The organism is Paenibacillus sp. DMB5 (genome assembly GCF_001517085.1).
Classification (GTDB): domain Bacteria; phylum Bacillota; class Bacilli; order Paenibacillales; family Paenibacillaceae; genus Paenibacillus_AQ.
This window is the reverse complement of sequence record NZ_LRAC01000151.1, coordinates 1-49403: the sequence shown is the minus strand read 5'-3', so window position 1 is coordinate 49403 and position 49403 is coordinate 1. Positions and strand designations below refer to the sequence as shown.

Annotated in this window: 43 protein-coding genes and 1 pseudogene; 11 read left to right on the top strand and 33 right to left on the bottom strand. The window is 53.5% G+C overall.

Going from position 1 to position 49403, the window contains the following annotated elements:
* Nucleotides 1-14 precede the first annotated feature (14 nt).
* The 14 genes and pseudogenes from AWJ19_RS27240 to nifB all read right to left on the bottom strand — a co-directional run bounded on the left by AWJ19_RS27240 (nucleotide 15) and on the right by nifB (nucleotide 17177).
* Nucleotides 15-833, bottom strand: a complete 819-nt coding sequence (locus AWJ19_RS27240) for an MBL fold metallo-hydrolase (protein WP_068728348.1) — start codon at nucleotides 831-833, stop codon at nucleotides 15-17.
* A gap of 131 nt (nucleotides 834-964) precedes the next feature.
* Complete coding sequence (locus AWJ19_RS27235) at nucleotides 965-1699, bottom strand: class I SAM-dependent methyltransferase (protein WP_068728347.1); 735 nt, start codon at nucleotides 1697-1699, stop codon at nucleotides 965-967.
* Between the two features lie 133 nt (nucleotides 1700-1832).
* Nucleotides 1833-3529, bottom strand: a pseudogene (locus tag AWJ19_RS27230) (alpha-glucosidase).
* Between the two features lie 121 nt (nucleotides 3530-3650).
* A complete protein-coding gene (locus tag AWJ19_RS27225; protein ID WP_068728346.1) occupies nucleotides 3651-4202 on the bottom strand; it encodes a hypothetical protein in 552 nt (183 codons plus the stop codon).
* Nucleotides 4203-4972: 770 nt separating this feature from the next.
* Complete coding sequence (locus AWJ19_RS27220) at nucleotides 4973-5746, bottom strand: Cof-type HAD-IIB family hydrolase (RefSeq protein WP_068728345.1); 774 nt, start codon at nucleotides 5744-5746, stop codon at nucleotides 4973-4975.
* 295 nt (nucleotides 5747-6041) lie between these two features.
* Nucleotides 6042-7184 carry a homocysteine methyltransferase gene (locus AWJ19_RS27215; RefSeq protein WP_068728344.1) on the bottom strand — a complete coding sequence of 381 codons (1143 nt, stop codon included), beginning with the start codon at nucleotides 7182-7184 and terminating at the stop codon, nucleotides 6042-6044.
* Nucleotides 7181-7933: a HesA/MoeB/ThiF family protein gene (locus AWJ19_RS27210; protein WP_068728343.1), complete on the bottom strand. Its 753-nt coding sequence runs from the start codon at nucleotides 7931-7933 to the stop codon at nucleotides 7181-7183. The genes AWJ19_RS27215 and AWJ19_RS27210 overlap by 4 nt, the downstream gene beginning before the upstream one ends.
* Nucleotides 7934-7969: 36 nt before the next feature.
* Nucleotides 7970-8536, bottom strand: a complete 567-nt coding sequence (locus tag AWJ19_RS27205) for a DUF269 domain-containing protein (protein WP_068728342.1) — start codon at nucleotides 8534-8536, stop codon at nucleotides 7970-7972.
* Nucleotides 8520-10232, bottom strand: a complete 1713-nt coding sequence (gene nifN, locus AWJ19_RS27200; RefSeq protein WP_068728341.1) for a nitrogenase iron-molybdenum cofactor biosynthesis protein NifN — start codon at nucleotides 10230-10232, stop codon at nucleotides 8520-8522. The genes AWJ19_RS27205 and nifN overlap by 17 nt, the downstream gene beginning before the upstream one ends.
* Nucleotides 10222-11583: a nitrogenase iron-molybdenum cofactor biosynthesis protein NifE gene (nifE, locus tag AWJ19_RS27195; RefSeq protein WP_068728340.1), complete on the bottom strand. Its 1362-nt coding sequence runs from the start codon at nucleotides 11581-11583 to the stop codon at nucleotides 10222-10224. Before nifE ends, nifN begins: the two co-directional genes overlap by 11 nt.
* Nucleotides 11584-11868: 285 nt before the next feature.
* Complete coding sequence (nifK, locus tag AWJ19_RS27190; RefSeq protein WP_068728339.1) at nucleotides 11869-13428, bottom strand: nitrogenase molybdenum-iron protein subunit beta; 1560 nt, start codon at nucleotides 13426-13428, stop codon at nucleotides 11869-11871.
* Complete coding sequence (gene nifD, locus AWJ19_RS27185; RefSeq protein ID WP_068728338.1) at nucleotides 13425-14882, bottom strand: nitrogenase molybdenum-iron protein alpha chain; 1458 nt, start codon at nucleotides 14880-14882, stop codon at nucleotides 13425-13427. The genes nifK and nifD overlap by 4 nt, the downstream gene beginning before the upstream one ends.
* 48 nt (nucleotides 14883-14930) lie before the next feature.
* Nucleotides 14931-15797 (bottom strand): nitrogenase iron protein, encoded by an 867-nt coding sequence (gene nifH, locus AWJ19_RS27180; protein WP_068728337.1) that lies wholly within the window; start codon nucleotides 15795-15797, stop codon nucleotides 14931-14933.
* Nucleotides 15798-15803: 6 nt separating this feature from the next.
* Nucleotides 15804-17177 (bottom strand): nitrogenase cofactor biosynthesis protein NifB, encoded by a 1374-nt coding sequence (nifB, locus tag AWJ19_RS27175; RefSeq protein WP_068728336.1) that lies wholly within the window; start codon nucleotides 17175-17177, stop codon nucleotides 15804-15806.
* A gap of 850 nt (nucleotides 17178-18027) precedes the next feature.
* Here nifB and AWJ19_RS27170 point away from each other — a divergent pair.
* Nucleotides 18028-18855, top strand: coding sequence for a TerC family protein (locus AWJ19_RS27170; RefSeq protein WP_068728335.1), 828 nt, complete (start codon nucleotides 18028-18030; stop codon nucleotides 18853-18855).
* Nucleotides 18856-18923: 68 nt separating this feature from the next.
* Here AWJ19_RS27170 and AWJ19_RS27165 read toward each other — a convergent pair whose 3' ends face one another.
* Nucleotides 18924-19892: a family 43 glycosylhydrolase gene (locus AWJ19_RS27165; RefSeq protein WP_128083713.1), complete on the bottom strand. Its 969-nt coding sequence runs from the start codon at nucleotides 19890-19892 to the stop codon at nucleotides 18924-18926.
* A gap of 246 nt (nucleotides 19893-20138) precedes the next feature.
* On the opposite strand from AWJ19_RS27165, the gene AWJ19_RS27160 reads away from it, so the two are divergent.
* The gene (locus AWJ19_RS27160; protein WP_068728333.1) at nucleotides 20139-22739 is read left to right on the top strand and encodes a beta-L-arabinofuranosidase domain-containing protein; all 2601 of its coding nucleotides are present in this window, start codon (nucleotides 20139-20141) and stop codon (nucleotides 22737-22739) included.
* Between the two features lie 173 nt (nucleotides 22740-22912).
* On the opposite strand, the gene AWJ19_RS27155 is transcribed toward AWJ19_RS27160, so the two are convergent.
* The 5 genes from AWJ19_RS27155 to AWJ19_RS27140 all read right to left on the bottom strand — a co-directional run bounded on the left by AWJ19_RS27155 (nucleotide 22913) and on the right by AWJ19_RS27140 (nucleotide 28495).
* A complete protein-coding gene (locus AWJ19_RS27155; protein ID WP_068728332.1) occupies nucleotides 22913-25288 on the bottom strand; it encodes a YcdB/YcdC domain-containing protein in 2376 nt (791 codons plus the stop codon).
* Between the two features lie 434 nt (nucleotides 25289-25722).
* Entirely contained in the window at nucleotides 25723-25881 is a 159-nt protein-coding gene (locus AWJ19_RS35435; protein ID WP_157890098.1) for a hypothetical protein, read from the bottom strand.
* 100 nt (nucleotides 25882-25981) lie between these two features.
* Nucleotides 25982-26728, bottom strand: a complete 747-nt coding sequence (locus tag AWJ19_RS27150; RefSeq protein ID WP_068728331.1) for an ABC transporter permease — start codon at nucleotides 26726-26728, stop codon at nucleotides 25982-25984.
* Complete coding sequence (locus AWJ19_RS27145) at nucleotides 26728-27510, bottom strand: ATP-binding cassette domain-containing protein (RefSeq protein ID WP_068728330.1); 783 nt, start codon at nucleotides 27508-27510, stop codon at nucleotides 26728-26730. The genes AWJ19_RS27150 and AWJ19_RS27145 overlap by 1 nt, the downstream gene beginning before the upstream one ends.
* Nucleotides 27491-28495: a MetQ/NlpA family ABC transporter substrate-binding protein gene (locus AWJ19_RS27140; RefSeq protein ID WP_068728329.1), complete on the bottom strand. Its 1005-nt coding sequence runs from the start codon at nucleotides 28493-28495 to the stop codon at nucleotides 27491-27493. The genes AWJ19_RS27145 and AWJ19_RS27140 overlap by 20 nt, the downstream gene beginning before the upstream one ends.
* A 286-nt stretch (nucleotides 28496-28781) precedes the next feature.
* On the opposite strand from AWJ19_RS27140, the gene AWJ19_RS27135 reads away from it, so the two are divergent.
* From AWJ19_RS27135 to AWJ19_RS27125, 3 genes are all read left to right on the top strand, one after another.
* A complete protein-coding gene (locus AWJ19_RS27135) occupies nucleotides 28782-30569 on the top strand; it encodes an ABC transporter ATP-binding protein (RefSeq protein ID WP_068728328.1) in 1788 nt (595 codons plus the stop codon).
* Nucleotides 30566-31090, top strand: coding sequence for a hypothetical protein (locus tag AWJ19_RS27130; protein ID WP_068728327.1), 525 nt, complete (start codon nucleotides 30566-30568; stop codon nucleotides 31088-31090). The genes AWJ19_RS27135 and AWJ19_RS27130 overlap by 4 nt, the downstream gene beginning before the upstream one ends.
* 132 nt (nucleotides 31091-31222) lie before the next feature.
* Nucleotides 31223-31759 (top strand): hypothetical protein, encoded by a 537-nt coding sequence (locus AWJ19_RS27125; RefSeq protein WP_068728326.1) that lies wholly within the window; start codon nucleotides 31223-31225, stop codon nucleotides 31757-31759.
* A 298-nt stretch (nucleotides 31760-32057) separates the two neighbouring features.
* On the opposite strand, the gene AWJ19_RS27120 is transcribed toward AWJ19_RS27125, so the two are convergent.
* From AWJ19_RS27120 to AWJ19_RS27110, 3 genes are all read right to left on the bottom strand, one after another.
* Nucleotides 32058-33035 (bottom strand): LacI family DNA-binding transcriptional regulator, encoded by a 978-nt coding sequence (locus tag AWJ19_RS27120; protein WP_068728325.1) that lies wholly within the window; start codon nucleotides 33033-33035, stop codon nucleotides 32058-32060.
* 344 nt (nucleotides 33036-33379) lie between these two features.
* Nucleotides 33380-34141, bottom strand: a complete 762-nt coding sequence (locus tag AWJ19_RS27115; protein ID WP_068728324.1) for a SagB/ThcOx family dehydrogenase — start codon at nucleotides 34139-34141, stop codon at nucleotides 33380-33382.
* A 200-nt stretch (nucleotides 34142-34341) separates the two neighbouring features.
* Entirely contained in the window at nucleotides 34342-34566 is a 225-nt protein-coding gene (locus AWJ19_RS27110; protein WP_039876697.1) for a helix-turn-helix transcriptional regulator, read from the bottom strand.
* 304 nt (nucleotides 34567-34870) lie between these two features.
* On the opposite strand from AWJ19_RS27110, the gene AWJ19_RS27105 reads away from it, so the two are divergent.
* Complete coding sequence (locus tag AWJ19_RS27105) at nucleotides 34871-35353, top strand: DUF2975 domain-containing protein (RefSeq protein ID WP_068728323.1); 483 nt, start codon at nucleotides 34871-34873, stop codon at nucleotides 35351-35353.
* Nucleotides 35354-35363: 10 nt separating this feature from the next.
* Nucleotides 35364-35582 carry a helix-turn-helix transcriptional regulator gene (locus AWJ19_RS27100; protein ID WP_068728322.1) on the top strand — a complete coding sequence of 73 codons (219 nt, stop codon included), beginning with the start codon at nucleotides 35364-35366 and terminating at the stop codon, nucleotides 35580-35582.
* 103 nt (nucleotides 35583-35685) lie between these two features.
* On the opposite strand, the gene AWJ19_RS27095 is transcribed toward AWJ19_RS27100, so the two are convergent.
* Nucleotides 35686-35871, bottom strand: coding sequence for a hypothetical protein (locus tag AWJ19_RS27095; RefSeq protein ID WP_068728321.1), 186 nt, complete (start codon nucleotides 35869-35871; stop codon nucleotides 35686-35688).
* Between the two features lie 444 nt (nucleotides 35872-36315).
* On the opposite strand from AWJ19_RS27095, the gene AWJ19_RS27090 reads away from it, so the two are divergent.
* From AWJ19_RS27090 to nagA, 3 genes are read left to right on the top strand one after another with little or no spacing between them, the layout of a single operon-like run.
* Nucleotides 36316-37194, top strand: coding sequence for a MurR/RpiR family transcriptional regulator (locus AWJ19_RS27090; protein ID WP_068728320.1), 879 nt, complete (start codon nucleotides 36316-36318; stop codon nucleotides 37192-37194).
* Entirely contained in the window at nucleotides 37194-37925 is a 732-nt protein-coding gene (gene nagB, locus AWJ19_RS27085) for a glucosamine-6-phosphate deaminase (RefSeq protein WP_068728319.1), read from the top strand. Before AWJ19_RS27090 ends, nagB begins: the two co-directional genes overlap by 1 nt.
* Nucleotides 37910-39115, top strand: a complete 1206-nt coding sequence (gene nagA, locus AWJ19_RS27080; RefSeq protein WP_128083712.1) for an N-acetylglucosamine-6-phosphate deacetylase — start codon at nucleotides 37910-37912, stop codon at nucleotides 39113-39115. The genes nagB and nagA overlap by 16 nt, the downstream gene beginning before the upstream one ends.
* A gap of 841 nt (nucleotides 39116-39956) precedes the next feature.
* Here nagA and AWJ19_RS27075 read toward each other — a convergent pair.
* The gene (locus AWJ19_RS27075; RefSeq protein ID WP_068728318.1) at nucleotides 39957-40922 is read right to left on the bottom strand and encodes a YhcN/YlaJ family sporulation lipoprotein; all 966 of its coding nucleotides are present in this window, start codon (nucleotides 40920-40922) and stop codon (nucleotides 39957-39959) included.
* A 183-nt stretch (nucleotides 40923-41105) separates the two neighbouring features.
* Between AWJ19_RS27075 and AWJ19_RS27070 the strand changes: the two genes are divergently transcribed.
* Nucleotides 41106-42176, top strand: coding sequence for a glycosyltransferase family 4 protein (locus tag AWJ19_RS27070; RefSeq protein WP_068728317.1), 1071 nt, complete (start codon nucleotides 41106-41108; stop codon nucleotides 42174-42176).
* Nucleotides 42177-42241: 65 nt separating this feature from the next.
* On the opposite strand, the gene AWJ19_RS27065 is transcribed toward AWJ19_RS27070, so the two are convergent.
* The 8 genes from AWJ19_RS27065 to wecB are packed head-to-tail and all read right to left on the bottom strand — an operon-like array spanning nucleotide 42242 to nucleotide 49221.
* Entirely contained in the window at nucleotides 42242-43228 is a 987-nt protein-coding gene (locus AWJ19_RS27065; RefSeq protein ID WP_082708149.1) for a glycosyltransferase family 4 protein, read from the bottom strand.
* 45 nt (nucleotides 43229-43273) lie between these two features.
* On the bottom strand, nucleotides 43274-43996 hold the full coding sequence (locus AWJ19_RS27060) for a glycosyltransferase (RefSeq protein ID WP_068728316.1): 723 nt from the start codon (nucleotides 43994-43996) through the stop codon (nucleotides 43274-43276).
* Between the two features lie 26 nt (nucleotides 43997-44022).
* Nucleotides 44023-44598, bottom strand: a complete 576-nt coding sequence (locus AWJ19_RS27055) for a class I SAM-dependent methyltransferase (protein ID WP_068728315.1) — start codon at nucleotides 44596-44598, stop codon at nucleotides 44023-44025.
* A gap of 41 nt (nucleotides 44599-44639) precedes the next feature.
* Nucleotides 44640-45359 (bottom strand): glycosyltransferase, encoded by a 720-nt coding sequence (locus AWJ19_RS27050; RefSeq protein WP_068728314.1) that lies wholly within the window; start codon nucleotides 45357-45359, stop codon nucleotides 44640-44642.
* Nucleotides 45356-46318, bottom strand: a complete 963-nt coding sequence (locus tag AWJ19_RS27045; RefSeq protein WP_128083711.1) for an NAD(P)-dependent oxidoreductase — start codon at nucleotides 46316-46318, stop codon at nucleotides 45356-45358. Before AWJ19_RS27045 ends, AWJ19_RS27050 begins: the two co-directional genes overlap by 4 nt.
* Nucleotides 46315-47154, bottom strand: a complete 840-nt coding sequence (locus tag AWJ19_RS27040) for an SDR family oxidoreductase (RefSeq protein ID WP_068728312.1) — start codon at nucleotides 47152-47154, stop codon at nucleotides 46315-46317. Before AWJ19_RS27040 ends, AWJ19_RS27045 begins: the two co-directional genes overlap by 4 nt.
* Nucleotides 47151-48137, bottom strand: a complete 987-nt coding sequence (locus tag AWJ19_RS27035) for a polysaccharide biosynthesis protein (RefSeq protein ID WP_068728311.1) — start codon at nucleotides 48135-48137, stop codon at nucleotides 47151-47153. The genes AWJ19_RS27040 and AWJ19_RS27035 overlap by 4 nt, the downstream gene beginning before the upstream one ends.
* Entirely contained in the window at nucleotides 48130-49221 is a 1092-nt protein-coding gene (wecB, locus tag AWJ19_RS27030) for a UDP-N-acetylglucosamine 2-epimerase (non-hydrolyzing) (protein WP_068728310.1), read from the bottom strand. The genes AWJ19_RS27035 and wecB overlap by 8 nt, the downstream gene beginning before the upstream one ends.
* Nucleotides 49222-49403 lie beyond the last annotated feature (182 nt).

Below are 49403 nucleotides of genomic sequence, written 5' to 3'. Positions count from 1 at the left end.
TGTCCAGCCGCTCCTCATGGTGCCGGAGCAGGCTGTCCGCCCCGCTCCGCCCACGCCGTGAACGGTTCCCGGTGCCCCGGGAACGCACGGCGCACAGGCAGGCTGCGCAGCACGCGCAGCCCCTCCAAAAACGTCTGCAGCGGCTGCGGATCGCTGCCGGGCTGCAGGCCGACATTGGGCGAAATCTGCGGCAGGATAGCATCGCCGCAGATCATGAGCCCGCTGCCGGCCTCATACAAAGACACATGGCCCGGCGCATGCCCGCCGGTCAGCACGGGCGTCCACTCCCGGCCGCCCAGCACAAAAGGCACCGCAGCGTCGATATAGCTGACCTCCGCCTGCGGAGTAACCTGGGTCAGGAAGCTCTCCAGATGCTCCCTGACCCCCTGGACCAGCTCCTTCGGCATGCCGTGCCGGAGGAACAGCAGCGGCAGCGACTCGTTCAGCGTCGCCTCCGCGCCCCAGGACATACGGGCCTCGGCGTGGGCCCGCTCCGACATCCAGACCCGGCTGCCGCTGCGGGCCTGCATCCAGCCCGACAGCCCGTAATGGTCGGGATGGTGATGAGTCACAACGATCTGCCTGACATGATCCCAGGAGAGATCCAGCTCATCGAGCACGCCCTGCCAGGCGAGCTCCGCCTCCGCCGTGTGCGGGCCGGGGTCAATGACCGTGATGCCGCCCTCCGGCTCTGTGACAATATAACTGTTGACCCAGCGCAGCGGAGGGTCCATCGGCACGCTCACCTGCAGGATGCTGCCCTCCCATTCCTTGATCTCCGCTTTGCGCATGCTGCCGTCACCGCCTCTTGTTAGTCTTCTGCCTGATACCATCAGCTGTTCACCCAGCGCAGGGGAGGGTCTATCGGTACGCTCACCTGCAGGATACCTTCCTCCCAGGCTTTCATTTCCGCCTTACTCATGATGCCGTCACCGCCTATAGGGAGTCTTCTGCCAGAAACCATCTAAGGACGTACACCAACGAAGATCATCCGTTTGGAATGCTCCTCATCGTATTCCTCTTCATCATAGCTGCCGTGCACGGCTTCAAGCTGCAGACCGGCGGCGGCAATCAGCTGCTTGAACGTCTCCAGCGGGTAGAGCTTCACCCGCTCATGGTATTTACGCGGTGTATCATCCCCCTTGGAGGTGAGGATGATATCTTTTTTGACATAACCGTCTTCAATCCGCCGGGATTCATCAATCAGATTATCCCCGTCCTCGCGGGTGGAATGGGGCACCAGGTGTGCAATGACATAGGCGGGATTCAAAAAGTCGATGATAAATTTGCCGCCTGGCTTCAGCATCCGGTATACCTCGCGCAGCACCTTCACCTGCTCTTCGTCATCCTCAAAATACCCAAAGGAAGTAAACAGGTTCACCACCGCATCAAATCCGCCGTCAAGCGGCAGCTCCCGCATATCGGAACGCAGCCAGGTCACCGCTTCCGCACCATCCTGGGCACGGGCTTCACGCAGCAGGACTTCAGACAGGTCAACACCGGTTACTGCAAAACCCGCTTCCGCCAGCGCCAGGGAATGGCGGCCCATACCGCAGCACAGATCCAGCACCTTCGAACCTTCCGGCAGATCCAGCCAGCCGATCATCTTCTCCACCTCATGCCGGGCCCCGCAAAAATCCCTGTGCCGGTACACTATTAAATAGTCCTCGCCAAAGCTTTTTTCATACCATTCACTCATCCTGCTTCTCCTCCCCGCGCCTCCTGCACACTCTCTATGTATAATATTGTAACGATTGTACCCCCTTTTCCCCGCAAACTCAAAAAAGAGTCGCCATTCCGCCATATTTCACGCGTCCTGGCAACTCTTCAGATTATGCCTGGATCTGCCGCTCCAGATAGACCCTTGCTTCATAAGGCCGCAGCTTCAGTGAAGTCAGATCATCTTCCTTGGAAGGAGGGTAGTTGGAGATCAGCAACTCCTGTTTGCCGGCCGCGAACTCCGCAGGCAGCTCGAACACCGGCTCATGCTCATAGAAATTCAGGATGATCAGCAGACGCTGATCCTCAAGCGTCCGGGTAAAAGCATAAATTTCCTCATGCTCCGCAAGCAGCAGGGCATATTCGCCGTAGACGATGACCGGATGCTTTTTACGGAGCTGGATCAGCTTCTTGTAGTAATGGTAGATCGAATCCGGGTCCTTGACCGCAGCCGCCGCATTGATCTCCCGGAAATTGGAGTTGACCCTGATCCACGGAACGCCTGTCGTAAACCCGCCATCCTCCGAATCATCCCACTGCATCGGGGTGCGGGCATTATCCCGGCTTTTTTTGTGGATGTTGGACATAATCTGGGCTTCCGGCATGCCCTGGTTACGCTTTTCCTCATAATAATTGAGCGTCTCCACATCCCGGTAATCGTCAATCAACTCGAACGCCACATTTGTCATTCCGATTTCTTCTCCCTGATAAATGTAGGGCGTGCCCTCCAGCATATGAATGAATGTGGCCAGCATTTTGGCTGACGGCACCCGGTAGAACAGGTCATTCCCGAAACGCGATACCGAGCGCGGCTGATCATGATTGCACAGATAGTTGGCGTTCCATCCCCGGTTATGCAGAACGTCTGCCAGTTGCTCATGATTTTTTTGAGATCGGTGAGCTTCCAGGGTACGGTATCCCATTTGCCCCCGCCCGGAGCTGCACAGTCCAGATTCATATGCTCAAACATAAACGTCATATTCAGCTCGCGCCGCCCGTCCCCGACGTAATCCAGCGCCTGCTCCGGACCGAGCCCCGATGTCTCTCCGACAGTCATAATATCGTAGAAGTACAATACCTTGTCATGCAGATTCTGCAGCATCGTGTGCACATCTTCGAGGTTGGAGAACATCTCATACGCCCGCACCGTCGCTGTTCCCCCCGGATTAGCCGCGTCCGGATAACCTTCCGCCTTGATGATATGGGCAATGGCATCGAACCTGAAGCCGTCTACGCCTTTCTTGAGCCACCACTCCACCATCTCATGCAGCTTGTCGATCACCACCTGATTTTCCCAGTTCAGATCGGGCTGGTATTTGGAGTACAAATGCAGGTAATACTCATCCGTCTGCGGATCAAGCTCCCACACCGAGCCGCTGAAATAGGATTCCCAGTTGTTCGGGGGACCGCCGTTTTTGCCTTTTCGCCAGATGTAGTAATCGCGTTTCGGATTATCCTTCGAGCTCCGCGATTCGATGAACCAGGGATGCTGGTGGGACGTGTGGTTGAGCACAAGATCCATCATCAGCTTCATTCCCCGGGCGTGCATCTCCCGCAGCATCACATCAAAATCAGCCATCGTCCCGAATTCCTTCATAATATCGCAGTAATCACTGATATCGTAGCCGTTGTCATGGTTCGGCGATTTGTAAATCGGACACACCCAGATGACATCCACACCCAGGTCCTGCAGATAATCGAGCTTGGATATAATGCCGCGCAGATCACCGATCCCATCACCGTTGCTGTCCTTGAAGCTGATCGGATAAATCTGGTAGGCCACGCTTTCTTTCCACCATTTTGGATTCACTTGGACTCTCCTCCGCTTCTCCGGTGTTTGCCTCAGTTAGTGATATTTATAATATCTTAACCATACTGGTGGAAGACAATCACAGATTGTTTGGCAAAAAGCAGGCGGGGATGCATCCGGTTTAGCGCTCTCTCAGCTCAAGCAGCTCTGGAATGACCTGCTCAATCTGCCGGAATAGCACACGTCCGCTCTTCCCCTCATCACCGATATAAAAGATCAGCAGCGACTGCTCCTGAAATACTTTATGCTGAACCAGTTCCGCTGTGGCCGTCCGATTCTCAAAATCAGCCCAGCCCGCTTCGCGCTCCCCGTCCCCGGCAAACTGGTAGATAACCAGTTCCTCCCCGTCCAGCAGAAAAACAAGCGGCTCCCGCCCGTTCAGCTCCCTGTGAAACACACTCTCCGCCCGCACCTCACTACTGCACAGGTCAAGCCCCTGTTCTGCAAAAACAACAGCAATCTCGTCTGCGCCAAGCTCCCTTAGCTCCTTAACCGTCACATTATTGCTCTGGCTGCAGCCGGTAACCAGTATTCCAATGACGAGGAGCATTAGCAGTATAACGATTCTTTTTACACTCGTTATGAGCGCTAATGTGCCGGTGTTCTTGCTGGTACCATTCTTGCTGTGCATTCTTTTTGGTAAAATCACATCTGCGTTTGCTTGCAAACCCATCCCAAGCCGCCCCCTATCGGTTTCTTTTATAAGGAATTGACGGCTGTGTGGCAGATATTGTTGCGGCGGGTTTCGGAAGGAGAGTAGTGGCACCTGTGATACGTGCGATATCTGCGGTTACCTGAGACACCTGCGACACCTGCGACAGTGTGATTGCATTTTGTACATTAGATTACTGTCAATTTCTCTCTGCAAGCAGCTTCTGTTGTATTTTGCGCAACAGAAAAGGCTTAATGGGTACATTTGCCGGGTTTTTGAGTCAATCTGCTGTATGAAATACAATAGAACGCTTTTCTCACGTAAAAAAGGGCTTTTCTATTGCACATTATGCAACAGAAAGCCCTATATTCTCCATATAGCTGTATTTGGTACACTTAAAATCCGCCAAACTCTGCATCTACGCCAGATAGCTGTATTGCATACAACTAAATTTGCAAAAAAGGGCCAAAACTAAAGTTCGCCAGCCTATTAATTGCACAGAGTGCAGTTAAAGGGATGACTTAGCGGTGAATGGACGGATTTAGTTGTACAAACTGCAGTTAAGCCCACACCACGCTAATTTGTTAACAAACTCCATCAGCACGCATCAGCACGCAATAGCCCACATCAGCACACATCAGCACGCATTAGCCAGCGCCAACCAAGGATCAGAGCTGAAGAACCGGACTGCTCCCCGGTCGGTATCCTCTCCTACACCCCGCCAGCATATTACCCTCCTGCCTCTGCCTCTGTTTTCTGCCTTCTAGCTTCTACCTTCTATCTTCAGCCTCCTACAGCAGCCCCACCATCTTCAGCCCTTCGTAAATACCGTCCTCACTGACATGCTTCGTAACATAGGACGCGGCCGCTTTCACTTCTTCCTCCGCATTGCCCATGGCAATGCCGTGCCCCACGTAGCTGAGCATTTCAACATCATTGAGCCCGTCACCGAACGCGTACACATCTTCTTTGTCCACGCCGAGGATTTCGATCATCTTGGCAATGCCATTGGCCTTGGAGCCGTTGCCCGGCAGGACGTCCATACCCAGCGGGTGCCAGCGGACGAATTTAAGCTCCGGATAAGCTTCCTCATACGCCGCCTGATTCTCCTGCGGACAGAAGATGATCGCCTGATAAATCTCGTTCTGCAAAAAATACTCGGCATCATGCGTCGGAAAAGCCAGCTTCAGCGAACCAATGCTGGTCAGGATGTTCTCATGCTCGGCTGTATTGACCTTCATATCTGTGGCGTCGATGTACGCAACGGGGTGATCATTTTTTTCAGCGAACAGGGTAAGCTCCTTCAGCACTTCGGTTTCCAGCCGGTTGGTGTAGATTACCTTGCCTTCATGGACCACATATTGGCCGTTAAGCGAGACAAAGGAATCAATCCCCAGCTCTTCGCGCAGCTCCTTGAACATATAAGCGCCTCTGCCAGTCGCAATTGCGACATTATGGCCCCGCCGCTGCAGCTCGGCAATAGCCTTCCTGGTGGAAGCCGGTACGTTCTTATCCTCATCATAAATCGTTCCGTCAATATCAAAAAAAATAGTTTTCTTAGTCATGGCTCTCCAGTCTCCTCGTGTGGCTCTTTATATTTATCCTGCCCAAATTGTAGAGGTTTACTGAAACGGGCGCAAGCATTCCTTTACCGGCGGGCGGTTCCGCAAGTAAAATGCGCCTGGCCTCCAGAGGCCTCAATCATGTCCCATCCCCTTAATCCTTTTCATTGCAAAATAAAACAGCGGCAGCCCCCTAATAGAGACTGCCGCTGCCAATTGGACGTAACTCCCTCCCGGCTATTCCGTTCATATTCATTAACGGATACAGCCTAGTAGAACAGCCAGCTCACAGACCCGCTCACACCGCATTTTGCGCCCGCTGCTGCTCCTCCATCAGCCACTGGAGCAGCATGACCTCCGGCACATTGCTTTTGCGGGCCTCGGCGTATTCCCGGACCCGCTCCAGCAGCCGGCCTGCCGTCTCCGGGCTGACCTCTAGGCCGCGCTGCTCCAGCACATGCGCCACTCCGCCGCTGCCGGAATGCTTGCCCAGCACGAAGCGGTGGGACCGGCCGACCTCGGCCGGATCAAACGTCTGATACGTCGCTTTCTCCTTCATCAGCCCGTCCACATGAATGCCCGACTCATGGGTAAAAGCAAGCTGTCCCACAATCGGCTTGGCATCACCGACATTGCGCCCGGAGGCCGCAATGACCATATCCGCCAGCCCTTTGAGCAGGTCCAGCCGCACGCCGCATTCACCGCCGTATAAATGCCGCCAGGCCATGGCGACTTCCTCCATGGCCGCATTGCCGGTCCGCTCACCTATACCGGCTACTGTCGTGCTGGCCCAGACCGCCCCGGCGGCTATGCCGCTCAGCGTGTTGGCCGCGGCCAGACCGAAGTCATTGTGGCAGTGCACCTCGAGCTCCACATCCGCCGGTACCGCGTCAAGCAGCGTCTGAATCCGTCCTGCCATTTGTCCCGGATGATGGGCAGACACCGTGTCCGCATAACGGAACCGGCGTATGCCTTCCTTGTATAGCGTCTTGACCAATTGGGTCAGAAACTTCATATCCGCCCGGGACGAGTCCTCCATGCCGACCGACACCGTCATACCCTGCCTGAGCCCGTACTCCGCCGCACGCAGCAGCTTGTTCATCCCTTCAAGCGGTGTCAGCCCCAGCTTGCCCTGCAGCTGGATGTCTGAGACCGGAATAGATACATGAGCCCAGTTCACTCCGGTGCTCCGCGCCTTGTCGATGTCGCCAAGGGTTGACCGGTTCCAGGTCATCAGCTTCATCGGCAAGCCCAGCTCCGCAATAGCCGCGATGTCCTCCTGTTCCCGTCTGCCCATGGCAGGGATACCCACCTCTGCCTGTTCTACTCCGCATTCCGACAGCAACTTTGCGATTTCCAGCTTTTCCGCCCGCGTAAATGATACTCCAGCCGCCTGTTCACCATCCCTGAGTGTCGTGTCACATAGCTTGAGACTTTTCACGGTTTACCTCCTTCTCCGCAGCAAGCGCAATTCGGATTACGGGTAATAGTGACGCTATAACAGGCGAAGTCGAGTGAGCTGAAGCGATGCATTACGCCCGCATAAGTTGTCCCTACCCCTGTAATCCATTTTACGGCTTCCAGTGCTGCCAGACAACCGGCAATTCCGGAGGTCGCACCCAAAACTGGAAATCCGAACGGTTCCCATTGCGGCTGCACATCCGGATACAGGCATTCCAGGCAGGGGGTCTGACCAGGAATCATCGTGGTAAGTGAAATCTCAAAGCCGTACATCGCCGCCTCCACCATCGGGGTAGCGGTATCGACACACAGCCGGTTCAAGGCATACCGCTCCGGAAAATCATACCGCGCATCAATCACGATGTCGGCGTTCTCCACCCACGGTTTCGCCCGTTCATATTCAATTCTGGCATTGTAGCCCTCGATTTCAACATGCGGATTAAGACGTTTCAGCTGCGCTGCTGCCGTACTGATCCGCTCCATCCCTAAAGATCCGCTGTCCATCAGAATCTGCCGGTTGAGATCCGGCGGCAGAATAATACCTTCGTGCGCCAGAATAAGCTTACCGACACCTGCCGCCGCCAGATACAGCGCAGCCGTTCCTCCTAACCCGCCGATTCCGGCCACCATGACCGTTGCTTCCTTTAATGCCCGCTGTCCGTCCTCCCCCAGCAGCTTCAGCTGCCGGGCATACCGTTCAAGCTCTGCTCCTCCGGCAAGCTGCTCCATGCCTGTCGCCTCCTGTGACTGATGATTATATCTGCCTTAGCCCTCCAGGCTCAGCAAGCCGTGCAATGCGGTCACTTCCTTGTATCTGTCCAGAAAAGCCAGCCCTTCCTCAATGCACTCGGCGCCGTAGCGGAGCATCTTCTCCTCTGATGTGAACGGAAACGGAAAGCCTGCCCGCAGGCTCTTCAGCACCAGAATGACCCGGCCGCTGTAGAGCAGCCCCCGGCCGAATCCCTCACCGTTAATCTCAGCCGTGCTCTGGATCATGGTCCCGCTTCTTTCTTCGATCACTCCGGCCATAGCCTGAAACAGCAGCGGCACCTGCTGCCGTACCTTGGGCGAGACTGCGCAGTTGAATTCCGACTGGCTCTGGTCAGCAGCGGAGGCGAGGAACTGCTGAGCAATCTTCTCCCGCGGCTGCAGAGCCGCATAACGGCCGAAGAAATCTTCCGCATCAAGCAGACCGCATAGACGCCGGACCAGAGCCTCCGCCGTCTCCTGGTCCACGGCCTTACGGACCGGCCGGCTGCGGCGTTTCAGGAGCGCATTCTCCTGAAGCGCTCCTTCCAATATTGCCGGGCTTTCATTAGCCATGGGTTCCATCAGCTTCCTCTCCTTCCGTTATGCCTTCCTCTTCCGCCCGCAGCACCTTGGCCAGCCACATCGGCGGCTTGCCCTGAAGCATCTCGGCCAGCCGCTTGACCTGCTCCTCGATCGGGCTGCCAAAGGGAACCTTCACCGGCATAATCTTGCGCCGTGTTACCCGGGCAGCCGCCGAAGCGCCGATCTGCATAATGAAGATCAGCGTGCAGTCACCTACCGCCTCCAGGCGGCTCTCGATTTTGCCGGCTTCATCCTGGTTCAGGACTACCGGCAGTCTGCGCAGCTCGACAAGTTCGCTTCCCTGCTTGGTCACATTGTATATTGCAAACATCGGACTCTGCCCGAAATGGGCATTGACGCGGATTCCGTCATCTGTGGCGAATGCTACTTCACGGTGGCCAGCCTCCCTCTGCATTAACAAATTCCCTGCCTTGTTGCTCCATTCCATTGCTCCCCTGTACCCGACCGATACGGACATATAGGCCCCAAGCTCGTTCCAGACCGGGAAGCCGGCGGGCATAAATGCCGCCCCTATGCCGGCTGCACCGCTGATTCCGTGCGAATTGCTAATCCACAGGTCTGCACCTTTGCCGAGCACCTCGGCATCATCCAGGTCGCCGACCCATACCTCACGCTCCATACCGTCTACAAGCGGTGTTTCAAAAGAAGCAATGAGCGCCTTCTGCTCTACGCCCAGCTCCTCCAGCCAGCCGGATACGGAATACAGGTGATCCGGCTCAAGCGCGGCAACAGCGGACATGCCGGCGAACTGGAAATGCGCGTCAAGCATGCTGTCGAGCAGATTCTCCCGCTGCCAGCAGTAGCGCAGCGGAACCGGCTCGCCGCTGATCTGGTGCAGGAAATGCAGCAGATCATCCGAGGCCTTCAGGCCCATTGCACCGCTGAATACCTTATAGGGCGTGCCAAGCGCGTTATGCAGTCTTCTGGCCGGCCGCTCCATGCTGGCGCCGACTGCAATCGTTAAGCCGGACTGCAGGCTCTGCAGCATGGAGTCCAGCGGCACACCGCCCCGGGTCAGCGGAGAGAAGCCGGTCAGCAGATGGCCGGACAGGGAAGTCGAAATATCCGGGACGGCAATCACCTCAAACCCGAAGGCGGAGATCATCTCCTTCAGCTCCATCACATCTGCGGGCGTCAGAAACGATCCCGGAAGCAGCGTAATCTGGCGGGTGTTCACGGTTCTTGAACCCCGGTGTCCCACCTGCTGGATCATTTCGTCCATCATCGCCTCCACCGTGGCGCTGAAGCCGGACTCAAGCGAGCCCCGAAAATCGGGCAGGACTACAGAGAAGGCGAGCCCTCCGCGCAGATTGCGCTCCCGCTTGTAGCTCTTGAGCATCGTCGCATAATCGACCCCCGCAACATCGGTGAGCTCCGTTCCGATGATGCCGATAATGTCCGGACGATGCTTGCTCAGTACAATATTCAGCGCCTCCTCCAGATTACGGTTGGCGTCAAAGATCACATCCATCTCCTGCAGCGCCGAGGTCTGCACGGCAATCGGCTCGCGGAAATGCCGGGTCAGCAGCGCCTTCGGAAAGGCCGAGCAGCCTTGCGAGCCGTGTATCAGCGGCATTGCGCGATAGCAGCCCTGCAGGGCAAGCACGGCCCCCAGCGACTGCCCGATCTTGACCGGATTAACCGAAGCCGGCTTCTTCCGTCTGTTAACGGTCATATGGCACCTCCCTGTCCCATGGGGCGGGGCTGGCCGCGAGCTTCCAGATCGGATTGGCCAGTGAATAGGTGAGCTCCTTGGCCAGCCGCAGCAGGCCTTCATAGCCCGCATAAGCCTTATGCCTTTCCTGGTTAATATCGATGAACGGAATCTGTTCCTTCATCGCCACATACATGTTGCGCCCGCCGGCGATCATAATGTCAGCCTTGCGTTCCCGCACCGTCTTGAGAATCCGGCTGGCCCCGCCTTCCGGTATATATTCGGTATCATCTCCGACCCGGTCGGCAATCCGCCGCACATCATCCTCCGTGCTTTTGTTCGTGCCTACACCGACCACCTGTACCCCCAGCTCCTTGAGCGCCGAAATAACGGACCAGCTTTTGACACCGCCGGTGTACAGCACCGCTTTTTTCCCCTTCAGAATTTTGCGGTAAGGACGCAGATCCTGGGCCAGACGGTTCTCCTCCCGTTCGGTCAGACGGTCCACCCGCCGCTCCATTTCCCGGTCATTCATCAGATAGGCCATCTGGCGCAGGGAATAGGTAGTCTCCTTGGCACCGTAGAAGGAGCCTTCAAAATAAGGGATACCGTACCGGGCCTCCATCTCCCTGGCCAGCCCCAGCAGTGCTCGGCTGCATACGACCATATTGACTCTGGCGCGGTGCGCCCAGGTAATCTCCTTGTATCTGGCATCACCTGTGATGCGCGAGGTAACGGATATTCCCGCACTGTTCATCAGCTTCTCGATGTCCCACATCTCGCCTGCGATATTATATTCGCCGATCAGATTTACCCCAAGCGGAGTTCCCGGCTCCGGCTCCCCTGTGCCGATGACATACTGCAGCAGGGCATCGCCGGCCAGCCGGTTGCCCAGGTTCTTACTGCCCACAAACCCCGGGCTGTTAACGGGAATAACCGGAATGCCCAGCCGGTCCGCTGCGTCCTTGCACACGGCATCCATATCCTCGCCGATCAGCGCCGTCACACAGGTTGAATATACAAAGATTGCCGGAGGCGCAAAACGCCCGGCAATATAGTCGATGCTCTCCTTCAACTTCTTTTCCCCGCCAAAAATAATGTCGGAGTCATTCAGATCCGTGGCGAAGCCGTATTGCGACAGCGATGGGCCGCTCGACAGCGTACCTCTGCTCTCCCAGCTGTTCCCGGCACAGGCAATCGGGCCATGAATAAGATGCGCGGCGTCCATAATCGGCAGCAGCGTGATCTGGGCTCCGTCGAAGGAGCAGCCCCCGGCTGCTTCACCGGGCTTCGGCCGCGGACACGGCTTGGATTTGGGGCTCTGGCTCCCGCAATCCCCGGAATCAAAATCGACTTTTCGTACTGGGTCCATCGGCTTTCATCTCCTTCGCTAAAGGTGGATGCTAACTCTCGCAATACTGACCTGCAGCAGTAACGGCTTATACATATCACTAGCAAGAATCCCGGCCTGCCCTGTTCCCGGATTTCGCGTGGGCTGACCATAGGCGAAAAACGGGATATAGGGAACGCCGGGCTGGATGAATCATTTCCATTTATTCAAATTGATGTATGTTAAGCATAAAATATCATTACAGAAACTTTCAGTAATTTCCATCACTTATCCATACTGTCAAAGTGTAAAATGCAAGTATACCGCTTACCGCACCAGGTCATAGTTGAATCCGGAATTGTTGCGGTCCAGTTCATCGAGCACGGTGTTGACAATCAGACTGAGCAGATTAAGTGCACCCTGATAGCCAAGGATCGGATAACGGTGCATGTGATGACGGTCAAAGATCGGGAAGCCTACGCGGATCAGCGGAACATTCGCATCCTTGGCAGCAAACTTCAGATGCGAGCTGCCGATGGCCAGATCTACCGGATCATTCAGCAGCAGCGACCGCATATGCCACAGGTCATTTCCGATATACAGCGAAGCTTCGGAGCCGTAAGGGCTTGAGGCGAGCAGCGCCTCCGCTTCCTCCTTGAACTTCACTTCATTGAAGTCCACATCCCCGTTCGAGCAGACGATGTGCACCGGCTCCATACCAACCTCCAGGCAGAAGCCGATTAAGCCGATCAGCAGATCCGGGTCGCCTACCAGCGCTACCCGCTTGCCGTGAATATAGGGATGGCTGTCCGTGAGGGCATCCACCACACGGCCGCGTTCTTCCAGCAGCGAGGCCGGAAGCGGAAGCCCGGTCAGCTCGCTGACCGCCTCCAGCAGCTTGTCGGTTCCGGTGATGCCGAGCGGCGTAGACAGCGCAGTTATCTGCTGCTTCCAGGCTTCAGCAATGTAGTCCTGGGTCTTCTTCAGCGTATACTTCTGAAGGGACAGGGTGCCTAGCGCATTCGCCGCCAGCGGCACATCCGCCAGTCTGGTTCCGCCGTAGTAGTACTCGTACTCCCCGGTAGCCGGCGAATCATAGTTGCCGCTGTGGTCACCAAGCAATGTATATTTCGTATCAAATGCCTCAAGAATTTTCCGGATTTCCGCGAAGTTCCCCGTATAAGGCTCAAAGCCGAGCATGACGTTCAGCTTCTCCCCGGTTTCTTCACCGCTGCCGGGAGCCGCTTCAAGGCCGGAGCGTTCATAGAGGTAGCTAAGAATACCCTTCATCATGGCATCATAGCCGGTAATATGTGAACCGACGAAGCTCGGCGTGTTGCAGTAGGCAACCGGGAAATCCTCGGAGATCACCCCTTTATTGCGGGCATTGCCGATGAAGGAGGACAGGTCATCCCCGATAACCTCGGCCATGCAGGTCGTACAGATTGCCACCATCTCCGGCTTATAGAGGGCAATACTGTTTTCCAGGCCGTCAATCAGGTTACTCATACCGCCGAATACCGCTGCATCCTCGGTCATCGAGGAGGATACGGCCGGTGTAGGCTCCTTGAAATGGCGGCTTAAATGGCTGCGGAAATAGGAATTGCACCCTTGCGAGCCATGGACAAATGGCAAAGTCTTCTCAAAACCGAGTGCGGCCATAATGGATCCGAGCGGCTGGCAGGCCTTGTGCGGGTTAATGACCACCGCTTTACGGTTAAAGTTCTTCTCCATGTATTCGGCAGATTGGGAGTAAGCGAGCGCTTCTGCCGTTTCCTGCTCGCTGCAGGGTGCTTCGAACTGCCGCTTGTTCAGCCGCTGCTCCACGAACCGGTGCTCCGAGAACAGGGAGTTGTAATCCGGAATGTCCAGTCTGTCCTTGCTCATATGCTCGCTTCCTCCTTTTGGGCTTTGGCCTTTTTCTGCATCAGGCTCCATACCGGGCTGTTGACCGTCATATCCATATCCTTGGCAAAGATTTTAAAGCCGTCAAAGCCGTGATAAGGGCCGCTGTAATCCCAGGAATGCATCTGGCGGAACGGAACACCCATTTTGTGGTATACATATTTCTCCTTGACCCCCGAGCCCACCAGATCAACATTCATCTTCTGGGCAAGCTCTTCCAGCTCATAGGCCGTAGGATCATCCATAATAATCGTGCCTTCCTTCATCATCGGGAAGGTCTTCTCGTAATCGTCTTTATGGGCGAATTCGTAACCGGAGGCCACGATATCCATTCCGAGATCCTCATAGGCGCCGATAGTATGGCGGGAACGCAGACCGCCGATCATCAGCAGCACTTTTTTATTTTCCAGACGCGGCTTGTATTTACTGATAATGGCATCCATGGCCGGCTTGTGCTTCGCAATCATCTTTTCGCAGTTCTCCTGGATCGTTTCGTCGAACAATGCGGCGATGGCGCGAAGGCTCTCATAGGTTTTGGACGGTCCGAAGAAGTTGTATTCCATCCAGGGAATTCCGTAAGCCTTCTCCATATGCTCAACCATATAGTTCATGGAGCGGTGGCAGTGGATCAGGTTCAGCTTCGCTTTGTGGGCAATCTCCAGCTCATTCAGCGTACCGTCACCGGACCACTGGGCGATGACGCGCAGCCCCATTTCTTCCAGCAGAATACGCGAAGCCCAGGCATCACCGCCGATATTGTAATCACCGATGATGTTGACATCATAAGGTCCGGTTTCGGCCAGGTCCGCCTTGCCGAGCACAAAATCCCGGATCGCATCGTTGGCGATATGATGGCCGAGCGACTGGCTGACGCCGCGGAAGCCCTCACACCGGACAGGCACGATTGGCATCTCCAGCTCCTTGGACATCTTCTTGGACACCGCTTCAATATCATCGCCGATTAAGCCGACCGGGCACTCGGACTGTACCGAAATCCCTTTGGCCAGCGGGAACATCTCGGTAATCTCCCGCATGATCACTTCCAGCTTCTTGTCACCGCCGAACACGATATCCGTCTCCTGAAAATCACTTGTAATCTGCATCGCGGTAAAGTTATCGATCCCCAGTGTCCCGTTTGCATAATTACGCCGCGTTCCCCAGCTGTACTGCCCGCAGCCGATAGGGCCGTGGCTGATATGGACCATATCCTTGATCGGGCCCCACACCACGCCTTTAGAGCCCGCATAGGAGCAGCCGCGCGGCGTCATGACACCGGGACGGGACTTGATATTCGATTTCAGGGCACAGGTGCCGCAGGTTTGGGCTTCGGCTGTATTGATCTGGTAATGCTTTTCCCGGTCTTTTTTCGCTTTTTTCGGGTAAGCCTCCAGCACTTCTTCCACGAGTTTTTTATTCGTTTCAATATCCAGTCCCATTATTGACCCTCCTTTTCATGGTGCGGGCGCCCAGGCGCCCGCTGCTTCTTATTGTCCGGAAGCCTGCAGCTTCTGAATGGCTGCTTCTTCATCTTCGATGATCCCGAATTCCATCAGCAGCTCTTCCAGCTCTTCCATAGAGATCGGGGTAGGGATGGTCAGCATTTTGTTGTTGAGGATTTTCTCGGCCAGAATCTCATATTCCTTGGCCTGCTTGTGCTCCGGATTATACTGTGCAACGGTCATCCGGCGCAGCTCGGCGTGCTGAACGACATTGTCACGCGGCACAAAGTGAATCATCTGCGTATTCAGGCGGCGGGCCAGCTCCGTAATCAGCTCATCCTCACGGTCGGTGTTCCGGCTGTTGCAGATCAGGCCGCCCAGTCTGACACCGCCGCTGGTGGCATATTTCAGAATCCCGCGGGCGATGTTATTGGCTGCGTACATCGCCATCATTTCCCCCGAACAGACGATGTAGATTTCCTGTGCCTTATTCTCACGGATCGGCATTGCGAAGCCCCCGCACACAACGTCCCCGAGTACGTCATAGGATACAAAGTCCAGATCAGTATAAGCGCCTTCCTGCTCCAGGAAGTTGATAGCCGTGATGATCCCGCGTCCCGCACAGCCTACACCCGGTTCAGGCCCGCCGCATTCCACGTTGATGATGTCGCCGAAGCCGGTCTGCAGTACATCATCCAGTTCCAGATCCTCTACGGAGCCTAGCTCAGCGGCCAGATGAAGCACGGTCTGCTGTGCTTTGGTGTTCAGAATCAGGCGGGTGGAGTCTGCCTTAGGGTCACAGCCGACGATCATAATGCGTTGTCCGAACTTTGTAGCTAACTGAGCCAGGGTGTTTTGCGAAGTTGTCGATTTACCGATACCGCCTTTACCGTAGAAAGCTATTTGTCTCATTTTTCATCATCCCTTCGAAATGTTCATATTTTCAAAATAGGAGCTGTACTTGACGCTTTCGAGAATCATGTCCTGTATGCCGCCCTTACGGACCAGCGGCAGTACACCAACTTTGTTCAGGCTGGCCTGCGGGCCGTCTCCGATTCCGGAGCAGAGAAGAATGCGGCAGTCACTTAAAATAGAGATAATTTCCTGCAGCGTAGCGGCCTTGTCGCCGTTACAATCCGCCTTGCCGTGGCAATACGCCTGAATCTTCCGGACACCGACCAGCTTGACTTCAGCCCCGTCGGTATCATATACGAGGAATTCCGTCGCATGGCCGAAATGCTGGTTGACCTTGTCGCCGCCTCTGGTGGCTACAGCAACTCGGGTCTTCTGCGAATCTTCCCAGCGCCCTCTGGCTCTGGCCCGCTTCGCGGTAACCCGCTCGCGGATTTTGACGTCGAGGTCACTCTGGAACTGTGTTCTGGCCTCCAGATCAATGACCGGATCAGCCTCCATCGCTTCCAGCGGAAAGTCCTGGTTGCGGTCCTGGCCGAGCAGCCCGATGGCATCAGCCCGGCATTGCCGGCAGTGGCGCATGACCTTCATCCCTTCACGCCCCAGCAGCTCCTGCAGATTGTGCAGCTCCTTCGGACGTGGCGCCTTGCGGCCGTCCGCTTCGTATTGGCTTCCCGGTGCGATAATCAGAGGTGTTACATTGTGCAGCGTGGCCCCGAGCTCTTTTACTCTTTTGGACACGTCCGGCAGATGGTGATCGTTGACCCCCGGAATCATAATCGAATTAACCTTAACGAGAATCCCCAGCTTCGCCAGCATTTCAAGCCCTGCCAGCTGGCGGCTGATCAGCAGCTCCGCCGCTGCCCTTCCTTCGTACCGGATCCCTTCATCGAATACCCAGGGATAAATGTGCCGGCCGACATCCGGGTCAATGGCGTTGATCGTGATGGTGACATGGCGGATACCGAGCTCAAGGATTTCATCCACATGCCGGTAAAGCGTAAGGCCGTTGGTGCTGAGGCAGAGACTGACATCAGGGACATGCTGTTTCACCCTTGCAAAGGTGTCAAACGTCTGCTCCGGATTGGCCAGCGGATCGCCCGGGCCGGCTATGCCGACTACGGAGAGCTGCATCAGCTGGGCCGCAACCCCCTTCACCTTGCGTTCCGCCTGTTCCGGCGTCAGCACACTACTTACCACACCCGGCCTGCTCTCATTGACACAGTCGAACTTGCGGTTGCAGTAGTTGCACTGGATGTTACAGGCGGGCGCAACCGGGATGTGCATTCTGGCATAGAACCGGTGAGCTTCCTCGCTGTAGCAAGGGTGGCGGCTGATCTCCTCCTCTGCTTCATTTGATATACACGACGGCTGCATCATTTCCCACCTCCTGAAAGTTTTACTAGCGTTACTTCTGTGAATCAGCTTCGGTAAAACTCGCTTCGGAAGCATTCGCTTAGTTTTACTAGCGTTACTTCCTTGATTCAGCTTCGGTAAAACTCGCTTCGGAAGCATTCGCTTAGTTTTGCGAAGCTTAGCTTCCTTGTGTTATCTCCATGACAGGCTGCACGACAGTGGCAGAAAAAGCGGTGAGCTATGTGTTATTTTATCTAACAAAAACCTCGCTTAGCCGCTTGAATTACTCTCATCATATTTTTCCAGACCCATACCGTCAATTACATACAAGCTGAAAAAGCCCTTGTTTTCCCTGTGTTTGCAGTATCGACAAAAGACATGTCAGATTAATTAACTCACACTTATCATGTTTCCGTTTCCATTCTCTCTATTTTTGCAGTTGATATTTGTTCTCAGGACCATTGACAATCCTCAAGAGCTCATATATGATACCTTTAGGTTAATTACACGACTCAAACGAACGTCCTAAATTTCATATATCCCGTAAAGGGGAGTAGCTGCGTAAACAGAAACATCCTGCCGGTTTCACCGAGAAATCGTGCCCGTTTCTGTGGATAATATGAGACAGTTCCAGGCCACATGCTGTAACTGCTTATATTTCAGATAAAGTCGTCAATACGAGAATATGAGGATATTCTCCGGCTTTATCGGCAATGAACTATTGCTAGCGAGACCTTTACCAATCAGGTTAGACCTTTATCCCAAAGGCTGATCTGTTTGGTAAAGGTCTTTTTTATATATATTTTGATCAAAATCAGGTAATGTGGGTATTCTTTACAAGAGATATTTACATCCGAATGAGGAGGAAACAGCAATGGATTGGGGATTATTATTTGAGTACGGCTGGGTGTTGCTCGTTCTGGTCGCACTGGAAGGGCTGCTGGCAGCAGATAACGCACTGGTACTGGCAATTATGGTTAAACACCTTCCTGATGAGGAACGTAAAAAGGCATTGTTCTACGGTTTGGCAGGGGCATTCGTGTTCCGGTTCGGTTCACTTTTTGTCATCTCGTATCTGGTGGACATCTGGCAAGTACAAGCTATCGGGGCCATTTACCTGTTATTCATAGCAGGGAATCATATCTTCCGAAAACTTCTCATCAAAAAGCCGGTCACGGACGAAGCCGTTGAAAGCGGAAGCCCGAAAGCTGTCGACAAAAAGAAAGCCGGCTTCTGGTTCACTGTACTTAAGGTTGAAGTAGCTGACATCGCATTTGCAGTTGACTCTATCCTGGCTGCAGTGGCACTGGCTGTAGCTCTTCCGCCAAGCGGCATCGGCCACATCGGCGGTCTCGACGGCGGTCAGTTCCTCGTTATCTTCGCTGGCGGATTTATCGGCCTGATCATTATGCGGTTTGCGGCATCCTTCTTCGTTAAGCTGCTGCACACCCGTCCGGGTCTGGAAATCGCTGCTTTCTTCATCGTAGGCTGGGTAGGGGTTAAGCTTGCGGTTATTACACTGGCTCACCCTTCCCTGGGTGTTCTGTCCGAAGACTTCGCCCACAGCACAGCGTGGAAAGCATCCTTCTATGTTGTTCTCATCATCATTGCCGCTACCGGCTGGTTCATGAGCAGCAAGGTTGAAGAAGTAAAAACCGACGAGAATCCGATTAAGGAAGTCGACAAGCAGCTCGGTAAATAAAGCATCCCCGCATTCATACAATAACCCGGAAGCTACACCTCCCAAGGTGCAGCTTCGGGTTATTTGCTTCAGCGCTTCAATTGGCCGTCCTTGACAGGAACTCCGAAATCCGGCGTACCGTCTTCCTTCCAACCGAATACCTGGACCCGCGTATGACGGTTCGGGTCATACAGCGGATCACCCGCAATGTCTTTATAATTGCGGGCATGATAGACCAGCACATCCTCCCCGTGTTCATTGACAGTAAAGCTGTTGTGCCCCGGCCCGTACTGGCTGTTCTCCTCCGAGGTTTTAAACACCGGCTCCGGCGATTTGCTCCAGGAAGCAGCATCCAGCAGATCACTGTCCTCATCCGCTGCAAGCAGCCCCATACAATAGTTGTAATCCGTTGCACTGGCAGAGTAACTGATGTAAATCCGGCCGTTGCGTTTCAATACCGCCGCCCCTTCATTTACACGAAAGCCGATTATCTCCCAGGGATACTCCGGAGCAGAAATCATTGTCTGCCTGCCCTGCAGCGTCCATGGATTCCTCATCTCCGATATATAGAGATTGGAATTTCCCGTGATCTCCGGATCCTTCTGAGCCCAGACGTAATACAGTACGCCCCGGTGCCGGAACACCGTAGCATCCAGCGCAAAGGATTCCCAGGCGGTTACTACCTGCCCCTTCTCGGCCCATTCTCCTTCAAGCGGATTCACAGAATCATTCTCCAGCACATACATCCGGTGGTCGAACAGCCCTTCCTTCGTCTCCGAGGTATGGGCGGCGGCAAAATAGATATACCATCTACCAGCGATATAATGCAGCTCTGGCGCCCAGATGTTGGCGCTAAGCGGCCCGGAATCATTTTTGCGCCAGATTGTAACAGGCTGTGCGGCGGCGATTCCCTCCAGGGTCTGTGCCCTTCTCACTTCAATCCGGTCATATTCCGGTACGGAAGCGGTGAAATAGTAATAACCGTCAGTATGCTTATACACCCATGGGTCAGCACGCTGCTCTACCAGCGGATTGGGATATTCCGGGTTACCGGGCATGGACATTCTCCTTTTCAATAGCGGTTCACAGGTTATTTATTTTTATTTTATGTAAGATTGAAATATAACGTAGAAATGTATACAAATTGTTATCCGCATGTCACCGGCTCACCTAACCTTTTCACACAAATTCGAACGTTGCACTATTTACCTCTGATCCTTTGAAAATATAAGCTGTTGTTAGAGCAAGAACGGAGGCGCCGGCATGACGGCGGCCCGTAATTCAAGAGGCAGGAGATTATAAACATGACCACTTACCATACCGCTTCGCATACGCAGGACCGGTCCATGCTGCACAGCTTCCCGATGGACCAGATCGCGGTGACCGATCCCTATTTCGTCAATGCCTTCTCCAAAGAAGTACTGTATCTCAAAAGCTATGACCTTGACCGCCTGGTCGCCGGCTTCCGCGAAAACCGCGGCCTGCCTGCCAAGAGTGAAAAATACCCCGGCTGGGAAAGCACCGAAATCCGCGGCCATACCCTGGGCCATTATCTGAGCGCGCTGTCTCAGGCCTATGAAACCACCCGCAGCACCCACCTGCTCCAGCGGCTGGAGTATCTGATGGAAGAGCTTGCTTCCTGCCAGTTTGACAGCGGTTACCTTTCGGCTTTTCCCGAACAACTATTTGATAATGTCGAGAACAGGCAGCCCGCCTGGGTACCCTGGTATACTATGCACAAGATCATTGCAGGACTGACTGCGGCATACCGGGCAACCGGCAGCAATACAGCTTACACTCTGGTTACCCGGCTTGGAAGCTGGGTGTATCGGCGCAGCACAGGCTGGTCAGCGGAAATGCAGGAGCGTGTATTGTCTGTGGAGTACGGGGGGATGAACGACTGTCTCTACGAGCTGTACAAAATTTCCGGAGATGAGCACCATCTGCAGGCTGCCCATATGTTCGACGAGCTGAGCCTGTTCACTCCGGTGCATGAAGGCCGGGATATCCTGAAGGGCAAGCACGCAAATACCACCATCCCGAAATTCCTCGGGGCGCTGAACCGGTACCGGGTGCTGGGCGAAAGCGAGAGGTTCTATCTGGAGGCTGCGCAGCAGTTCTGGGACATGGTCGTTCTCCATCATAGCTATGTTACAGGCGGCAACAGCGAATGGGAGCATTTTGGCGAGCCGGATATTCTGGACGCGGAGCGTTCGAACTTCACGGCCGAGACATGCAACACCTACAATATGCTGAAGCTGAGCCGGGAATTATACAAGATTACCGGTGATGCGAAATATATGGATTTCTATGAAAATACCTTTATCAACGCAATCCTTTCGTCACAGAACCCCCATACCGGGATGACGATGTATTTTCAGCCGATGGCCACTGGCTACTTCAAGGTATACAGCTCGCCGTTTGACCATTTCTGGTGCTGCACCGGAACCGGGATGGAGAGCTTCACCAAGCTGAATGACAGCCTGTATTTCCATGGCAGCGGCGGTATACATGTGAACCAGTACGTAAGCTCGACTGTGCTTGCCGGAGAATACGGGATTGAGCTGACCCAAACGGCTAATTTCCCCTATGAGGATACTGCCGAATTCAGGATTCGTACGCTAAAAGAGGCCGGTCAGCCCGTTGCCCTGCATCTCCGCCTGCCTCACTGGCTGGCAGGCGAGGCAGAGCTGACGCTTAACGGGCAGAAGCAGGCCATTGACCTGTCCGGCCGCTATGCCGTGCTGGAGCGGACCTGGTCAGACGGCGATACCCTCAGTCTCCGGCTGCCGATGAAGCCGTCCTACCGTACACTGCCGGATGCCCCGAATGTCGTTGCTTTCCGCTATGGCCCTGTTGTCCTGAGCGCCGCACTCGGCACAGAGGACCTGGCCGAATCCGCTACAGGTGTGGCTGTCAGCGTACCGACCCGCAACATGCTGGTCAAGGATTTCATCACACCTGCAGGCCAGAGTGCGGAACGCTGGCTTGAGGATTTTGATCAGCATTTTATCCAACAGGACGGGGAGCTGGCCTTCGTGCTCCGGGGTACGGACGAAGACAGCCGGCTGGTCTTCACCCCTCATTACAAGCAGCATGATGAGCGCTACGGCATCTACTGGAAGCTGGTAGAGGCTGACTCCGCCGAGCTTCAGGAGCATATCCTGCAGGGCAAGCAGCGCCAGCGCGTCCAGGAAGCTACGATCGACAGCCTTCCGGTCGGCAATGACCAGTATGAGCTGGAGCATCAAATCAGAGGTGAGAACACCACGGTTGCCACCTGGGATGGATATAACATCAGACAGGCTGAGAATAACGGCTGGTTCAGTTATCAGCTCAAGGTTCTGCCGCAGCGGGACAACTATCTGTCAGTCACTTATTTCTCGGGCAACAACGGCAAGGCCATTGACATTTATGCAGACGGCAAGCTGCTGGCCAGCGATACGCTGATGACGGATAAACCCCGTTCCTTCTATACAAAGAGCTATCTCATTCCTGCGGGGGCTGTTCAGGATCGCACAGAGCTGGAAATCAAATTCGTCATTCCGGGCGGCATGAACGGAATCTTCGACCTGCTGCGGATGATGGCCGGCTTCGATCAGCGGGCAGAGCTGGACAGCCTGAGCTTTGATGCCGGAACCCTGGATCATCCGTTCACAGCAGACCGGAGCCATTATATCCTTAGTGTGCCATCCGGAACGCAGTCTGTAGTGCTTAGAGCCGGACTGTCACATAAGAATGGCCTGCTCTACTGCGGCGGTATCCTGATTGATGATACACAGCCAAGAACCGTCTCCCTGCAGGGGGACAGCACCGTGCTGACACTTACTGTTAAGGCTGAGGACCATGTTGCCGCGAAGGATTACAGCATAACTATTATCAAGAGCCCGGCGCTTAATAACTGAGCCTAACCCGGGACAATAAATCCCGCCCTACCTAAAAAAGACCGTTCTGACGAGCTGCTTATCCTGCGCTCAGAACGGTTTTTTGGTTGCGAAAATAAACAAACCGGCAGCTTTTCCTGAAGAAAAGTGCCGGTTATGCATTCAGCTGCCGGGGCAGGCGCCCCGGCTATAGCTTACATATATTGCTGGCCAATGGCCGTATCGGTCTTGCCCTGCAGCTCCACCAGCTTCATGATAACGGCGGCTGCCTGAGCTTTGGTTACTTGCTGCTGCGGATTGAATTTGCCATTTTCGCCCTGGAGCAGCCCCAAGCGTACAACAAGGGCTACAGCCCCTTTATTCGTAATGGCTGCACTGTCGCTGAAGCTGCTGACTGTAGTGTCATTATTCAGGAAGACGGCGAGCTTGCTGTATTTCAGGAATGAAGCCAGCAGCACTGCAAGCTGCTCACGGGTAAGGCTGTCTTCCGGCTTCACTACCGCATCCCTGTCCAGCCAGCTGCGGCTGACGGCATAGTTCACAGCACCAAAATACGCGCTGTCAGGACTGACTCCGGCAACTGCCTTATTCTCTTCACTTGCAGAATATTGCGTGTAGTACGGTGTTGAGGCTTTGGCAATGTAGTTAAGCCAGTCGCCTACCGTGATCACCTGATCCGGACTCACCTTGCCTTCCGCATCCGGCGTAATTACGCCGTATTTCAGCAGCTCGGTCAGCTGTTGTTCAGCAGCATGGCCTTTAATATCAACCGCGCTGGCAGCAGCTGGACGTTGTCCGCTCAGGTTATAGTCGTAAATGGTGAACCAGTTGCCTGTCTGCGCGTTCAGCGCTTCATACGGCTTGGTTGTATCAACCAGTGCAGGGGCATAGACCAGTCTTACCTTAGGATCGGTGTATCCACCACTGGAAGTGCTGAAATAGCCTCCCGTTGTGTTGTACTGCAGCTTCATGGTGTACAGGTTTAAGTATTTCTGCAGCGCCTCCGCTTTGGTAACTGCCGGTGCAGGCTGCTTGGTGATTTTACTGATATTGGCTGCGCCATAGTTCGTATACGACTGCAGCTTGCCATAAAGGTCCAGCGTCAGCATAACCGTGTTCTCACTTACCGGGATGCCGTCGAAGTAACGGAGGAATTCAAAACGGTAGCCTTTATCATTCGGCAGAACGCTCCAGCTCCCCCCGTGTTCGGCCAGCTTCAGGCTGCTGCTGGCCTGGTCATACAAACGGTTAATCAGTGACAGGGCCTGCTGCTTGGCTTCCGCCTGGCTCAGCTTCTTGCTTCCCGCGGGAGCAGCTGGGGTATCCTGCCGGCTGCTTTCCGCCATATAGGTATATTGATCAATCTGGAACTGGAGAACCTCACCAGTCGTTGCGTTTACCTCAGCATAAGTGCGTTGCGGCATTCCAGCATAAACGGCTTCAGAGGTATCACTCCAGGCCAGCGACCATACCTTCTGCTTGCTGTTCTGGTAATTGGTACTGAGCGTCTGCCAGACCAGCTTGCGGTTAGCAGGGATGGTTGCCACCTTCTTCACCTGCTTGACCGCTTCATCGACAGTAAGCTCCTTGCCGCTGGTTACAGGCTGGAAAATTTCCTTACCGGCCGGTACGGCCTCATAAACGACCGGAGCAGTAGCTGCATCGCTGCCTTCATAGTCAACCCGTTTGCCGGTCTGGGCATCAATCGGATACAGCCCTTCATTCTGCGGCCTCCAGCTGAGTACCCAGCTGTCCACCTCATTTTTTTTGTAAACAGGGGTGTAATATAGCGCAACATCGAAGCTCTCTTTAAATTTCTTCTCAGCCTGTTCCTTGGACACCGCTGGCTTGGCAGACGGATATTTCAGGCCGGAGGCCGATTTACTGAACTGTATGACATTTCCGCTGCCGTCAACCGTAACCCGTACGGAGTCACTGGATGAAGGAAGTCCGTTAACCAGGATATTAAAATAGAAAGAATACTGTACAGGACCAAAAAGTGCCGAATCATTCATTATAATATTCTCATCGAGCTGCAGATCGCTGCTCTTCAGCGTTGGCGCTGCCTGGGAAACAAAGCTCTTGGCCTTCACAAGCGCGTCTGACCGTGATACCTTCGGCGGATAGAAGTTGTCCGTCTGTCCCACAAACGGGGAATACAGATATGTAGAGATCAGGTCTCCTGTCATGGCATCAACTTCACTCGAAAAACCGTAAGATGTGCTGCCGGTGCGGAATTCCCACTGGATATTCCAAACCAGCTGGTCCGGATTCATCGGATAGGAGTTGCCCGAGCCAAGCTGTGTGTTCGAGACAGTAGCATCTTTCAGCACAGGGAACAAGGCTTTCAGCTTCGCCACAGCCTGCTCCTGGGTAACCTTGGCCTCTGCCGGATCAGGTGTCTCGGCATTTGTCTGGGCAGCTTTTGCCGGTGCTGCTTGTACAGTAGTATTGGAAGTGGAAGCTGCTGCTGAAGCTAGTCCCCCGGGCAGCATTAACGCGACCGCCACCGAAGTAATCAAAGCCGCTTTTGCGGTTTGCCCGATGAAGGGTTTCCTGTCGTTACTCAAAATATCTCCTCCTAAAAGTTTTGTTAGCATAGACTTCCTGAGCATTCCTCATACAAAACTTGCTTCGGAAGCATAGGCCTAAGTTTTGTTAGCATAGACTTCCTGAGCATTCTTCGTACAAAACTTGCTTCGGAAGCATAGGCCTAAGTTTTGTTAGCATAGGCTTCCTGAGCATTCTTCGTACAAAACTTGCTTCGGAAGCATAGGCGCAATAGTATCAGCAAACGCTTACTTTTTACTATTTTAGCCAGCTGCTACTCTCCTAAATTATAAATACAAATACATAACTTTTCCATATTTTATTTATGACAGGAAATTTCAGGAGCAAACATAAGCCGACCCGGTTCCTGTGCATTTGCCAAAGATGAACAACATCACAGGTTGAAGTGCCTTACACTCCCAAAATGATGCGCGGATTATACTCAGTCTGGTAATTACATTTCTTCCATTCCGCGGCTCCTCGAGGAATCAGGGGCATTTTTGTTCTTCATTTCGCACATCCGGCCACTTTCGCCGGAATCAAGGGCATTTTTGCTCTTCATTTCGCACATCCGGCCACTTTCGCCGGAATCAAGGGCATTTTTGCCCTTCATTTCGGCTCATCCGGCCACCTGAAGCGGTACCTGTTTTTTTCTAACGCCCACAACTCAAAAAGGCGGCCACTCACCGGGCCGCCTAATATCACATTTACTTTTACCGCCGCCATCTCATGAACCTGTAATCCAGCAGATCCACCAGCAGGAACAGCACAAAGCCCACTAGGCTGAACAGCATGATGCCCGCGTACATCTCCGGATAATCGAGCCGCAGCCAGGCATCCATAATGAAGAAGCCCATGCCGTGCTCTGTACCGTAAATTTCGGTGAAGAACAGCACGGAAATCGCGGTGCCGAGCGACACCCGGATCGTGCTGAGGATGACCGACAGCGCACCGGGTAGCGTCACATTCCAGAATTTCTGCACAGAGCTTGCGCCGATGCTGGTCAGCACATCATATGTAGTCTCGGGGATTGCCTTGATCCCGTCGCGCACGGAGATGATAATCTGGAACAGCAGGATCAGCATAATCATCAGCACCTTGGAGGTTTCGCCCAGACCGAAGAACAGCATCACTACCGGCAGCAGGGCAATCTTCGGAATCGGATAGGTCAGATAGACGACCGGATCGAGCAGCTTGTTCCAGAGCGGCGAGCGCCCCATTAACAGTCCGATCATCAGGCCGGTCAGAAGCGCCAGCAGCACACCCTCAAAAATCCGCAGCAGGCTGTACCCGACATTCAGCAGCACCTCATGGCCGTCCAACTGAAACATCGCCTTATACACGGAGCCGGGTGACGGCAGAATTGGATGGTTCATCAGCAGATAGACGATATACCAGACCAGATTCATGCCTGCAAAAACAAACAACAGCCGCAGCACGTGGTTAATCCGCTTGTTCATCACCATTTCTCCTGCATTACCTTTCTGATCACTTTTGTCTGCTCAAAAAACTCGTTGCTGTCCCGCTTCTCTTCATGCTTCATCCCGAACACAGCAGCGTTATCGAGCACCTCAAGCTCCGTCCGCTTCCCTGTACCCGCAGGGAGGATAACAATCTTCTGTCCCAGCAGGATCGCCTCGTCCACATCATGGGTAACAAACAGCGCCGTCGCCGGATGAGCCAGCCAGTTATCCAGAAAAATCTGCTGCAACGCCTCTCGCGTCACGGCATCCAGCGCCGAGAACGGCTCATCCAGCAGCATAATTTGCGGCAAAATCGCAAAGGCCCGTGCGATCGCCACCCGCTGCTGCTGCCCGCCGCTAAGCGACAGGGGATAGCGGCCCTCCAGCCCGGCGATTCCCATCGCCTCAAGCCAGCGGGTGATCCGCGTCTCCCGGTCTGCCTTGTCTGCTGCAGCAGTTCCGGTGATCTTCATGGCAATCCGGATGTTGTCCCGGACCGTCTTCCATGGCAGAAGGCCGTAGTTCTGCGGGACAAGCCCGACCAGCGTATCCTTGTCGTGCACGGACTTGCCGTTGTACAGCAGCTCTCCGCTGTAGCCCGGCAGAAGGCCGGCAACCGCTCGCAGGAGCGTAGATTTACCGCTGCCGGAAGGCCCGATAATCGTATAGATGCCGTGCTCGGGCAGCGTCAGATTAACCTTTCCGAGCGCCACCTGGCCTCCCTTGTACTCGACCTGCAGTTCCCGGATGCAGAGTCCGTTATTTTCCAAACTGGACATCGGAGATCACATCTTCAGGGGCAATATCTTTAGTCAACAGGCCTGTCTCCCGCGCCCAGGCAAAAGCCGCCTCTACTTCCTTCACGTCCACTTGAACAGCCGGCTCATAAGCAGGCACTGTGATCTGATCCTTCAATGTCTCCGGGTAACCCACTTCTTTAATAATAAGATCGATATATTCCGATTGATCGTGGGATTTCATATAAGCAACAGCATCATCATAAGCGGCATACATGTCGCGGATGGCTTGCGGTTTGGCATCAATTACACTTTGCGGAAAAGCGAACACGAACGGGTTCACGCCAGCAGAGTGAGTGGAGCTCAACACACGCAGGCCGGAGGACTCGCCCATCGTTACAAACGGCTCAGGCAGTACAGCTGCATCAGCCTTCTGGTTCTTCAGCAGCTCAAGCCGGGTCGGAATCTGCGGCACTTCGCTGACCGTAATATCGGCTTCAGTCAGTCCCGCCTGCTTCAGCATCATCGCTACCGTATATTGAGTGGAGGTGTTCTTGGACAAAATAACGGTTTTGCCCTTCAGATCCTTCACATCCTTGATGTCGTCATTACCGGTCAGCAGGTCAAATTCACCGGTAGTGGTGCTGGTGATTTTTACATCCAGTCCTGCTTCGTTATAGATGGAAATCGCCACCAGATCGGCGCTGATGCCATCTACCTTGCCGGCCTGGAACGCCACATCGCGGTCCTTGGCGCTTTTGAAGGTCTGGATATCCAGATTAACGTTATGCTCTTTATCGAAGCCCTGCTCATGCGCGATGATGAACGGAATAGCGTCGATCGAAGGCAGCAGGCCCAGTGTTACGACCGCCGCTTCCGCCGGTGCCGCTGTTTGTGCAGCTCCGCCCGAATTCCCGGCATTGCTGCCGCTTGCTGTATTGTTATTGCCGCAGCCCGCCGCAACCATGCCCACCGCAGCGGTTAGCGTAAACAGCATCGTAAGGTGTTTCCAGTTCTTTCTTTTCATGAATCTTCCTGCCTCCAAATCTCTCTATTATATTTGCTTGCGCATATTTTCACATAAGGGCATAGAGAAGCCTCTATGCTTCCCCCTGTCAGCGTAAGTAATGCAATTTTACACCCATTGTCTCATTTTGTATATTTATAAATTGAAATAATGACAGCTGCATAGCCGGTGAATTGTTGCGGAAGTTGTCCAGCCGACTCCACCTGTATCTGATTGTGAACATTGCCTACCATCCATTTACAGCCCCGGGGATATCCTGTACGATATTGGGCATGGGAGGGGTTAGATGCTCAGTTTTGTCAAGATGATTATCCGGGGATTTGCCGAACATCGTCTTTTGTTGGCTGTATTTCTGATCACGAGTGTCACCGAAATTGTCTATGCAGCGGCTGCTCCACTGAGCTTGCAGTACCTCGTGGATGATGCATTTGCCCCAAAAGATTTGCAGGTCTTCCTTATGATCCTTTTAATCCTGCTTACAGGCGGCCTGCTGAGTCTCGTTGCGGCCCAGGCCGGGGATTATTCGCTTAGCAGATTGGCCGGCGGGGTAATCCGGCGGATGCGGGCTGAACTATTCGTCCAGTTGCAGCGACAATCCTCCCCCTTCTATGAGCGCTACCGTACCGGTGATCTAATCAGCCGTTTTATTGGAGACATGTCGTCGATTGAACAGGTGATCCGTATCTCTTGTCCTCTGCTATTACGTGAAGTCGGCAGTACGCTGCTTGGTATCATTCTTCTATTCTCCATCGAATGGAAGCTTACACTTGCCGTTTTGGCCGGATCTTTGCTCATGTTCATTGCTCCAAGACTGCTGCTGGGACAAGCGGAAAAAGCCAACAGGAGTTATAAAGAAGCGCAGGAACGCTTCTCCAATGCAATAGATGAAGCGGTCAGAGGACAACAGACCATCCGCAGCCTCCACCAGCAGGGTAATATAGGGAAGAGAGCAGACCAGTATATTGGAGAACTGTTCCTGACCGGAACGGGATTACATAGAATAAATTCTCTTATGGAGCGGCTGCCGCAGGCATCCTTACTTATGCTGAACGGGATTATGATCATCTTAGGCGGATATTTCATCTTTCACGACGAAATGACCATCGGAGGCTTTATGGCGTTTTTCACCCTGTTTATGAGTGTAGGACAAGCTGTAAGCAATCTGTCGTTTCTGATTCCTAATCTGATTGATTCTAGAGTCAGTTTCACCCGGATCGGCGAAATTATGGATCTCAAGCCCGATTTTCCAGAGCCCGTACGCCCGGTTGTATTACCTTCTTCAGGGTTAAGCGTGGAAATGGACGGGGTGACGTTCGGATATACAGAAGGATCCGGGGAATTGCAAAAAGTCAGCCTGTCCGTTCCTTCAGGCAGTTATGTAGCATTGGTAGGACTAAGCGGATCAGGCAAGAGTACCGCCCTGCGGCTGCTTGCCCGGTTTTATGATCCCAAGGAGGGTGTGGTAAGGATTGGCGGGACAGATCTTCGTAAAGTCAGTGAAGCTTCCCTGCGCAAGGAACTGACACTGGTAACCCAGAATACGTATCTCTTCCAGGCAAGCATCCGGGAGAATCTGCTGCTGGACCGCAGCGGCGTTTCCGAGGAAATCATGTACGAAGCAGCCCGTGCAGCCCGGATTCATGAGACGATTATGGCTTTGCCTGAAGGGTACGACACCTGGATCCCCGGTGAAGGCGGACCTCTGTCCGGCGGACAGCGCCAGCGGCTAGCACTGGCAAGAGCTTTATTGAGAAGGCCTCAGGTGCTGCTGCTGGACGAAATCACTTCTGGGCTGGATGCCGCAACCGAAGCGGACATCAGCCGGCTGCTGCTGGAGCTGCGCGGACAGATGACCCTTATATCGGTTACCCACCGGCTCGCTTCCACCATGAATGCGGACAAGATTTATGTGTTTCATGAAGGAGAGATTGTTGAGTCGGGAACACATGCCGAACTGCTCCAGCTAAGCGGGATTTATAGGGAGTTATGGGAAAAGCAGCACGGATTCCGCCAGAACAGGCATAGAATCAACAAATATAAACTCAAGATGACTATAAAGGGGATTCGGTCATGACCACTACCTGTGCACGCTGCACCACCGATGAGGATTATGCAAAAGTCAGTTCTTTTCTGATTGAACACAGACATGATCTGCACCTTTCCTACATGACCATGGATATGGTAACCCTTCTATATAACTATATTACAGAGGGTCATCTGCTTCAGATCACAAACGACGAAGGACGTGTACTGGGAGCGTGTGCTTATTATCACGGAACTCCTGAGCATAATTTCCTGGATAAGGAAACCGTACTTTTTGACTTCACCGTATTTGATCAGGCTGTCCGCGGGACAAGGCTTTTTCTGAAGGGGCTGAAGTATCTGGTGAACACCATTCGCACAGAACATCCGGAGGTCCGGGAAATACGAATGGTTGCTTTTGCTGATAATGCGTATGTCTGTAATTTGTATACCAAATTTAACACCTCCAGCTATGCCAGAGAAGGCGTGTTAGGCGAAGAAATTATTTTTTGTACAGATATAGATTATTTGTGGACAAGACTCCAAAAATTTGATAGATTAAATTTGAAATAGCGCAGAAATATATGGAAAAGAGGAGGAAATAGACATGGTACCTATTCCACCAAGTGTAAAAGAGGTCAAAAAAGGCAGCGGCTTTGGTAAAATTGTCAGAGTCAATGATTCGCTCAGAGTCCTGGTTAAGTAATGCCGTTTTTTATCCGCCCCTGTAATCTGGAGATGGATACCACAGCTTATATCCAGTATTTGATCAAACATCAAGCCGATTTGAATCTGCCTTATTCTTTTGCTGCCAAGCTGAGCTTCTTCAGCAGTCCGATCTCTATGGGCAGAGCAGTTCTGATGTTTGAGGACGAGCCTTACGGTATAGTGGGTGCAGCCGGATTTGTCTACGGTACCGGGGCCAACGATTACGAGGACAGGAATATTTGTCATGTAGAGGTGGCTTTCATACAGGAAGAATACCGCAGCACGCCGCTGTTCATGCTCATGCTGAATGGTCTTCTTGCTGAAATGAAGGCTGGCAACCCCGGGGTAAGCAGGGTCCAGTTCTGGATTCCCGCATATCAAGAGCAGCTGGAGAAATTGTGTGCACGATTTGCTGCTTGGCCCTGCTCCGTCAAGAGCACAGGCGTCAGCGGTGATCAACACCTGTCTTTCTATTCTTTTTCCTTTGCCAAATTGGAAGAGTATTGTAGCAGATTTCATTTCGCCAATACATAATCTTACCACGAAAGACTGTCCGCAGGGGTAAAGCGCCTGTGAGACAGTCTTTTCGGTTCAAGAACATCCGGCTTATCCAGCACCTACGCGCCAAGTCCGTATTAAAGCCGCTGCCTGCTGAGCTGAATTTCATTCCCGGCCATGACGATGCAACTCCCCGGCCATTATTGATTTAACACTTACAATACATACTCCCGCAGTACTGTTCAGCTATATTTACCATAGTCTTTAATGACTACTTTGGTATGACATCTTACTTCTAATTTGCCTTTTAGTCTTATGGTGGGCCCGCCTCCCCCTACACCGTCCCCCGCTCAATAATCTCATAATCCAGCTTGCGGTATACAGGCTGTCTGTTCCCTGTGCGAATCTGCTCGTGGATGATGCGGAAGGCGGCGGCACCCATATCGTAGAGATGGTTGTCGATCGTGGAGATGTCGAGCAGCCGGCCGATCGGCTGGTTGTCAAAGCCCAGCACAGCGATATCCTCCGGAATACGCAGCCCGTGCTTGCGCGCTTCGATAATGAGTCCCGCTGCGACATGGTCGCCGGTAACAATGAACACCTCGGGCCGTTCCTCCATCTGAAGCAGCGAACGGGCAACCGCCGCCCCGCTCTCCTCTGTCATGCAGTCGAACACCATCCATTCCTGGCGGAAGGGCAGCTGATGCTCAGCCAAAAAAGCGTGAAACGCCGTCTGCCGGATGGATGCGCTGCTGCCGTTCTGCCGGCCCTCGCAATAACCGATTTTGCGGTAGCCCTTGTCTTTCAGATATTCGAGTCCATGCCGAAAGGCCGCATAATGCTCAATATAAACTGACGAAAACCGCCGCTTCCCGTTATCCTGGCAGGTCACAACAGGTCCATACTCCATATACTCTTCAATGACCTCCGGCTGCAGTGCCGTAGATACAATAACCACACCGTCAATCTCTTTGTTGCGCAGCATCTCAAGTACCTTCAGCTCCTCATCGGGAGCATAATTGCTCTGGCAGAGGATTAGCCGGTACTGCGCGAGCAGCGCCTCATGGGCCAGCCCGTCCATTACCACCGAGAAATAAAACAAATTGATATACGGCAGAATGACCGCGACCGTCCCCGTCCGCCCGGTGCTCAGATGCACCGCATTCATATTCCGCGCATAGTTCAGCTGCTCTATCGTCTGGAGCACAGCAGATCTCTTGGACTCGCTCACATAGGGATGATTGTTCAGCACCCGGGACACAGTGGTTACAGAAACGCCCGCGATCCGGGCAATTTCCTTGATATTGGCCATCAGCGCAGCTTCCTCCTGAAATTAGGCATCTAGTGGTTTTATTTTACCACACCGCTTCCCGAAATTTTGTATTGTAAAAAGCTTGCTATGGAACGCATTTCATACGCTACACTGAAACTGTAACAGCTTACCGGATTAAACCGGCGTGACCGCAAGGGCGTGACGGACCGGTTAAGTTACGCATTTCCGCCGAAATAGAGGCGGTTTTTTTATTACAGCAACAAAGAAACCTCCCCTCATCCAGCGGGATGACAGAAGGCTTAAATGTTTCATTTTGGCATGACGCTGGAGATACGTTTTGAAGCCATAACTATTGCCGTGACAGCAGGTTCGTCTGCAGGCAGCTATTCCCGTTTCTTCCCGACTGCACCAAGATAGATTACGAACTCTTCTTCGCCGTCTAATCCCAGAATCTCATCAATCAGCTTTTGATCGTAGATCCCGATTGCGCAAGCCCCTGCACCGATAGATTCACTGGATAAATAAAGGTTCTGGCATACATGCCCAACATCGATGAGGATTTTTTTGTGGGCTGAAATATCATACTTCCATTCGGAGCGGTAGGGCGTTGTGCTCCACGCAAACAGTACAGCGGCTTTCCTGGCGAAATTAGGGACAAACGGCTGGTCTAAAGTAATAGCGTCAACCTGCTGTTCCATCTGTTCCAGTTCAAACATAAATAAGAGCTTATGCTCGGAAGGCATGTACCTGTAAATCCCCTCTTGTACACCCTCCACCCGCATAATCAGTAAATAGGTTTCAAAGGTGTGCGTCGCCCCGCTGCAGGGGACTGTCCGCAAGGTTAGCCCATTCTTGTTCATGCCCGTAATCCCCTGGGTAGCCCATAATAAATAGGACAGCTCCTCAAGGCTTAGCTTTTCCGCAGAATAGAATCTCGTACTTCTTCTCTGATCTATGCAATCAAACATATTTTCCTTGCTTAAAACATCTCTGCTGACTTTCGGCAAATCAATGATCTGCGAGTCCGGATCAAAAGGCTTAACAACAGGCGGCTGGGCCACTCCTTTGATCTTGTCTGTTTTTATATGCTTGAATTCATGAAAATTGGATTTAAGAAATTGCCTTTGCTGCTCGTATCTTGCCATAACGGACCCTCCTGAATGACTTTGGTGACTTAAATTTATCATGTTATATAAAATAGTTTGTGACGGTAATCACAATCTTTGCAATGCATTCAATTCTGTTACCCTCAAATTCCCAGCAGTTCCCAGAACAACAAAAAACCTCCCCTCATCCGCAGGATAAAAGGAGGCTTAAACGTGTCACTGCAGCGCAGCCAGGCCAGCTATATTTTCAGCTCCCCAAGCTTGATCAGCTCGACAACCGCTTGCGAACGGCCTTTGACGTTTAATTTTTGCATGACGTTGGAGATGTGGTTGCGGACCGTTTTTTCACTAATAAATAACAATCCCGCAATATCCCGTGTAGTTTTGTCTTGCACGAGGAGCTCGAATACTTCGCGCTCACGATGCGTTAACAGAAATTTGCTGTGATGATCGTTCCCCTTCAATGGTGTCACCCCTCCTTGCCCTGGGTTTGTTTGGTATAACAAGGTAAAGGGATACAGTCAAAACATACTATGTATGCGCAATGTCAATGGTGCTGTTACTGACCCAAATTGGGCGGTGGCAAATGTCCCGTAAGGGACAGGCTGAGCATGAATGATGCCGCAAATGGCCGGCGCCTTACGTCACACCATCCCAGTATGCTTTTTTAACAATAATAAAGTATTTATTATCACTACTTTTTTATTGTAATTCAATAAATAATGTGATAAGTTATTATCAAAATTACTCATAAGTGAGGGGCTTGTTATGGAACGTGGATCAACACTTTTTTTGAAGGCGGCGCTTATTCTTATCAGTATACCTGTGCTGGCCTTGTGTATCTTTGCGGTGCCGGAGATAGCGGAGTTTGCAGCTGAATTGTATCCGGATCATGCTTATCTGAAGGTTCTTGTCCTGCTCGATTTATATGCATCGGTGCTCCCCTTCTACTTCGCGCTGTATCAGGCGTTCAAGCTGTTAAGCTACATCGACCGGAACAAGGCGTTCTCGGAGCTGTCCGTGCGGGCCCTAAAGCTGATCAAGTACTGTGCCCTGGCCTTCAGCGGAGTGTATGTGCTGGGAATGCCGCTCTTTTATCTGCTGGCGGAGAGGGATGATGCTCCGGGGATTATCGTTATCGGGATGGTGCTGATTTTTGCCGGGATGGTGATTGCCTTCTTTGCTGCCGTTCTCCAGAAGCTGCTTAAAGATGCGATTGAACTAAAATCAGAGATTGACCTGACGGTCTGAGGTGACGACAATGGCGATAATCGTAAACATTGATGTGATGCTGGCTAAGCGGAAAATGAGCGTAACCGAGCTGTCGGAGCGGGTGGGCATTACGATGGCCAACCTGTCCATTCTCAAGAATGGCAAAGCCAAGGCGGTGCGGCTCTCCACTCTGGAGGCGATATGCAAGGCCCTTGACTGCCAGCCCGGAGATTTACTTGAGTATAGAAGTGACGATAAGACCCAGTGATAGACACAAATAAAAGACCGCAGCTCCGGAGGCTTTCCAGGTTTGCGGTCTTTTGCTGTTACAGGATACTTGCGTAATCTTTATCTATCTGCTGAAGCCGGTATCAGTGGTAAATAATAGACTTGATCCGGGATTGTTCCTCATAAGTAAGCGGGCTAACCGGCTGCGGTGTGTGCAGATGACGCTGTACGGTATACTCCATGTTCAGGTAGTCTTCCTCCCCGGATGCTGCCTCCGGCTGCCAAAATCCAATGACCCGGTTCTTAAGTTCCTTCAGTACTTCCAGCATTGCATTCATCCTCCTCGAGCGATGAAATCATAATGTGAATCCCTTTTTGGTTACGCTTTCATTATAACATATTTTACGTCCGTGTCCACTGGTAAAAGACATTATTTAACGGATTTTATCCGGTAATATGCTAATTTTAAAGGTTTTTGTTCTCTATGCGAGGATTACTGTTCTTATGGAGAGGACATTTTTTTATAGTGTAAAAATCGTGTGCCTGTGCGCAAAATAAACCTTGTAAACGGTCAACCGGAAGTGCCGGTTCCTCCCTCTTACCGCCGGGCATATGAACAACAGCCGGGAACTTAAAGTCCTGCTTGCATCCTGAGACAATATGTTTTATTCTGAATATGAAAATAATTTTCTTTTAAACAACTATATTCATAAAAATAATTTCAGTAATTAAATTCAATTTGAGAACATGATACAGAAAAGAAGGTGGAGCTAATGTCTCCTATACTGCATGCCCTGGAGCATGAGCAGGCAAGCTTCTCCCTGATGGAGCGCAGGCTGGCGGACCGTATTTTATCCTCCCCCAGTGAGATCGTTCATATGGGAATCACGGAGCTGGCTGAACAGTGCGGGGTTAGTCCCGCTACCATTACGCGTTTTTGCAAGGTACTGCATTTCAAGGGCTTTCCCGATTTCAAAGTCAAGCTGGCGGCAGAGATTGCCCATGGCGACATCTCCCCGCAGGACGGCGGCTCCTCTTATCAGGATATTGTCGCCGGCAACCCGCTGTCCGTTATCGTTGAAGCGATGCAGGCCAATCACCTGACCTCAATCCGGGACACCACTTCACTGCTTGATCTGGAGCGGCTGCAGAGTGCGGTTGATCTGCTCTGCAATGCCCGCCGTGTGGATCTGTACGGGATGGCCACCTCTTCGATTGTCGCTCAGGATTTCTATCAGAAGCTGGTGCGCATAGGGGTGAATTGCACTGCTTTTGCCGATTCGCATATGCAGATTACTTCCGCTTCCTCACTCGCCAGGGGTGATGTGGCTTTTGCCGTCTCCTATTCCGGGGAAACACCGGAGACGATTGATGCCTTAAGCTGTGCCAAGGCCAGCGGCGCTTCTACCATTTCGCTTACTTCATACGGCAGCAGCACATTGGCTGCACTGGCCGACATTCCTTTGTTCTCCTCCTCACTGGAGCAGGGCATGCGCCGGGGCGATATGGCTTCACGGATCGCGCAGCTGCATATCATTGATATTCTGTTCACCGGCATGGTCAGCACCCGGTTCGGGGACTTCATCCCCAAGCTGGAGCAGTCTTATCTGAACGTCCAACACTACCGACATAAACGGGGAGGTCAATCTTAATGAACATCCTTAAATTCAAGACCCAGGAAGATTTCGCGGAAACCGGTGCCAATCTGATCGTCAGCCTGCTGCAGAGCAATCCCAGAGCCGTGCTCGGCCTTGCTACCGGCAGCTCTCCGGTCACTGTCTATGCCAGACTGGTCGAGATGCACCGCAAGGGGCTGGTCAGCTTTGCCAAAGCATCCTCTTACAATCTGGATGAGTATGTAGGCTTGCCTGTAGACCATCCCCAGAGCTACCGCAGCTTCATGAACGAGCACCTGTTCAACCATGTCGATATCGACCCTGCCCGTACTCATGTGCCTAACGGCAATGCGCCGGATCTTGCTGCCGAATGTCTGGCTTATGACCGGATGCTGGAGGATAACGGCCCGGTTGACCTGCAGATTCTCGGCATCGGGAGCAACGGCCACATCGGCTTCAATGAGCCGGATGCCAGCCTCAGCAGCGGAACACATGTAGTGGATCTGCTTGAAGAAACCCGGGAAGCCAATGCCCGCTTCTTCGACAAGCTGGAGGATGTGCCCCGCCAGGCGGTGACCATGGGTATCGGCGGCATCCTCAAAGCACGGCAGATTGTTCTGCTGGTGCGCGGCGAAGAGAAGGCAGAAGCGGTCCGTAACGCACTGGAAGGTCCGATAACGACCCAGTGCCCGGCCTCACTCCTGCAGAGTCATCCGAATGTTGTCGTTCTGCTGGATGAAGGAGCTGCCAAATGGCTGAAATCATGACAGAAACAGAATTCTCCGGACAGCTGCTCTATGGCAAGGTACTGACGCCGGCCGGCCTGATAGCAGATGGCGTCGTTGCCGTCTCAGGAGAACAGATTCATTACGCAGGTGAAGCCGCCTGGCTGCCTGACGCCTATGCTGAATGGCCGGCTAACGGTCAAGGACAGGGCGGCCTGCTGATTCCCGGATTCGTCGATGTGCATGTTCACGGAGGAGCCGGATACGACTTCATGTACAGTGACAGCCGTGCGCTGGATACGATTACCCGCTTCCATGCCTCCCAGGGAACCACTACAATGCTGGCGACTACGATGACCGCGGCCAAGCCGGAGATCGACCGGGTGCTGGCGGAGGTGGACGCCTACCGCACAGCCGGGATGCCTTACGCCCGGTTAGCCGGTGTCCATCTGGAGGGGCCGTTCATCAGCCAGAAATGGCCGGGTGCGCAGAACCCCGAGCACATCGTCCCGGCCAATATCGGATGGCTGGAGGCATGGGAGGAGCAGTATCCAGGGCTGATCCGCCAGGTAACGCTGGCGCCGGAACGCGAAGGAGCGCTGGAAGCCATCTCCTGGCTGCGCAAGCATGGCATAACAGCTGCCTTGGGACATACTAATGCCACCTTCGAGGAGGTTATCGCCGCTGCTGATGCCGGGCTGAACCAGGCAGTGCATATGTATAACGCGATGACGCCGCTGCATCACCGCAAGCCCGGAACAGCCGGAGCGGTCATGTTCGACGACCGGATCCGGGCGGAGATCATTGCCGACGGCATCCATGTCCATCCCGCAGCGATCCGGATCGTAACCCGGCTTAAAAATAAAGCCAATCTGCTGCTGATTACCGACGCGATGTCAGCAACCGGTCTGGACGACGGTGAATATATGATCGGCGATCTGCCCGTCATGGTCAGCGGCGGCGTAGCTACCCTGAAGGAGCATCCCGAGTCGCTGGCCGGAAGCACCCTGACCATGATCCGCGGCTTCCGCTATCTGGTTCAGGAAGTCGGGCTTAGTCTGCAGGAGGCCTCACAGGCAGCCAGCCTTACGCCGGCTATATCGCTGGGGCTGCAGCGCACCATCGGTACGCTGGAGGCCGGCAAACGCGGCGACATCCTGCGGCTCGATGACCAGCTTAATCTGCACGGGGTATGGATTAACGGCCGTGTGATTACAGCCGCTATAGATTAAATACGCAGCGGTCTCCGGTTCTTTACGGGGGCCGCTGTTCTGCTTATTATGCGGCATACGGCATACCTAGCCCCAGGCCTAAGCTCAACCAGTACAGCACCATACTACTCCATATCACATCACACGGCATCCACATGCGCCACATCACACAGCACCACGTCATACCGCACACATCACACCGCAACACAGGTAACTTTAACTGCATTTGAGAGACTGTCGATTAATTCCGCTACTCCTTGTCTCAGACCAATTTTCTTTTAAGAGTTCAAGGAACGAACTACTTAAATGGCTCTAAATCGATCAGTTAAACAATGCACGCTCAAGATCATTAATCGACAGTCTCTTTGATACAACTAAAATGCCTATTTTACTTATCAATCCCCATATAGCTGTATTCTGTACACTGAAACAAGAGTTATAACCCTTTTTGAGCAATTTCAGCAATCACCATGCAAAAAAAGGAATGCCCGCAGACTATGTCTGTAGAACATTCCTTAGTTAGGGGATACCTCTAAATCCGCTCATTTAGCCTCACCGGCCGAAATCAAAGGCATTTATGCCCTTCATTTCGCTTATTTAGCAAGAAAATAGAAACGGATACAATCTCCCCGGATTAAACTCCCTACTACTGTAAAGAATACAACAGAACATGTACTTATCCTTTGCCCTGAGATAACGATAATCCGGTTACTTCTATGCCAGTCCGGCAGGACTGCTGAGCATAGGAATGAACCGGCTGTGCAGCGGACCTCTTTCTTGTCCGCGTACAGCCGGTTACTTTTAGGCCAAAGCAGTTACGTTCGATTCGCTTTTGCAGTTACTTTCCGCTTTTGCAGCGGCCTTAATACCCGCTGCGCGTTGGGAAGATACGCTCCACCATTGTGCCGAATTCTTTCGCAAAACCCTTCAGCGGGTGGCCCGCACGGGCTTCCCGGGCATAATAGTCAGCCCGCTCCACGAAGTCGGGATTGGCTGACACGTAGACGTTTTGGATAGACGGATTAACCTTTTTGACCTCAGCGGCAATCCGGTCCTTCATGTCGCTGGTGACATCATCATCATTGCTGTTCATCCGGTAATTGTTATTAGGCGCACCGCTGCGGATTCCGATTCCGCTGCCCATGCTGTCGTCAATATCCCGCTTCATCCGGGTTCCGTCCGTGTAATTGCTGCCGGACATGATACCGTTTCCTCCGTTACCCGGATAAGCCTGTGGAGCCGTCATGCCGGTTCCCCCAGCCGTTCCAGTGCCCGTCAGGCTCTTGGGAACTCCGTCCATGGAGCCTCCCATACCTGTTACACCTGGTGTACCGGTTACACTGCCCCGGCCGCCGGTTCTATTCCCGTTATCCATGCCGCCTGCTCCGCCTGCCGTATGACCGTTATCCATACCGCCCATACTGCCGGTGCGCGGCAGTATGCCGGAAGCATTGCCGGCGTCATAGCTGTAAGAACGATAACTGCGGATGCCGATGTTACCCTGGGTGCCGATGTTACGCGGCTTGCCGTTGGTCTCATCAAGCTTGACGGCAACATAGGCGCTTCTTCCGGCCAGCATGACATTGGCTGTGCTTACCTCCGGCATGGCCGAGACATGCTCAGCGAGCTCCTGGCTCATCTCCATTTTGTCATAGGTATTGCCCTGCACCGCATTCGTCTGAATCCGGCCGCCGTTATTTCCTTTTACGCTGTTTGTATGCACATTGTTACTGTCTGCGGAATCATTTGCTCCGCAGCCGGTAAGACTGATCATCCCCAGCAGCAAAGCCGTGGATACAACTGATGCGCTGACTTTTGACCGTAACATAAATCAACCTCCGCCTCTACAATATAATGAATGCAGCTTAACAAGACTTAGCTTGACCCGCAGCAAAGCGTGCTATCCTGAAAGGATTTGGCACAGGCTGCCCGCATACTGTCACATGCCGGGGAACCTTCGCGTATCCTATAGACAGTAGGGCTCCGCAAGGTGAACTCAGGAGGGTTGAGCATGAAGGTATTATTTACGTTTTATGTACCCAGCGGCGGGGTCGAGACCCTGAACAAACTGCGGTGCGAAAGTCTGCAGCGCGAAGGCATCGAATGCCATGTTCTATATCTCATGCCGGGTTCCTCGCAGCAGAATCAGAGCAAATTCCCGGTATTTATCGCTTCGGGAGATGAAGAAATCCGCGCATTGCTTTTTACCGAGCACTACGATGCGATTATTGTAACCTCTGACTACCTGCTGCTGGAACGCCTGCGGCGGCTTGGATACGGCGGTATTCTGATCTACGAGTCCCAAGGGCTCGGGAAACGTGAAGATGCGAAGAATATGATTATAGAAGCGGTTCCATATTTGCGTTCCTATTGTAATGCGGTACTGATTCCGCCTACAGACCATCTGGTGGAATATTTCATTTCGATTTGCCCCTGGCTGCACCGCTATATCATACCCAACATCGTAGATGTCCAGACTTTCCGTTTCGTTCCCGGAGAAACGCCGCATGACCCGGTCATTGCCTGGGTCGGCCGGCTGGAGAGCAACAAGAACTGGCGCGAATATCTGCAGATTGCCAAGGACATCCGCAGCAGCAAGCCCAATTTGCACCTCTGGATGTTTCATGATCCGCAGCTTGCCAGCGAGGAGCAGAAGCAGCTTTTTAATGAAGAACTGTATCGGCTGGGATTAAATGACCGGCTGGTGGTCTTCACGAATATCCCTAATCACGTGATGCCTGTATACTATTCGTCCATAGCTGCTTCCGGCGGGTTTCTGCTGTCTACGTCGATAACAGAAGGATTCGGTTATGCGGTAGCTGAAGCAGTATGCTGTACCTGTCCCGTACTTAGTACCGATTCTGACGGTGTCCGTTCTTTTATCGTCCATAATTACTCCGGCAAGTTCTATCCGCTGGGCAATGTAGGAATTGCAGTACAGGAAGGCCTGGAGCTGATGAATAATCTGGAGCTGCGGGACAACATCCGCTCCCAAGGCAGAAACCATATGGAGGTCCGGTTCGGCTCTGAGCGTTATGCCCACTCGTTCCGTGAAATGCTGAACTCCTTTTCGATTTTCTAGGTGCATGAAGCCAGGCAAAAGAACCTTCAGGATCCCGGTGCCGCCACCGGGCCTGAAGGTTCTTTTTAGTTGCGGGCGACAATATCGTACAGCTCCGCCTGAAAAATCTCCATGCTTCGCTCCCAGGTGAACCTCCGGGAATCAAGCTCTCCCCGGCGGGCAATTCGTTCACGAAGCTCCTTATCCCTTATCAAAGTGACGATATCCTGTGCCAGCCGGTTCTCAAAACGGTAGGACATCAGACAGTTATGCTGGTGTATGCCATACTCCAGATTGCCTCCGGAATAGACTGTAGCCAGTGCCGCCCCGCAGCGCATCGCTTCAAGACCGGGCAGTGAGCCGGTATCAAAGGTGCTGGAGCTGACAAAAATATCGCTCTCATTATAATGGTAGCACAGCTCTATATCATTTGAAGGTGTACGCGTATGGTAGCGGGTGTCGGCCAGAATGGCCTGCAGTGCAGCCGAATCGGCATATTCACCCGGCGGTGTAATCAGATAGATCTGGACCTCGGGATGCAGCTCCTTTACCGTATTAAGCTCCTGCAAAAGATAATCCTGCTCCCTGTGCCCGGAGAATCCTCCTTCCGGCTTACGCAGAATCGCGGATACGACGAGACTCCTTCCCGGTACGTCACGCATCTGCATATTGTGGAAATCTCCGTTCACGCCAACCGGTACAATTCTCCCTTTAATGCCATGGTTGATCCGTACAATCTCCTGCTGCCAGCGCGACAGCACCATGAGGTTACGGGTAATGCTGTAGGAGGCAAATGACTGGTTATTGTCGGGCAGAAAAGTCGGTTCATAGCAGAGCGCAAGCCTGACATGTATGCCTTTTCCCTGCTCGCTCGCCCGCTGGGCCGCCTGCACAGTTGTATAGTAATTGGAAACAATAACGTCTCCATAAGGAAAATCATGCTCAGTCAGGTTGACGGCAGACGAGTGGACCACCTGGCAATGCATCTCGTATTCCACAGTGCCTCCCGCAGGCATAAGCACGACCACGTCATGCCCTGTTCCGCTAAGGCGGTTGACCAATTCGGCCAGCATCCGCTGTGCGCCCCCCCTGGACAGTCAGAACCGGAAATATCAGCCTCACGGCCATCCCTCCTTTCTAAGCAGCTTGGCAAGAGCACCGTTATGCTTGGCCTGTACCATCTTAATTTCCCTGCTCTGCGCTTCGTTGTGAATAATGGAGCCCATCGCCTGATGTACCCGGTAGTCCAGCAGGGGCTCTTTAATGTAAGACCAGCTGTAATGAGGCAGAATCCGCAGCCACAGATCATAGTCCTGGGTATAGAGGAAGCTTTCATTAAACAGCCCAACTGCCCGGAAAATGTCCATATGGAGCAGAACAGAGCTGCCATTAACCGGACAGCCCGTCATCATCGTCTTGATCAGCTCACGCCTGTCGGGAAAAGGTACACTGATTACTTCGGATACCCGTTCGCTCCGTTCATTGATGTAATAATAGGCAGTATGGTTAAAAAGAGTCCCTGTGCTGCGCATCTCCTGCAGCTGCCGCTCAATCTTGTGCGGGTGAAACCGGTCATCCGCGCTTAACCAGGCAAAATAAGCTCCGCTGGCTGCCTTAATCCCCATATTGAGCGCCGATCCGGTACCTCCGTTTCCTTTGCGGATATAGATAATTTTGTCCCTGTAGGGGTTAAGCTTATCGGTGTACAGGGAAGAACCGTCGTCAACCACAATCAGCTCAATATCAGAGTAGCTCTGGGCCAGCACGCTTTCTACCGCCTCATCAATATAAGGACAATTGTAAAAAGGGATTACCACCGATACCTTAGAGCTATGGTTCATACGCTCACCTCCTTCCCGAAGTATGGTTAGACCGTTTTACAGGCCAGCAGGGCATCCAGCGGCGCGTGATCTTCCCCGAACGCTTCCCGGAAGGCCGGATTCTCCGCATGATGGTATCCTTTCAGCACAGTCACCGAGTAGCCGAGCTTCATGAAGTCCTCAGGCTCCCAACCGCTCCAGTGCCGCTGGTAATACTCGCCGTGCAGATGAAAATGATCCGTCCCTTCCTGCGGAAAAAATCCGCGCGGCGTAAAGACCACTACACGGTTCGAGGCAATGATCTCCGCTTTGCGGAGCAGCTCTTTTCCTTCGTCCATTGTAAAATGCTCCAGCGAATCAATCAGCGTCACTGCCGAGAACGTTCCCGGCAGAAACAGCTTGTCGATATGACTGGCATTGGCATGGATCGGGATAATACAGGGCGAAGTATATTTACGGTGCAGCAGATAGGGCCGGTGAATATCCAGGCCGATTACTACAGCAGCTTCATAGCGTTCCAGCAGCGCCCCGGTCCCGCTGCCGACATCCAGAATGCTGTCGGAAAATTTCAGCTGCTCAAGCAACACCGGCAGGAAGTCCTTCACTTGAATTTCCCGGTACATAGGCTTCCCTCCCCCATAAGTTCTTGGCGGCGGCTGCGCGGTCAGCCGCCCATAGAGGCAATCAGTCCGCGCAGCATACCGTTATAGCGGGCATTGGTCGCTGCAGCCTCTGCCATAATGACATCGTAATGCTTCAGGGTACCCATCCCGCTGTGGCGCCGGTAAGCTGTTAAGGGCTGGTTCAGCATCACCGGGGGGTAGCCGTTCAGAATCGCCCGGAACCACAGGTCGTAATCATGTGTGTAAGGCAGAGACTCATTAAACAAGCCGATGGCGCCGAACAGCTCACGTTTGAACATAACCGTACAGCCATTGATGGGATTGCCCTGCAGGAAGCACCGCAGGTATTCCAGATGATTCGGAAAGACGGGCGAACCGTTCATCTCCGTCAATTGCGATTCCCCGTTAATAAAATGGAAGTTGGTATAGGTGATCAGCAGGCGGTTCTGCTCCATGAAGAGCACCTGATTGTTTATTTTGTCATGGTAAAACATATCGTCTGAGCTCAGCCAGGCCACATAATCACCGGTAGCATGCAGAATCGCGTGATTCAGGGCGGAGGCTGTTCCCCCGTTGGCTTTGCCCAGATAGTGAATTTTGTGCAGATAAGGGGCAATCCGGTCCGTGTGAACATAAGAGCCGTCATCGACTACGATAATCTCATAGGGCTGCCAGGATTGGGATAAGGCGCTTTGCAGCGCCTGCTCGATATAAGGACAATTATAGAACGGGATAATGACCGAAACCTTCGGACGATTCATGACAACCTTCCTTCCCTGCCGGAGCGGCAATAATCCACAATCTCTTTCAGCGAGCGCTCAAGGCTGATTTCAGGCTTCCAGCCGAGTGCTGCAGCATTCTCCACTGCTTCGTCCAGAGCATCCGCTTCCGCTGCCCCGGCCGGATCCGGCGCCTGCCCGGGGGCATCCGGTCCCCAGTCCATCGGAACCGGAGCTTTGGCGTGAGCCAGCAGCTTAACGGAAATATCGCCTAGCGTCCGCTGTGTTCCCGAGTCGATCCGGTAGACGGTGCCTTCTGTACCGCTGCGGAGAATATAATCGTAAGCCCGCACAGCATCGCGTACATCCAGGAAGTCGCGCAGCGCCTGCCGTGATGACAGCCGGAAGGCCTGCGGCGCATCAGCTCCGCCTGCCGCTGCAGCTTCGCTGCGCACAATATGCTGCGCCAGCAGGGTGCAGAAGCCGGTGGAAGGGCCGGGGCCGATCAGGTTGCAGGGCTCCGCCAGCAGTACCGGCTGCTTGAACAGGGTCCCCCAGGCAAGGGACACCAGCTCCTCCAGTGTTTTGCTGAGGCTGTAGGGATGGGGCGGACCGGCAGCGGTTCCCGGACGGTACTTCAGCCGGGAGCCCGCAACCAGAATCCGTCCTGCCGGCCGGGCGCGGAGCGCTTCCAGCAGATACAGCGTCGCCATCACATTGGTCTCCATGTAGAGCAGCGGATCCCGCCATGATTCCGGGACGGAGTTGCGGCCGGCCAGATGCAGCACCTCATCCGGCTCCGCCTCGGCAACCATGGCTGCCACAGCACTGCGGTCGCTCAGATCACATACCTGCTGCTTTACCCCTTCCGGCCAGATGAGGGCTGCCGGAGGGCGGCGCACCACAGCAGTAACCTCTGCCCCGGCGGCATGGAAGTAACGGACAGCATGTGCTCCGGTAAAGCCTGCAGCTCCGGTAATCAGCAGCCTGCGCGCCTTCATGTGTACATCGCTGACTGTTTCATCCAGTCAGCCAGTTCTCTGAGCATTACAGGATATGCCGGCAATTCAAAATGAACATCGGCTCTTGTACTCACCAGTGTCCGGTCCTGGACATGCGCGGATTCGGGAATAATCTCAACATCGTTCTTATCGAAGGCCTGCTGCATATGGCGCAGCAGCTCATATTTGCTGAGCGGCTGCGGATGGGCCAGATGAATGAGGCCGGAAACCGGGGAATCCAGCATCTGCTCTACCGCTTTGGCCAGCTCAAGCGTCGTGACCCCGTTCCACATCACCCGTTCATAGCCGGACACGGGCCCCTTCTGGGCCATGAACCATTCCATCAGCCCGATGCCGCCGGCACGGATTTCCGGGCCGATGATCGAGGTGCGGATGGTCAGATGACCGGGGGCGCGGACTTCACCAAGGCTTTTGGTGATGGCATAGACCGAGGTGCCGTCGGCAGCATCCTCTTCCGTGTAACCGCCGCGTGTTCCTTCGAACACGCAGTCGGTGCTGATATGGATCAGCCGGGCTCCCGCGGCATCTGCAGCACGGCGCAGCCGGTGCGGCAAAAAGCCGTTCACATGATAAGCCGTAACCCGGTCACGCTCGGCAAAATGATTAAGGACACCCATTGCATTAATAATGCAATGGGGTGATACCATTTCAATCAGCTTCTCAACGCCGGCAATATCGTCGGCATCGACATACAGCCCGCCAAGATCACTCTTATCCCGGGTTGTATGGAAGACATGATGTGTGCCCTGGCGGCGAAAATACGCCGCCAGCATATGACCCGCCATACCGTTTCCGCCGAGGATAAGCAGCTTCATTGCAGGAACCCTCCCCGGATCAGGATGCTCTTGATCTCCTCCTGATCCATCAGGTTATTCTCCGAGCTGAAGCTGTTGAAGGAGACATGCGGATAGCTCTTGTAGTGGGCCTTCAGCTCAGGCATATCCAGCGTCGGGAGAATGACCAGGTACTGCTCATCGTAGACAACGGTCGTCAGGCTCTCGAAATCACTCATCAGAATTTCGTGGATTTTCTCTCCCGGCCGGATGCCTGCCTCGATGATGCTGACATCGGTTCTTCCGGAGGCTTCAATCAGCACTTCCGCCAGATCGACGATCTTGCAGGTCGGCATGGTCATGACGAAGATTTCGCCGCCGAGGCTGACTTCCGAAGCTTTGAACAGCAGGGTGATCGCATCGCGCAGGGTGAAGAAGAAGCGGGTCATTTTCATATCGGTAATGCGGACCTGGCCCTTATCCTTGATCTGCTTCATGAAGAGATGAACGACACTGCCGTTCGTTCCCAGCACATTGCCGCCTCGCACGGTTACGAACCGGGTACGGGAGCCGAGCAGATTGGCGTAGACGAACAGCTTTTCGCCGATGGCCTTGGTCATGCCGTAGAAGTTGGACGGATTGGCCGCTTTGTCGGTGGAGATATAGATCGCTTTTTCCACATTGTTGGCGATGGCCGCTTCGATGACGTTCTGGGTACCGACCACGTTGGTCTTCAGCGCTTCATACGGCTGATCCTCACAGACCGGAACATGCTTCAGCGCCGCCAGATGGAACACATAATCCACGCCGCGGCAGGCGGCGACCAGCGCCTCCTTGTCACGGATATCCCCGATTACGAAGCTGAGGCGGTTATCTTCAAATTCGCGGCTCATTGCCACCTGTGCAGATTCACTGCGGGAGAAGACGATGATCTCGTTGGGATTTTGCGGCAGCAGCTGCCGGATAAGCTCATGCCCCCAGGAACCGGTGCCGCCGGTGACCAGAATCCGTTTATTATTAAACATGCAGGTTCCCTCCAAGCAAAAATTTGACTACCTTGGCCGAGACATCCGGGGTCAAATAGCCCTCCGGTGCCTCCCATTTCGGACTCAGCGACGTCATCAGCCGGACACTGCGCAGAATGCTGTTCTGCTCCACTCCCGACACTACATTGCTTCCGCAATCCACCGTCTCCGGACGTTCTGTCGTCCGGCGGATCGTTACGGTTGGCACTCCCATCAGGCAGCATTCCTCCTGGACGGTTCCGCTGTCGGTGATCGCACAGAGGGCATGCTGCTCCAGATGGACGAAATCAAAAAATCCGAAAGGCTCATGGAATTCCACCAGCGGGTTCATGGTCAGCGGGAACTTCTCCGTCAGCTTGGAACGGGTACGGGGATGAATGCTGCAGATCAGGCGGAGGCCGAACTGCTCAGCGACGAGATTAAGCCCTGACATGATCTGAACCAGCGACTCAGGATCATCCACATTCTCCGCCCGGTGGGCTGTAACGAGGAAGTACTGGCCGGAGGTCAGTGCCAGCCTGGATAAAATATCACTGCTGCCGATCTGCTCCTGATAGTGCGTAATCACTTCATGAATCGGGTTGCCGGTGAGCACGATACGCTGACTCGGGAAGCCCTCGCTGACCAGATGGCGTTTGCTCTGCTGCGTATATGGCATATTAATGGTGGAAACCGCATCGATGACACGGCGGTTTTTCTCTTCGGGCACTTTCAGGTCATAACAGCGGTTGCCCGCTTCCATGTGGACTACCGGAATGCCCATCCGCTCGGCGAGAATAGCGCACAGCGCACTGTTCGTATCGCCAAGCAGCAGCACCCGGTCCGGCTGCTCCTTCAGCAGAATGCCCTCCAGACTGCCGAACATGGCAGCCAGCTGGCCGCCCAGTCCCGCCTGCTTATCCTGCAGCACATAATCCGGTGCCCGCAGTCCAAGCTCTGCGAAGAACACTCCGCTGAGGCTGGCCGTGAAATTCTGGCCGGTATGCACCAGCACATGCCGCTCCGCATGCTTATCCAGCAGCGGTATGATCACACTGAGCCGGATAATTTCGGGCCGTGTGCCCAAAATCGTCATGATCTTCATGGGTTCACTCCCTTTGATGTTGACCCTGCTGATGCTGTATTCAGGCAGGGTGGTATTGATGCCGGCGAGGGGCGGTGCGCCCCGCGGAAGGCAGAGGCCGGCGAGGGGCGGTGCGCCTCGCGCAAGGCAGAGGCCGGCGAGAGGCGGTGCGCCTCGCGAAAAGCAGAGCCCCGGCGCACGCG

Bases quoted from the DNA above. Each gene is read 5' to 3' on its own strand.
- AWJ19_RS27240 (WP_068728348.1), bottom strand. From the start codon at position 833: ATGGTATCAGGCAGAAGACTAACAAGAGGCGGTGACGGCAGCATGCGC.
- AWJ19_RS27235 (WP_068728347.1), bottom strand. From the start codon at position 1,699: ATGAGTGAATGGTATGAAAAAAGCTTTGGCGAGGACTATTTAATAGTG.
- AWJ19_RS27225 (WP_068728346.1), bottom strand. From the start codon at position 4,202: ATGGGTTTGCAAGCAAACGCAGATGTGATTTTACCAAAAAGAATGCAC.
- AWJ19_RS27220 (WP_068728345.1), bottom strand. From the start codon at position 5,746: ATGACTAAGAAAACTATTTTTTTTGATATTGACGGAACGATTTATGAT.
- AWJ19_RS27210 (WP_068728343.1), bottom strand. From the start codon at position 7,933: ATGGAGCAGCTTGCCGGAGGAGCAGAGCTTGAACGGTATGCCCGGCAG.
- AWJ19_RS27205 (WP_068728342.1), bottom strand. From the start codon at position 8,536: ATGGAACCCATGGCTAATGAAAGCCCGGCAATATTGGAAGGAGCGCTT.
- nifN (WP_068728341.1), bottom strand. From the start codon at position 10,232: ATGACCGTTAACAGACGGAAGAAGCCGGCTTCGGTTAATCCGGTCAAG.
- nifE (WP_068728340.1), bottom strand. From the start codon at position 11,583: ATGGACCCAGTACGAAAAGTCGATTTTGATTCCGGGGATTGCGGGAGC.
- nifK (WP_068728339.1), bottom strand. From the start codon at position 13,428: ATGAGCAAGGACAGACTGGACATTCCGGATTACAACTCCCTGTTCTCG.
- nifD (WP_068728338.1), bottom strand. From the start codon at position 14,882: ATGGGACTGGATATTGAAACGAATAAAAAACTCGTGGAAGAAGTGCTG.
- nifH (WP_068728337.1), bottom strand. From the start codon at position 15,797: ATGAGACAAATAGCTTTCTACGGTAAAGGCGGTATCGGTAAATCGACA.
- nifB (WP_068728336.1), bottom strand. From the start codon at position 17,177: ATGATGCAGCCGTCGTGTATATCAAATGAAGCAGAGGAGGAGATCAGC.
- AWJ19_RS27170 (WP_068728335.1), top strand. From the start codon at position 18,028: ATGGATTGGGGATTATTATTTGAGTACGGCTGGGTGTTGCTCGTTCTG.
- AWJ19_RS27165 (WP_128083713.1), bottom strand. From the start codon at position 19,892: ATGCCCGGTAACCCGGAATATCCCAATCCGCTGGTAGAGCAGCGTGCT.
- AWJ19_RS27160 (WP_068728333.1), top strand. From the start codon at position 20,139: ATGACCACTTACCATACCGCTTCGCATACGCAGGACCGGTCCATGCTG.
- AWJ19_RS35435 (WP_157890098.1), bottom strand. From the start codon at position 25,881: ATGAAGGGCAAAAATGCCCTTGATTCCGGCGAAAGTGGCCGGATGTGC.
- AWJ19_RS27150 (WP_068728331.1), bottom strand. From the start codon at position 26,728: ATGAACAAGCGGATTAACCACGTGCTGCGGCTGTTGTTTGTTTTTGCA.
- AWJ19_RS27145 (WP_068728330.1), bottom strand. From the start codon at position 27,510: ATGTCCAGTTTGGAAAATAACGGACTCTGCATCCGGGAACTGCAGGTC.
- AWJ19_RS27140 (WP_068728329.1), bottom strand. From the start codon at position 28,495: ATGAAAAGAAAGAACTGGAAACACCTTACGATGCTGTTTACGCTAACC.
- AWJ19_RS27135 (WP_068728328.1), top strand. From the start codon at position 28,782: ATGCTCAGTTTTGTCAAGATGATTATCCGGGGATTTGCCGAACATCGT.
- AWJ19_RS27130 (WP_068728327.1), top strand. From the start codon at position 30,566: ATGACCACTACCTGTGCACGCTGCACCACCGATGAGGATTATGCAAAA.
- AWJ19_RS27125 (WP_068728326.1), top strand. From the start codon at position 31,223: ATGCCGTTTTTTATCCGCCCCTGTAATCTGGAGATGGATACCACAGCT.
- AWJ19_RS27120 (WP_068728325.1), bottom strand. From the start codon at position 33,035: ATGGCCAATATCAAGGAAATTGCCCGGATCGCGGGCGTTTCTGTAACC.
- AWJ19_RS27115 (WP_068728324.1), bottom strand. From the start codon at position 34,141: ATGGCAAGATACGAGCAGCAAAGGCAATTTCTTAAATCCAATTTTCAT.
- AWJ19_RS27105 (WP_068728323.1), top strand. From the start codon at position 34,871: ATGGAACGTGGATCAACACTTTTTTTGAAGGCGGCGCTTATTCTTATC.
- AWJ19_RS27100 (WP_068728322.1), top strand. From the start codon at position 35,364: ATGGCGATAATCGTAAACATTGATGTGATGCTGGCTAAGCGGAAAATG.
- AWJ19_RS27095 (WP_068728321.1), bottom strand. From the start codon at position 35,871: ATGCTGGAAGTACTGAAGGAACTTAAGAACCGGGTCATTGGATTTTGG.
- AWJ19_RS27090 (WP_068728320.1), top strand. From the start codon at position 36,316: ATGTCTCCTATACTGCATGCCCTGGAGCATGAGCAGGCAAGCTTCTCC.
- nagB (WP_068728319.1), top strand. From the start codon at position 37,194: ATGAACATCCTTAAATTCAAGACCCAGGAAGATTTCGCGGAAACCGGT.
- nagA (WP_128083712.1), top strand. From the start codon at position 37,910: ATGGCTGAAATCATGACAGAAACAGAATTCTCCGGACAGCTGCTCTAT.
- AWJ19_RS27075 (WP_068728318.1), bottom strand. From the start codon at position 40,922: ATGTTACGGTCAAAAGTCAGCGCATCAGTTGTATCCACGGCTTTGCTG.
- AWJ19_RS27070 (WP_068728317.1), top strand. From the start codon at position 41,106: ATGAAGGTATTATTTACGTTTTATGTACCCAGCGGCGGGGTCGAGACC.
- AWJ19_RS27065 (WP_082708149.1), bottom strand. From the start codon at position 43,228: ATGCTGGCCGAATTGGTCAACCGCCTTAGCGGAACAGGGCATGACGTG.
- AWJ19_RS27060 (WP_068728316.1), bottom strand. From the start codon at position 43,996: ATGAACCATAGCTCTAAGGTATCGGTGGTAATCCCTTTTTACAATTGT.
- AWJ19_RS27055 (WP_068728315.1), bottom strand. From the start codon at position 44,598: ATGTACCGGGAAATTCAAGTGAAGGACTTCCTGCCGGTGTTGCTTGAG.
- AWJ19_RS27050 (WP_068728314.1), bottom strand. From the start codon at position 45,359: ATGAATCGTCCGAAGGTTTCGGTCATTATCCCGTTCTATAATTGTCCT.
- AWJ19_RS27045 (WP_128083711.1), bottom strand. From the start codon at position 46,318: ATGAAGGCGCGCAGGCTGCTGATTACCGGAGCTGCAGGCTTTACCGGA.
- AWJ19_RS27040 (WP_068728312.1), bottom strand. From the start codon at position 47,154: ATGAAGCTGCTTATCCTCGGCGGAAACGGTATGGCGGGTCATATGCTG.
- AWJ19_RS27035 (WP_068728311.1), bottom strand. From the start codon at position 48,137: ATGTTTAATAATAAACGGATTCTGGTCACCGGCGGCACCGGTTCCTGG.
- wecB (WP_068728310.1), bottom strand. From the start codon at position 49,221: ATGAAGATCATGACGATTTTGGGCACACGGCCCGAAATTATCCGGCTC.